The sequence below is a fragment of the Thermostichus sp. MS-CIW-23 genome (genome assembly GCF_054059455.1).
Window position 1 is genome coordinate 1 of record NZ_JBSSCC010000001.1, and the last position, 56,059, is coordinate 56,059.

A 56,059-nucleotide genomic window follows, 5' to 3' on the forward strand; every position below is an offset into this window, starting at 1 on the left:
CCGGGCTTGTTTTGTTCTCTGGTAGAGCAGAACAGGCTCAGGGCTACTGAAAGCCCGCTCCGTACCGCTTAGCGGTCGGAGCCGGGTAGTTTACCTCCCACCATCCCTAGGGGGCTGGCGGCAACGAGCAAGAAATGGTGGCGATCCCTGGCCTCATCTCCCGAACAGGCTTGATAGCCTAGAGGAAGCGAGATGTGGATACCCATGTCAGATACTCCTGCGGTCTTGGTAGAGCAACTTCAAAAGCGCTACGGATCCACAGTGGCCGTGGCGGACGTCTCGTTTCGGGTGGAACCCGGCCAGATCTACGGCATTCTCGGCCCCAATGGGGCCGGCAAGACCACCACTTTGCATTGCCTTTGCACCTTGCTTCGTCCCGATGCGGGCCGGATAGAGGTGTACGGGATCCCGGCCAGCGAAAACCCCAAAGCGGTACGAGAAAAACTGGGGTTTGTCGCCCAAGAGGTGGCCTTGGATAAGGTGCTGACCGGGCGAGAATTGTTGCAGTTGCAGGCCGACCTCTACCACCTGCCGCGCCCCTTGGCTCAAGAGCGAATCGCTGCCGTCCTGGAGCTGCTGGGGCTGACCGACCGTGCCGACCAGCGCATCGGTACCTACTCCGGCGGGCTGCGCAAACGCTTGGATCTGGCGGCAGGACTGCTCCATCAACCCCAGGTGCTGGTCTTGGACGAGCCCACGGTGGGCCTGGACATTCCCAGTCGGTTGGCCATCTGGGATTTTCTGCGCCAACTCAAGAACACAGGGATCACGGTGGTGCTCAGCAGCCATTACCTGGAGGAGATCGACCTGCTGGCGGATCGGGTAGCCATCATCGACCGGGGCAAGGTGATCGCCGAGGGAACCCCCGAGGAGCTGAAAACCCGCGTCGGCGGCGAGCGCATCACCGTCAAGCTGCAGGAATTTGCCCCGGCGGAACTGGCCCAACGGGGTGCCCAACTGCTGGGATCCCTGCCCTTTGTCCAGAAGGTGGTGATCAACAGCGCCCAGGGCAACGCCCTGAATCTGGTGGTGCAGCGGAATGGAGAGGATCCCCTCAGCCAGATTCGCGCCCACTTGCAGGCTCATGGGCTAGAGGTGTTCAGCAGCACCCAGTCTCGTCCCAGCTTGGATGATGTGTATTTGGCGGCAACCGGGCAAACCCTGATGGACGCGGAGCTGGCCGCTGCCGAGGCCAATCTGGGCAAAAAGAAAAAGTAACTTCATCCCCTCATGATCGAGCCCCATTGATCCCTGTACAAAGGCATATCGAGATATTTATTGGCTGTATTGGTTGATGGATTAGATACTGCATTCATTCATCACACACTCATTGATCACAACTCTACAGGAGCTTGGGTATGAACTCTGCCTCTTCCCCGGTTCAATCTAACCCGATCCCCCTTCTGACGGCTGACTTTTGGCAGGAGACCTTTGCCCTCACCCGCCGCTTGTTTATCCAACTGCAGCGTCGCCCCACAACCTTGCTGGTTGGCATTATCCAGCCGTTGCTCTGGCTAATTTTGTTTGGTGCTTTGTTTCAGAATGCTCCTGCCGGCATTTTCGGGGCCGGACAAAACTACACCCAGTTTTTGGGGGCGGGAGTCATTGTGTTTACGGCTTTTGGTGGAGCCTTGAATGCTGGGGTGCCGGTGATTTTCGACCGAGAATTTGGCTTTTTGAACCGGTTGTTGGTGGCTCCCCTCACCTCTCGTTTTTCCATTGTTCTTGCTTCTAGCCTGTTCATCGTCAGCTTGGCGTTGCTGCAGACGGCAGTCATTGTGGGGGCAGACTACGCCCTTGGGGCCGGGATCCCCGACGGGCCAGGCTTGGCGGTGGTGGCCCTGATCGTGGGCCTGTTGGTCTTGGGCTTTACGGCGCTGGGCTTGGGCTTGGCCTTTGCCATGCCGGGGCACCAGCAATTGCTGGCTTTCATCTTTTTGGTGAACTTGCCCCTGATCTTTTCCAGCACGGCCTTGGCTCCCCTGAGCTTTATGCCCACCTGGCTGCGTTGGGTGGCCAGCCTCAACCCCCTCACCTTTGCCATCGAGCCCATCCGCCATGTTTACCGCAGCAGCCATTGGAGCTGGGCCGATGTGGTGCTGCAGGCTCCCTGGGGCGATCTCACCCTGGCGGGATCCCTGGGCCTTTTGACGGGGTTTGTGGGGGTGTCGGTTCTGCTGGTGCAGGGGGTGTTGCGCAAAAGCTTGGCCTGAGCCTCTCTGCCCAGGCTGTGCCGCTCAAAGCCACTGGCGGGAAACGGACTTCTCCATAGCTGCCTGTGCCCGCTGCACCAGAGCCAGGGGGCTGTCCTGGGCTGGGGAAACGCTGAGAGAAGGAGTAAGGCTGCGAGCCTGCAGAGCCATGTGGAGCTGCAGTTCGGTTACGTACTCCCGCAGGCCAAAGTTAGACCCAGAAGAAGAAGGAGCCGCTGAAGAGGGGTGAGACACAGACATCACGGCAAAGAGTCCTTCGCGAAATGGCCACTGTTGCTCTGCTAAGGTATCACGCCCACCCCTTTTCCGAAGCTTCCAAAATGTTAGCTTTGATTAAGATTTGCAACCGTTTGGCCATGGTGGTGCTCAAGGATTGGCAGCGCTCCAAGTTGGATCCCAGCGACGATGCCCTCTTTTACAGCTATCCTCGCTTCGTGACTCATGTGGATTCTGGCTTCATCGGCCAGCTCACCGATCTATACCGCGAGCATTTGCGGCCCCAGACCCGCATTCTCGATCTGATGAGCAGTTGGGTCTCCCATTTGCCACCTGAGATGGAGTTTGCCCATGTGGAGGGGCATGGGATGAACCCTGAGGAACTGGCGGCCAACCCCCGGCTGGATCACTTCTTCATCCAAAACTTGAACCAAAACCCAAGTCTGCCCTTCCCTGATCAATCCTTCGACGCGGTGCTAAACACGGTCTCGGTGCAGTATCTGCAGCAGCCAGAGCAGGTGTTTGCCGAGGTGTATCGCATCCTAAAGCCCCAGGGCCTGTTCATCGTCAGCTTCTCCAATCGCATGTTTTTCCAGAAGGCGATCCAGGCTTGGCGGGACAACTCTGAGGCGGGGCGAGTGGAGTTGGTCAGGCGCTATTTTGAGTCGGTGCCAGGGTTTGCGGTGGTGAAGGTGATCCAGCGGCCTGCCCCTATGGGTTGGCTGGGCTTTTGGGCAGGCGGAGGCGGGGATCCCTTCTATGCCCTGATTGGACAGCGGACGGCGGGGTAGAATTCTCCAGCTTGCCTGTGGCGTGCAGGCAGGATCCTTGGAAATATCCAACAAGACTCCAGCATCCACCAGATCTTGCAGCTGTGTTATCCTCGCTACCCTCAGAGGTCTGTCTTGTTCTCCGGTCTTTCTGACAGTTCTTCCCCACAAAACGGCGATCCTTCCCCCCTACCCATCTCAGCAATTGGGGAGGCGGGTCTGCTGCAGATCGTGCAGCGCTACTGTCCGGCCCAGGTGGTGGGGGATGATGCGGCGGTGTTAGCTGCTCCGGAGGGGCAGTTGGTGGTGACAACCGATGTGTTGGTGGAGGGAGTTCACTTCAGCGATCTGACGACCCCGGCCCATGCGGTGGGCTGGCGCGCGGTGGCCGCCAATCTATCGGATCTGGCCGCGATGGGATCCCGTCCGCAGGCGTTGGTGGTGGGTTTGGGCTTGCCGGGATCCACGCCGGTCGCTTGGGTGGAGGAGCTTTATCAAGGGATGCGGGACTGTTGCGCCCGCTGGGAATGCCAACTGGTGGGAGGGGATCTGTGTCGGTCGCCGCATCGATTTGTGGCAATCACGGCCCTGGGATCGGTGCAGCCGGGGCGGGCTATTCAGCGCAGACGGGCTCAACCCGGCGATTGGCTGGTGGTAACAGGGCCGCACGGAGATGCGCGGGCAGGCTTGGAGCTGCTTCTCCATCCTGAACAGGGATCCTCAGCCACGGCAGCCGAGCGCGAGCAGTTGATCAGGGCTCACCAATACCCACGCCCGCGACTGGATCTGTTGCCCCTCTTAGAAGGGATCCCGGATCCCTTGCGCATTGCCGGCATGGATACCAGCGACGGTTTGGCAGATGCCCTGGTGCAGGTGTGTCAGGCCAGTGGGGTGGAGGCAAGGATTGCCGTGGAGCGGATCCCGATTTCAGAAGCTTTGCGGCAGGCTTTTCCGGCCCAAGCCTTGGAATGGGCGCTCTATGGAGGCGAAGATTTTGAGCTGCTCCTCAGTGCCGAGGTGTCGGTGGCCAAGCATCTGTTGGAAAGATTGCCGGGGGCCGTTTGGATTGGAGAAGTGACAGGCTGGGATCCGCAGGGAACCGTCTGGCTGAAGGACGGGCAAGCCCTCAGCCGTCAACAAGCCTTCCAGCATTTCTAAGAGGCGTTGTGCTGCAGGATGGCCACCCAAACTGCCAACAGTTGAAAACAAATCGACTTGTGGGAGAAAACAAGCCCTAGGAAGGATTCGATAACCTAGAAGTGGAGAGAAGCTGAGACAAGGAAGCAAATTGACTTGGAATAGCTTCAGGCAACTGCTCAGAACTCGGCAGAACTTGGCGAAGCATTGGAGACTCTACTCATGAAAGCTATCTTAACAGCAGCCATTCTTGGCCTGGCCGGGATCCCTTCGTTGGCCCCCTTGCCCAGTTCGGCTCAGCCGCTTTTTGAATTGGGTGCCTACCGCCTTGAGCAGGGGACGATTATCCCGGTCGGCAGCCTGAGTAGCGAAGGGCCGCAATACTTTTATCCCGACACCGTCTATCCCCTGGAAGTGGCCGTTACTCAGAACATTTTTGACAGTCAGGGGCGCTTGGTGATCCCGGCGGGTAGCCGCATTTTTGGACAGATGGAACCTGCACCGGGCGGATCCCGCTTTGTCGGCACTTCCATTGTTCTCGGCGGTCGTACCTACAGCCTGCGGGCTTCCTCCAACATCCTCCACGACGAAAAGGATCCCCGTCAGTATTCGGCTGAGGCCATCGCTCAGGATGCAGCCATTGGGGCAGCCGCGGGAGCCATTTTGGGGGCCATCACGGGCAGAGTATCAGTGGGCAATGTCCTGGGAGGCGCCGTGACCGGAGTGGTGGTGGGCAATGTTACCGCTCCCCAGGTGGTGGTGCTGCGCCCCGGCCAATCTTTCAATCTAACTTTGGAAGCTCCGCTGACGCTGTGAGGTGCCGTTTGGAGATTCCTCTGGGAGTGTTGAGGGTCGGCGACTTGTGATTCACTGGGGATCAGACTGCGGATCCCTGTTCTCATGGCTACTGAATCTAAGCCCACTTCCCCCCTCTCCTCCACCGAGCACAGGTTTACGGCTGGAGAGGAGAGCTTTACCTACAGAGCGCTGGCCGGTTGGCAGACCCTTTTCCAGCGGGAAAAGCCGGTGGCCGAGATCTTTCACGTCGCCTATCTGAAGCAAGACTCTGCTGCCCAGCACCGCCCTCTCACTTTTGTGTTCAACGGTGGGCCTGGGGCAGCTTCTGCCTACCTGCACATGGGAGCGCTGGGGCCCAAACGGATTTGCTTCGGGCCCAACGGCAGTTTGCCCCCCTCCCCGGTGCGGCTGGTGGACAATGCCGAAAGTTGGTTGCCCTTTTCCGACCTGGTCTTTGTCGATCCGGTGGGGACGGGGTTCAGCCGCGCCCTGCCCAAGGATTCTCAAGACCCCAAAGATTCCCGGGAGAAATCCGATCCGGCATCCAAGCCCCCTCAGCCGGATGCTAAGGCGGAGGAGCCTCCTAAGGAATCGCCCTTCTGGGATGTGGAGCGGGATTTGCAATCCTTGGGAGAATTCATTCAGGGCTTTCTTTCCCGATACAAACGCTGGCTCTCCCCCATTTTCATTGCCGGCGAAAGCTACGGTGGGTTTCGGGTGGCGCGGCTGGCCAAGGAGCTGCAATCCAAGTTTGGCGTAGGCTTGTCGGGGGCCATTCTCATTTCGCCTGCACTTGAGTTTGGGTTGCTGGAGACCAACGATTACAACCTCAGCACCTGGGCAACGCTTTTCCCTTCCTACGTAGCTACAGCAGCTCATCATGGACGGTGTGGCTGGGGGGAGGATTTGCAGATCCTGCTGCCCAAAGCAGAACGCTTTGCCCGACAACGTCTGCTGCCCCTCTTGGCCATGGGGGAGGCAATGCCAGAGGCAGAACGGCAAGCGGTGTATCAGGAAATGGCAGCAGGGATCGGCCTATCTCCAGAATATGTAGCCCACAAAGGCGGGCGGATCGATATCGCCAGTTTTGCCCGCGAGCTGTTGCGGTCGCAGCGACTGGTGCTGGGGCTTTACGATGCTTCTGTAACCACGGTGGATCCCTTTCCGGATCGGCCTACCTTTGAGGGATCCGATCCCACCTTGGATGGGATCGATCGCCTGTTCACGGCGGCCATCAACAGCCACTTGCGGGAGACCTTGCAAGTAGAAACGGAGTTGACCTATCACCTGCTGAACCTAGAGGTGTTCAAGTCCTGGCGGTTCACCCCAAAAGGAGAGTTGAAGCAAGGATTCATCGGCGCAATGGATGAGCTGCGCAGCAGCATGGCCCTCAACCCCCACATGCGGGTGAGCATTCATCATGGTTTTTACGACCTGGTCACTCCCTACTTTGCCTCGAATCACCTGGTGGATTTGATGAAGTTGGATCCGCGGTTGAAGGCCAACCTCACCCTACGTCATTATCGCGGCGGACACATGTTCTACACCTGGGATCCCTCGCGATTGGAGTGGTTTACAGAAATGCGTGAGTTTTACTCGAAAACAGCTTCCAGCTCAGAGTCATAACATACTCGCCGGGCGAGGATTCTGGTTCCTGGTTTTGCAGCAGCACTTATAGTCAATTCAAATGGCAATGAGACACTAGCCGGTGCAATAGCTCCGCTAGAAAGTTCCTCTATAGCGTGCATCCTTGCCCTCTTGAAATTTAGGCCAGGACACTGGCCCACACCCAAAACGTTGCATGCACAGGGCCATAGGGCTTTTCTCAGTAGCTCAAACGACCCTACTCCCTACAACCAGTCGCGTAGCTCTGAGCTGGGGATCTCACGGCGCTCCCCGGTAACCGTGAGAAAAATCGTGAGAAAAATAATGAGCGGTTTTGATTCCTGTCTTTCCCTCTTCTTGAGAGAGAGAACTCAGATGGGATCCCTGTGGGCTAAGGGGCTTGTTGTTGACTTTGTTGTTGACTTTGAACAGGAGGGATCCGGCGCAAATTCAAAAGCACCATTGCGCTGAGGGGGCGCGTGTTGGCCAGTAGCCCCACGATCAGCAGCAGCCAACTGTTCAAGGCAGTATTGGCCAGCAGCCAGCCCATCAACAGAGCCGATCCTGCCCCTTCGGCAACTGCCGCCAAGAGCCAAGCCCGGCCACCTTTCCAGCCCTGAGACCACAAGGCCCATTGCAGCCCACCGACGCCAACCCCCACCAGCAAACCGCGCAGCGCATCTCCCATTGCCTGCAAGACATTTTGGAGCCAGGGATCCGTCGGGTTAAAAGCAGAGGTTGCTACCCCCACCTGGGGAGCGAGGAAATCCGCCGCCGCCCAGCCCAAAGCCGTGGCCAGCAAAGTTGCAGCCACCCATCCCACCGAAACCTGCCGCCGCAACACCAGCCACTGCAGCAGCCCCATCAGCAAGCCAAGGCCGGCTCCAGCCACCGCTTCTTGTAGTGATCCCAAAGCCGCCAGCAGAGGCGCTGATGCCCCCAGCCCCAGGTAGCCGATCCCAGCCGCCCCCAAATTGGCCAAGAGCCAACTCAACGCCGACCCTTTGCCCAGGCGGGGTGCATTCAGGGGTGCATCCAACAGATGAGAGCCGGACTTGCTGTTGACATGTTCCTGCCCAACCTTCTGTTCCACCTCGCGCAGTCCCTGTTCCGCTGAAGGGTTACCCGGTTCCAGCCGCAGCACTCCTTGATAGTCCATCTGGGCAAGGCCCCAATGCCCCTGTCGTTGGTGGGCCAGGCCGCGGTAGAGATAGTAGCGGGCTTCGTTGGGGGCGCTCTGGATCAGCTCATTGAGCAGATGGACGGCCATCTTGTACTCGCCTGCCTCGATCAGGCTTACCGCCCGTTGTAGCTTTTCTTCCTCGTCTGGGGCGGCTCGACCCATCGGCTGTTGGGAAGTCGGCTGGCCAAATCCGGTCGGGATCCGCTGGGGACGAACACCTGGAGATGCAGGAGATGAACTTGAGGGGACGAACGGGGCAGGAGGGGCAACCTTGTTTCCATAGACAGCCTGTAGCTGCTGGCTGAGCCCTTCCATGTTGGCTGGGCGGAGGGCAGGGTCTTTCTCTAGGCACTGGAGGATGACCCTCTCCAGAGCAGCAGGGATGGGGTGGGCTAGCTTGTGGTCTTGGAAGGGGCGGGGCTTTTGAAAGTTGTGGACGTGGTACCAGCCTTGCAAGGTGTCGGTATCCGGCTCGAAGGGCAACGCACCAGTTAACAGCTCGTACAGCACCACCCCCAGGGAATAGATGTCGGAGCGGCCATCCAGCTTTTCTCCGCGCATTTGCTCGGGCGAGGCATAGACCATCGTGCCCAAAAAATAGCCCGTCTGCGTCAGGCCACGAGAGGTCTCCCCCATGAGCTTGGAAATGCCGAAGTCCAGGATCTTGACCCGCTCTTTCCCATCGGGCCCTTTCTGCACAAAGATGTTGCTGGGTTTAATGTCGCGGTGGATGACGCCGCGAATGGAGTGCTTGCCCAGATCCATCTGAAAGTTGTGGGCGTGGTGCAGGGCAGAGCAAATTTGCAGAGCCAAGTTCACCACTCGCTCTGGGTGCAAGGGGCCTTCCCGAGCCAGCACATAGTCCAACCCCTGGCCGCTGTAGGGTTTGGCATTCAGGTACTCCATCACCAGATAGGGCTGGTTTTGGTACAGGCCGTAAGAGCGCACCTGCACGATGTTGGGGTGCTCGCCCAACAGAGCGCTGACCCTGGCCTCATCCATGAAGCGTTGCTGCAGTTGCTGGTAGTACTCTGGGCCCATGTCCGGGGGCGGCGGGCGCAACAACTTGACGGCCACCAGCTCGTCATTGAGCTGGGTATCCACCGCCTCGAACACATTGCCGTAGCCACCCTCGCTGATGTGGCGGGTCAGCCGGTAGCGGTTGCCAATCAGTTGTCCAATCAGGCGCTGGTTCATGGAGGAGGGCGGCCAGCCGGGGAGTCTACCTATGATTCTAGTCAGCTTAGGGGCTTAAAACCTGCTGGTGAGGGATCCGCTGCCATTGCGACCCCTTTTCCACCCCAAAAGCCAGGGATCCCGCTAGGATTGGGGCATGAGTGCTCCTTCTGCAACTGCTGCTCTATCCCCTTTCTGGCTGGAGGTTACCGAGTTTGCCTTGCAGGCTACGGCCAGCGTGGGATCCCAGCTCTTGGCAGACTTTGGCCAGGCCCACCCTACGGTTCGCGCCAGCGGGACGGAGTCCTTAAAAGCCGACGGCAGCTTGGTAACCTCTTCCGACGAGTGGGCGGATCGCGCTTTTCAAGGGGCCATTGCCGCTGCCTACCCCGATCACGGTTATCTGAGCGAGGAATCCAACCACATTTTTCCCGAGAAGGAGTGGTGTTGGGTAGTGGATCCTTTGGATGGCACCACCAATTTTGCCCGTGGGATCCCCATTTGGGGCAGCTCCTTGGCTTTGCTGCATTGGGGCGTGCCGGTGTTTGGCTGTGTCCATCTGCCGCCCATCCGCCAGACTTTTTACGGTTATTGGCCTCGGTTTCCTGGGGATGCAGCAGCAGGAGCTTTTCTCACCCGCCACGACCGGGATCCCGCCTGTCCCCAGCCAATCCGTCCTAGCACCGCCTCACCCGGCCCCAACCAATTGTTCAATTTCTGTTCCCGCAGCAGCCATTGGATTAGCCCGCAATTCCCTTGCAAAGCGCGGATGTTGGGGGGCGCTGCCTACAACCTGCTGGCGGTGGCCGGTGGCAGCCTTTTGGGGGCGGTAGAACGCTCGCCCAAGATCTGGGATGTGGCGGCAGTGTGGGCCATTGTCAAGGGGGCCGGCGCCGTTTGGGAACCCCTGAGCTGTGCCGATCCGGATCCCGGCCAGCCTCTCATTCCCGGCAAGGATTATGGCCGACTCACTTACCCCGCCCTGGTGGCAGCTCAAGCCGAGTGGATCCCCTTATTTCGCGCCTTCATCGCTCTGTAGCTTTCGTAAACGGCCTGCACGTTGTACCAGTTGAGGAAAAAAATCCGGCACAGCTCCAAGGCCAACTGCGAGCGGCCATGCCGGATCAACCAGCGCAGCAGCGGTTCCACCCGCTTCTCGTTCAGCCAGCCCCCCAGGGATAAAAGGCCCCACAGGAATTGGTGCAGGGGCGTCAGTTGGATCATCAGGCGCACGGCCCAGGTGGGGTGTTTTTGGTAAAAGAGAATACCCATGCGGCCCCGCTGCCGTTCCCGCTCAATCAATCCTGGGATCTGCTGCAGCTCAAAGGGCGGATGCCAGTGGTAGCCGGTGGCCTGGGGGCACTTGACCAGGCGCAGGCCCAAACGTTTTAGCCGCACCCCCAGCTCCAGGTCTTCCCAGCCGTAGAGGTGAAACCGCTCGTCAAAGGGGCCGGCGGGGGTTTCGCAGGCCAGCTCCAACCAATGGCGGGCAATGGCCACGTTGCCGGTGGCGAAAAAGGCTGCCGAAAAATCGGTGGGCTTGAAGGGTTCGGAGCGGGGATCCTGAAAATTGCTCGTGTTGATCACCCGCCCGTAGGTGAAGACCTTGGCCTCGTGGGGGGAGCGGGGATCCCCTGTAACGCCGTGCCGCCGCAGCATCTGGGCGTGGCTGGCCAAGAAGTGATCCACCACCACCAGGTCGCTGTCGATAAAGACGATGAGGGATCCCTGGGCGTGGCGAAACCCCAGGTTGCGGGCAGCGGCGGGGCCACGGTGCTCCTGCTGCAACAGTTTCCACTGGGGCAAGCCAACGGGGTTGTTCTGCAGCCATTCCACTGTGCCATCGGTGGAGCCATCGTCCACCACCACCACCTCGTAGCCCTCGTAGGGGCCGGGCTGCTGCTGCGCCAGGGCCCGCAGACACTGCTCCAAAATGGGACGGCGGTTGTAGGTGGGAATGATGACGCTGATGTACACCGGGGATCCCTGGAGATGGCCGTGCAACCTTAGAGCAAAAGTTGAGCAAAACGCTTCAGGGAGGAGGGGTTCGCGCTGCCTGTTAGGCTAGAGGGCTTTTAGGAGCATGACTCTAGTCAATAATAAGCTCAACTATACTGAAAATAATGTATAATATGTTCAGTACGGATTACTACCAGTTGATCTTTCTGTTTACTTTCGAGTCTGCCAACATGGTAGCCAAAGCAAAGCAGAAAATTGGTAGTAAGACGACACGGAAACTGCGCTTTGGGTATTCTACTCAAAGCTTTGCGGGATACCGCCATTCTGTTTGGACTCCGTCCCGCTAACGCGAATGGAAACAAACAGAATGCTATCGCTGCATAGTTGAACAGTGATGTTCAGCAGTGTTCAGCGTAAATGTATCAGCTCTGCCGACTGGCGCACCGTCTCGAAAAAGTGATGGACATTGGCCTCTGGAGTGCTTGGGTGGATGCCATGGCCCAAGTTCATGATGTGTCCACGGGATCCGGCTTTTTGAATCACTTCTAGGGTGCGCTGCCGGATGAACTCTGGGGATCCCAGCAATACCATCGGATCCAGATTGCCCTGCACCGCCAGGGATCCCAGGCGAGCCCTGGCCTCTGCCATGTCGCTCATCCAATCGAGGCTGAACACGTCGATGCCGGCTTTGCCCACCCGCTCCAGCAAAGCGGCGCTGCCGTTGATGTAGAGGATCAGCGGCACCTGCGGATACCGAGCTTTCACCTGATCCACAATTTGCTTTTGGTAGGGCAAGGCCCAACACTCGTAATCGACTGGGCTGAGCTGGCCGGCCCAAGTATCGAACAACTGCACCACCTGGGCGCCGCCCTCGATCTGGTAGATCACGTAGCGGGCAATGCTGTCGGCCAGCTTGCTCAGCAACTGATGCAGCAATGGCGGCTGTGTAAAGGCCAAGCTTTTGATGTGGGCATAATCTTTGGAGCTGCGCCCTTCCACGGCATAGCAGGCCAGAGTCCAGGGGGAGCCGACAAACCCCAGCAGCGTTGCTTTCCCTTCCACCTCGCGGCGCAGGGTGCTGAGAATGGTCTTGATAAAGGGCAGACTTTCTTCCGGTTCCAGTAGGCGAATGCGCTCAATTTGGGCTTGCGAACGAATCGGCGGGTCGATGATCGGCCCCTGATGCTCCACCAGCTCAAAGGGGATCCCCATGCCCTCAAGGGGGGTGAGGATATCGCTGAACAGGATCACTCCATCAGGGGCAAAGGCCCGAAACGGTTGCAACGAGATCTCGACGGCCAGCTCCGGGATCTCGCAACGCTGCTTAAAGGTGTACTTGCTTTGCAGCTCGCGGTAGGCCGCCATGTAGCGACCCGCCTGGCGCATCATCCAAACTGGAGGGCGATCCAGCACTTCCCCTCGGGCCGCCCGCAGCAAACGGTCACCCAAGTGCTCCGCACCGCTGGCGGTGGAGGGGGGGGCGCTGAGCTGAACAGGCGAGTGGGACATAGGAGGGCAATCCGGCTAAAGATCCTTATGAATCCTGACATTGTGGCGACAGCAACCGCAAGTTGGCGGCTCAGGATCCCTGCAGTTTCTTCATCGGCTGCAACTTGCTGTTACTTCTTACCCTTTTGGCCTCTGGGCTGGGATCCCCAATTAAAGTGGACATGAGATAATGACACCTGACAAGTCTGTTGAAGAACGGCTCGACAAGGATCCCCCCATTGCCGAGTTGAGAGGAAACCCCGCTTGGTTGCCCAAACCTTTAACCTGAAAGCCTACCTGAGCCAGCGTCAGCAACAGGTGGAAGAAGCTCTCTCTGCAGCTTTGGTTCCCGCCTATCCGGAGCGCATTTACGAGGCGATGCGCTACAGCCTATTGGCAGGGGGGAAGCGCCTCAGGCCGATCCTTTGTCTGGCTGCTTGCGAGTTGGCCGGCGGCACTGTGGAGCAGGCTCTGCCTACCGCCTGTGCCCTGGAAATGATCCACACCATGTCGCTGATCCATGACGATCTGCCGGCCATGGACAATGACGACTTTCGCCGCGGCAAACCCACCAACCACAAGGTGTTCGGCGAAGACATTGCCATCTTGGCAGGAGATGCCCTGCTGGCCTTTGCCTTTGAGCACATTGCCAGCCAAACTCAGGGGGTACCGCCGCAGTTGGTGTTGCAGGTGATTGCCCGCATTGGCCATGCTGTGGCGGCAACCGGTTTGGTGGGGGGACAGGTGGTGGATCTGGAGTCGGAGGGCAAAGCCATTTCCCTGGAAACTTTGGAGTACATTCACAGCCACAAGACCGGCGCTCTGCTGGAGGTCTCGGTGGTTTCGGGAGGGATCCTGGCGGGGGGAGATGAGGAGCTGCTGGACCGCCTGAGCCGCTACGCCCGCGATATTGGCTTGGCCTTTCAGATTGTGGACGACATTTTGGACATCACCGCCACCAGCGAGCAACTGGGCAAAACGGCAGGCAAGGATCAAGCTGCCGCCAAAGCCACCTATCCCAGCTTGTTGGGCCTAGAGGCTTCCCGGCAAAAAGCCGAGGAGCTGATTCAATCGGCCAAGGAAGCGTTGCGCCCCTATGGATCGCGGGCAGAACCGCTGCTGGCTCTGGCGGACTTCATCACTCGCCGTCAGCATTAGGACAGGACAAGGGGACAAGATCAGATGGGATCCCTGGAGACCCTGCTCGCATTCCTGTGCTGGAGAGCCGTATGCTGCAACAGTTGATGGCCAATCATGTCCTCTGGGTTGCTTTGCTGGCCAGTGTGTTGGCCCAAGCCATCAAGCTGATCCTTTCCTATGTGCGGTCAGGCAAGGTTAACCTGCGAGTCTTGGTGGAAACCGGGGGAATGCCCAGCTCCCACGCAGCGTTGGTGACGGCTTTGTCCATTGGGGTGGGGATGCAGGAAGGCTGGGACAGCCTGCTGTTTGCCGCGACGGTGGTTTTTGCTTTGGTGGTGATGTACGATGCTGCCGGGATCCGCCAAGCCGCTGGAAAACAGGCGCGGGTGCTGAATCGCCTCCTGGAAGAATGGTTTGAAGAAAAGGGCGCCGACCGTTTTCCAGAACCCTACCTGAAAGAATTGCTGGGCCACACTCCCGTTCAGGTCATGGCCGGCGCGGCTTTGGGGGCAGCCTGTATCACACTGTCATTTGCCCTGGGAGTAAACTGAGAGCCATTGGGGCATGCTAAGGCAGAAGTACCGCGGGGTGGTCATGGCTTCCAGTTCTCAACCTCGTCCGATCCAACGTTGCCCTTCCTGTGGCAAGCCGATCCCAGCCTACCGGTTCAAATCTCCCTACTGCGACCACTGCGGTTGGCGGGCGGCTCCGGCAGCGCAAACCCCTCAAAAAGGTGGATCCCTGGGCCAGAAAATCGCAGCTCAGGTAAACGGGATCGGATCCCAAGGTCAACGCTTCAAGGTGCCCCCTCTGCTACAGCCGCTGCTGAACTTCAACTTTTACCTCTATCTGCTCTGGGGGATCAGCCCTCTGTTTCCGCTGGTGGTGGATCGACCCCTGCTGGCCGAATCCAACTATCTGCTCCTAATCCCGCTTTTGTTGAGCTGGGGGCTGCTTTATTTGGCGGTGCGAGATCTGCCGCTGCCGGACGATTTGCGGCTGCCGCGCCTGTTGTTGGATGTATCGTTCATCCTGCTGCCCTTCTTCCAGAAAATTAATGTGTCCAAAGCCCCCAACCGACCCTATTGGAATGCTCTGCTGATTTGGGTGATCGGGATCCTGCTGCTTGCCGCTTTGCGGCTTTGGAGCTTTAGCCTGCTCCTGACGGCGGTGACCTTGCTGTTGACCAGCTTTTGCACGCTGCTGTTCTAACCGAGATCCTTGCAAAGAACCTCAACTTGCAAAGAACCTCAATATTTAATATTTAACATTTCATGAGCATTCCTGCTGCCCGTCAACGCTTTGCCCTTGAAATCCAATCGGAGCCCATCGATCTGGGTCGGGCGGCCCTCTGGATTGCCCAAGAAGCCTATCCCGATCTGGAGGTGGAAGAGTATGTGGCCGCTCTGGATGAGATGGCCGCAGAGGTGCAAGAGCGCCTTCCCCCGGAGCGTTATCCCCTGCGGGTCATCAAGATCTTGAATCACTATCTCTTTGAGGATCTGGGCTTTCGTGGCAATCGCGAAGATTATTACGACCCACGCAACAGCTTTTTGAACGAAGTGATCGATCGGCGCACCGGGATCCCGATTACGCTGTCGCTGATCTATCTAGAGCTGGCGCGGCGGATCGATTTTCCCATGGCAGGAGTGGGCATGCCCGGCCACTTTTTAATCCGGCCCCTGTTTGCAGGCGCCGAGATTTTTGTGGATCCCTTTCAGCAGGGGGAGATTTTATTTCCAGAAGATTGTCAAGAGCTTTTGTCGCAAATCTACGGGCCTGGGATCCCTTTCCAAGAACACCACCTACGCCCCACCCCTCCCCGCCTGATCTTGGTACGCTTGCTCAACAACCTCAAGCAAATTTATCTGAGCCGCGCCGAACTGGAACCCGCTTTGGCAGCAGCGGAACGGATCTTGTTGTTGATCCCTGAATCCTTGCCCCACCTAAGGGATCGCGGGCTGTTGTATTATCAGTTGGGCCGTTGGCAGCAAGCCTGCCAGGATCTCAAGCGCTACTTAAAACAGGCGCCTTTCCACCCCGAGATCAATCGCTCTGATGAGCATTTAATCCGGGAAATTGTCGAGAGATTGGAATCTCATCCCGACTCATGCTAGGAGCATGCACAATTGCTCTCAGTTGTGCGTTGTGTAAGTGTGTAAGTTTTGAGCAAGATCTGCCGTCGTTTGCAAGCAAGGCTAGGTTTCTAGCAGGGATCGGAAGCAGCCCTTACCTCTTGGCGCAAAATGGCTTCCACCAGCTTATCTAAAGCCTCTAGATCAGATAGATCATAGTTTTTTTCCCAGAGGATTTGGTTAATGCTGGACTCCTGCTGCAGAGTTAAAACCGAAGATTGTAAAACCTCATCGATGATCTGGCGAATGCTCATCTTAACCTCGCAATCGTGAGAAGAATTGATGGCTTTAGCTCATAAGCCTAGAATGCTGGAAACGCTCTGCGATAGCCATCGTGAGGATCACGTATCTTGACATCAGAATCTGGGGCGACTCATCCAAACCCTTTCGGGGAAATCGCCAATAGTACTTTTACGGACTTGAGCTATGGATGGCGCTGAAGTCTGCGAACTTCTCAGGATCTTCTGAGACAGACCTGCTCCCCATTGAGGGCAGCTTGGGCCTCATCATCTGTTGCGAAGGCGGTGCGAATGATGCGCTCACCGGGATGGCGATCCCCTGCCGAAAGGCCGAGATCCCGCACCACAAATGAGCGCTGGATCCAGCGGTCGAAGCCATCGTAGCGGGGAGAGAAGGCAGTCCGTCCGTGAACGGTGCGGCGATTGTCAATACAGAGTAGATCCCCTGTTTCCAGCTTGATGCCTCGGTAGACAGCGTGGATTCCCTTCCTCAGGGCTTCTAGAGCCAGACTGGCTTCGGGGGTGAGCCCCACCATCAGGTCTTCGTCGTAGTTCCAGAAGGGATCCTCTCGACGGCCATACAACACCGGCAAAATGGGGCCATTGATCAGGGCTTGCCGGTTGCCGAAGGAGTAGTCGATGCCAGTGCGATACAGGGGTTCAAACAGCAGCTCTCGATCGCGCTCTCCCAGCAAAGGCAGGACATGACGGATGCTGGCGTAGGTGGTTTCCGCCACACGATCATGGTCGGGGCGCAGGCAAAACAGCAGCAAAAACTCTGGTGAGTAGGGATGAAAAACCGTCTCGCGGTGAAACTGTAGCCGAGTGCGGGATCCCTCGGAAGATTGCACCTCTTCGCTGTCGGGAGTAGGCACCAAGTTTTGAAACAAATCCCCGTTTTTTTCTTGGATGTAGGAGACCAAATGCCCCAAGCGGCTGCCGATCATCGCCAAGCAGCGTTCGCTGACAAAAGTGGTTTTCTCCTCAGAGCGCTGCGCCAGAGCCGGTGTGCGGGTATGGTCTAGTCCGGGATCCACGGGCAAACCCCGCAGCAGCAGGATCCCTTCCGAATTGGAATACAACTGAAACTCCAGCAAGGCCCGCCGCAGATAACGGGGCAGCTCATCTGCCCGCATCTCGCAGTCCAGGAGAAATTCTTCTGTTTCCCGGTAGGGATCGGGCCCAGGTGCCAAAAACAGGTTTATCGTCTTTTCATCAAAGCCCTGACAATCGATCAGCAGGCATCCTTTTGCAAGCTGTGAAGTCTTCATCACGATCCCTCACCACCCACTGCCCTAGTCATAGCAGCCGCAGCAACTTTTGGGCAGGGATCCTACACTCAAAACCCAATCTCGGCGAGTGTAGCGCACTACCCTTCGGTGCTAGAACCTCAGTCTGAGGCGGGGCAGAGCAAGGCTCTAGTCAATGATACGCTGGACTATACTGGAAATAATGTATAGCATGTTCAGCATGACTGCTTGGTATGGCTAGGTATGTGAAACCGAGAGAGGCGGCGGATTATTTCGGGGTGTGTCTCCACACTTTGAGGCGATGGGAGCAGAAAGGTTGGATCAAAGCAATACGTACGCCATCTGGTAGGGCAAGAAGGTATGACCTCGACAGTTACATCAGAACGCCAAAGAAAGCCAAACGAGTCGTTTTGTATGCCCGAGTTAGCAGCCGAGGGCAGAAGTCAGATTTGGAGCGACAGATTGCAAGGCTGGTTAACCTCTATCCTGGAGCCGAAGTGGTCGGAGAGATTGGCGGCGGTCTCGACTTCAAAAGACCAAAGTTCCTTGCCTTATTGGAACGAGTTCGTGCGGGAGATGTCGGAACAATTGTGGTCGCTCACCGGGATCGACTCTGCCGGTTTGGATTTGAGTTCGTTGAGTGGTACTGCCGTCAATACGGATGCGAAATCTTGGTTCTCGATGACGATCACCTTTCTCCCCAACAGGAACTGGTTGAGGATATCCTCACCATCCTGCACTGCTTCAGTAGTCGGCTCTACGGACTCAGGAAATATCGGGCTGCAATCGAGAAAGATACGGATTTATCCGGAGCCAGCGCTGGCTAAAGTTTGGAAGCGGTGGCAAGCGGCGTGCCGGTACTGCTACAACCAAGCGATTGCCTATCAGCGTCAGCATGGTGCCCCAAAAACGGCCAGAAAGCTGCGGGACATCATCCTGCGCTCCGACCTGCCTGAGTGGGTGAAGGACGCCCCCTGCCACATCAAGCAGAACGCGGTCGTCGAGGCGTGGTTGGCGTTCCGCCGAAGCAAAGACGCGAGGTTTCGCAGTGTGCGGGACAGGTCGCATACGCTGCAATTCAACGCCGGCAACTTTCGCAATGGAACGTGGTATCCGAAACTCACCCGAGGTTTGGCGTTCCGTGCATCCGAGGAGATGCCCAGAGAATGGGCACGTGGAACTGAACTAATGCGGGTGAAAGACAGATGGTATGCCATCTTTCCTGAGCCCGTGAACGAGCAGTGTTCGTTAGCAAAGGGGGTGATCGCACTTGATCCTGGAGTAAGAAGCTTCCTTACAGGGTTTGATGGGGCGGGCTTTGTAGATATCGCCAAGGGAGACTTTGGTAGAATCGCTCGGCTGTGCTACCACCTAGACGATCTGCAGTCTAGGCTGAGTAAAGCACCGAGACCCAAGCGTAGGCGAATGCGGCAAGCGGCGTTTCGTCTGCGGGAGAGAATCAGGAACTTGGTGGACGAGTGCCATCGCAAGGTAGCGGCGTTCCTAACGGACAACTACCGATTGATATTTCTCCCCACTTTCGGGTCAGCCAAGATGGTTGCCAAGGCAGGGAGGAAGTTTGGTAGCAAGACGGCAAGGGCGATGCTCACCTGGGCACACTATCGGTTCAAACAGTTCCTGAAGTTTCAAGCCCAAAAGAAAAACGTGGTCGTCGTGGAAGTATCGGAAGCGTACACCAGCAAAATCTGTACCAAGTGCGGGCACATCCACACTAAGTTGGGTGGCGCAAAGGTGTTTAGATGCCCAAAGTGCAACCACAGGCTACCACGAGATTGGCAAGGCGCTCTGGGTGTTATGCTCAGAGCTTTGCGGGATACCGCCTTTCTGTTCAGTAATGGACAAAATGCTATCGCTGCACCGTTGAGCAGTAATGGTCAGCAGTGTTCAGCGTAAATGTATCAGTTTTGCCTGCTGCATCAGAAGTTAACTGGGGATCCCCATGTCTGGGCAAGATGTCCATTAGGATGAGTTCCAGGGGCTGGCCAGCGCGGGGAACCGGCGTAAAGTGGGCAAAGTGGGATCTGCCGAGCGCTGGGTTATGGGGAAAGCTTCAACAAACTCGCAGGCGAGGTTGCAACACCATGGCACCAACTTGGCAAACCGATGGGCATACTTGGTTCCTTCTGCCCCCTCAACCCCGCGCCGTCGTTCACTTTCTGGGTGGAGCTTTTGTGGGAGCTGCCCCGCAAGTGTTCTACAGCCGCCTGCTGGAAGAACTGGCCCGTATGGGCATGGCCGTTGTTGCCACCCCCTACACCACCGATATCGATCACGCCCAACTGGCACTCAACGCAGCCCAATCTTTGCACAGAAGCCTGCAAAGCAAGGGTTTGCTGGAGTTGCCCCTGTTTGGTTTGGGTCATAGCCTGGGCTGTAAGTTGCAGATCCTCTCTTGTCTAGCCGTTCCTTCTCTGGGATCCCAGCGGCGAGGCAATATTTTCCTGGCCTACAGCAATGCCGGGCTAGATCGGGCTTTGCCATTGCTGCGGCTGTTGGCCCAATCTTGGCCTCAACAACAGCTTGCCGATCTGTGGCGGATGTGGATGGGATCCTCCTCGCCACCTGTGAATCTGTGGTTAGAGTTCGAGCCTTCCCCAGCAGAAACCAACCGCTTAATTGAGGAGCAGTATCCGGTTAGACACAACCTGCTTGTGGAATTTCGACAGGATGATATTGACGACATTCCTCTGCTCTACCAACAGCTTTGCCGCAAGTATCAAGGCTATACCGAGTGGCAGCATCTCGAGGGGGATCACCTCACTCCACTGGGTTTTAGCTATCCTTTCCAAGTCGGGCAAGAGTTCAGCCCCATCGATGCTTTTGGACAGTTGATCTACCAGAACCTACTGGCCCCCAACCACCAAATGATCCGAAGCATCCGAGTCTGGCTGGCAACCCAATTGGCCCATTGACATTCTTCCCACGGCTCAAGTCAACGGATTTTTTCACAGCTTGCAGGATTTCTCCCGCTCACTGTTGGCAAGCGGGCGGCAGGTCTTGCTACTCCATCCTTGCGGATGTAGGAGGATGCCATAACCCCAGATACTTTGGCCTTCCATTTCAAACTAGATTGAAACACTCCCTAAGCGTTCTCCGCTGCCGCCCTACCCCCAGCAAGAGAGGGGAGCTAGATGGAAATGTTTCATTCCGGCTTAAAACGACTATAAAAGCTGCGTCACAACCTCGCTAGCGGAGCTACTGCATTGGTGTAGCTCATGACCGCCCATTTACTGATCAAGCCAGCTCAAATCGGAGAGCAGATCTTGAGAGTAGGAAGAGGGGGACTGCGCTTGCAGATGAAACAACATCTGAAGGGTATCGCTCATCAGAAAGTAACAGGTCAAGACGCCGCCGGCAGCCACAGCCACCAGTGTCCCTGCCAACATGCGCGAGAACTCCTGACTCTGAAAAGCCTGCTCCATCAAGCGCAGCGCCCAGAATCCCAGGAGGACAACAATGGCAAGGATGATCAACATATCGTAATTTATTGTAACAAGCCTGCTGCTCAACGGCCATTGACAGAATTGAATAAGAACATAAGGACTCCCCTTGTCCCTCATGCTCCATGACTCTGAGTCAGTGTACAGAAGGGCTTGGCGTGCCTGGATTTGCAGCCCTTTTCGGTTGCCCTTGCTGCAGGCCATGAGCACAAAAGGGATCCCGCCGGCAAAGATTGCAGGCTGGGCGGGCGTTCAAGCGGGCTACACCCGGCGTCCTTTATCGGAAATGCGGGCGGATCAGGAGCTGATGTGGCTGATTCAGGTGGGGCTGTTGCGGCGGGAAGTGGATGGGCAGGGGATCACGGATCGGTATCGTCTGGCACCTCTGGGTCGGCAGTTGCTGCAAGATCTGGAGAGGGATGAAGCTTTTGCCGGGATCTCGGCAAGCTGGGCAGACCACCTGCAGAATAGGCTGACCCGCTGGCGGCTGCTTCCCTGAGGATCCCCTACACTGGATCCAACGTTCAACGCTGCTCTTGAGGTGGGACATGGTACGGCCAAGGTTTATGCGTGTGCCCGGATCCCTGGCACTCCAACGTCCACTCCAAACCTCTCTGCAGCGGCGCAGCCAAGCGATTAACCGGCGCAGCAAATCTATCTACCGCAAAACCCGCTCCCTCTACCGACGCAACTTGCCCCTTTATCTGCGCAATTTGCTGTTGCAATACCGCACCAGCCTTATCTACAACCTCAAAGTCAGGCCCATATGCAGAACTCGTCGAGGATAGCAAGCCCTCCTCTCGATCCCAGCACAGCGGTCTTCACCCCGTCGGAGTTGGTGATGGAGATTGTCCACCCCCAAGCCTGTGTAACCCCGTAGGAGGGGTACTTCTTGCAGGAGACTACCGGATCGTGAAGCGGCCAATTCCTACCTTCTCGCCGTTGACATGAATCTCGACGCGGTAGCGCCCGGTGTAGGGTTGGCTGAAGCTCAGAAAGCCTCGCACGGTATCGGCCAAGGGATCCCAGGGAACATCTAGCCTGCGGATCAGTTGCTCGCCCCCAGCTTCTCCGCCCTCGTAGTACCAGAGCATCTCCACCTTGGCGTTGGCAGGAAGGTTGCCCACCGGCAAGATGGCCCAGATCAAGGTGTCAGTGGTCTTGAACTCGGTTGTGGCCTCGCCAGGGCTGCCGTCCCCCCGACCTCGGTACAGGCCGATTGTCCTTAGCCCCGCCTCTTTGGGGGTTCCTTGGCTGTAGGCACGGGCATCCGCCTGCGCTTCCTGACCTAGGCGATCCAGCTCGGCCAGCAAATCTTCCTGCTGCTTCAGGGCATCGGTTGCTTCCTGCAGCCACCGGGCGATCTGCCGCTCTGCGGTTGGGGCTTCCGAAACCGGGGAAGAAGGCTGTGCAATCGCCCCGCTGAGGTTGCGAATGGGAAAACCCTGAGCTGTCCCCACCTCGCTGCCCAGTAAGTTCAGCCAGCGGCTTCGCACTTCGGACGTCATCTCTGGCTTTGCGGCATAGGCAATGCGCACACTGCCGCTTGGGCCTCGGGTGATCCGGCCAATCTCATGTTCCTCAACTCCACTCACCGTTCCACGACAGCCAGCACTGCGAAACTCGTAGAGCACATCTTCTTCGCTCTCCCGATGGAACTCCCAAGTCGTTTGGGGACAGTTGGCCAGGAGGTTGTCCCGCATGTGGTTGGCAAGAAAGCGCGGCGATCCCTCGACATGAACGTCCATGACGGAGAGCATCTCTCTCCAAGAGGCCAAGCTCTCTCCGGGCCGTGTGAGAAGGGTTAGAGTAACCCCTTCTAGGACTTGATGATCGGCGAAAACCCACTCCCCTGGATCCCCCTCGATGACGACGTTTCCCGATGGGCTGAGGAAAGCGGATGCAAACAGCAGGCTGGCAAAAAGATTCAACACAATGCCCTTCCTTATCCTGGGATTTGTACTTGAAAATGAGATAGGACGACTTTCAAGCCGCTCACTGGGCAAGCAAAGAAGGGCTGGACAAAGAGGCTAGAGTCTTCGTCGTTGCCGTTTGCAAGGCTCACCTCAGGAAAATCTCGATAGATCCCTACAGCTTGATTTTGCTGACCTTACCAAAACGTCAATTGACCCCCCAAAAACATTGACCAGCATAGCACAATTGAGCTCAATTCTGAACCCCACTTTGCAGAAATGCCGTGTTTTTCTGATGAGTATATCCATTTACATTGAACAGATATCAGCCTGTTCGTTCAGAAACCTGAAGCTCCCTGTATGGCAATCGAAAGCTGGTCACTTTAGTAGGTTACTGTGGCCAACTGAAGAGGAGATCTTTCCGATGATCAACCAGTTATCCCCCAAGGTCTCCAGCCGGGGCTCCACCAGTTGCCAGCTCTGGTTTACATCAGGGATCCCCTCCCCTGCTACCGGGGTTGGCGCAGCGGCTCCGCCTAGGATCTTGGGAGCGATGAAGGCGGCTACTTTCTGGATCGCCCCATCTTTGAGGGCTGCCCAGGCCAGCGTGCCCCCGCATTCCCAGAGGGCACTCAGACACCCCCGCTGAAAGAGCACCTGTGCCGCCCGCGAGGGGGTTACTTGGGGCAGATGCAGCAGCTCCACCCCCTGCTTGGCCAGGGATCCCCACAAAGGATGGGTTGCCACAGCTTCTGTGATCACCAACGTCGGCGCTTCTTCCACCTGCCACAGATGGGCGACGGGAGGTAGGTTCAGGGAACGGCTGAGGACCACCCGCAACGGCTGGGATCCCTGCAACTCCGCCAGGCGACAGGTGAGGCGCGGGTTATCCTGCCAAACGGTTCGGGATCCAACAATGACGGCATCATGCCAGGCCCGCTGTTGGTGTACCCACTGCCGCGCCGGAGAGTTGCTGATCCAGCGGCTGTGGCCGGTGGCGGCGGCGCTCTTGCCATCCAGGGTCATGGCGTATTTCAGCAGGCCGAAACACTGTTGCCGCACAATGGCGAAGGCAAACCCCTCGTTCAGCTCCTGGCACTCCCGCTCCAGCACTCCCACCGTCACGTCGATCCCCGCCTCCTGCAGGCGTCGGATCCCTTTGCCAGCCACCAAGGGATTGGGATCCTGCATCCCCACCACCACCCGCCGGATCCCGGCAGCTAGGATGGCCTCGGTACAGGGAGGGGTACGGCCATAGTGGTTGCAGGGCTCCAGGTTGACGTAGAGCGTTGCCCCTCTGGCCAGGGATCCCGCCTGTTGCAGAGCCAACACCTCCGCATGGGGCTGCCCTGCCCCCGGATGAACGCCTTCCCCCACCACCCGATCCCCCTGCACGATCACGCAGCCCACCCGTGGATTGGGAGAGGGACGCTGAGGTGTAGAACGGGCCAGGGATAGACACCGTTCCATCCACTGCTGATCCGAGATCACAAAATGGGCATCCAATCCAGAGTGGCTCAAAGCAGTGACAAGGCTGCCAGCTTGCGGTTGAAAGCTGCAATTGCCTTGGATTCTAGCTGATACATTTACGCTGAACACTGCTGAGCATTACTGCTCAACGGTGCAGCGATAGCATTCTGTCCGTTTCCAAACAGAACGGCGGTATCCCGCAAAGCTCTGAGCATAACACCCAGAGCGCCTTGCCAATCTCGTGGTAGCCTATGGTTGCACTTGGGGCATCTAAACACCTTTGCGCCACCCAACTTAGTGTGGATGTGCCCGCACTTGGCACAGGTTTTGCTGGTGTACGCTTCCGATACTTCCACGACAACCACGTTTTTCTTTTGGGCTTGAAACTTCAGGAACTGCTTGAACCGATAGTGCGCCCAGGTGAGCATCGCCCTCGCCGTCTTGCTACCAAACTTCCTCCCCGCCTTGGCAACCATCTTGGCTGACTCGAAAGTGGGGAGGAATATCAATCGGTAGTTATCCGTTAGGAACGCCGCTACCTTGCGATGGCACTCGTCCACCAAGTTCCTGATTCTCTCCCGCAGACGAAACGCCGCTTGCCGCATTCGCCTACGCTTGGGCCTCGGTGCTCTGCTCAGCCTAGATTGCAGATCGTCTAGGTGGTAGCACAGCCGAACGATCCTGCCAAAGTCCCCCTTGGCGATATCTACAAAGCCCGCCCCATCAAACCCTGTTTAGAAGGAAGCTTCTTACTCCAGGATCAAGCGCAACAACCCCCTTTGCTAACGAACACTGCTCGTTCACGGGCTCAGGAAAGATGGCATACCATCTGTCTTTCACCCGCATTAGCTCAGTTCCACGTGCCCATTCTCTGGGCATCTCCTCGGATGCACGGAACGCCAAGCCTCGGGTGAGTTTCGGATACCACGTCCCATTGCGAAAGTTGCCGGCGTTGAATTGCAGCGTATGCGACCTGTCCCGCACACTGCGAAACCTCGCGTCTTTGCTTCGGCGAAACGCCAGCCACGCCTCGACGACCGCGTTCTGCTTGATGTGGCAGGGGGCTTCCTTCACCCACTGGGGCAGGTCGGAGCGCAGGATGATGTCCCGCAGCTTTCTGGCCGTTCTTGGAGCACCATGCTGGCGCTGATAGGCAATCGCTTGGTTGTAGCAGTACCGGCACGCCGCTTGCCACCGCTTCCAGACTTTAGCCAGCGCTGGCTCCGGATAAATCCGTATCTTTCTCGATTGCAGCCCGGTATTTTCTGAGTCCGTAGAGCCGACTGCTGAAGCAGTGCAGGATGGTGAGGATATCCTCAACCAGTTCCTGTTGGGGAGAAAGGTGATCGTCATCGAGAACCAAGATTTCGCACCCGTATTGACGGCAGTACCACTCAACGAACTCAAATCCAAACCGGCAGAGTCGATCCCGGTGAGCGACCACAATTGTTCCGATATCTCCTGCACGGACTCGTTCCAATAAGGCAAGGAACTTCGGTCTTTTGAAGTCGAGACCGCCGCCAACCTCTCCGACCACTTCGGCTCCAGGATAGAGGCTAGCCAGCCTTGCAATCTGTCGCTCCAAGTCTGACTTTTGCCCTCGACTGCTGACTCGGGCGTACAAAACGACTCGTTTGATTTTTTTTGGCGTTTTGATGTAGCTGTCGAGGTCATACCTTCTCGCCCTACCGGATGGTGTACGTATTGCATTGATCCAGCCTTTCTGTTCCCATCGCCTCAAAGTGTGGAGACACACCCCAAAATAATCCGCCGCTTCTCTCGGTTTTACATACCTAGCCATACCAAGCAGCCATGCTGAACATACTGTACATTATTTTCAGTATAGTCCAGCGTATCATTGACTAGAGTCATGCTCTACCACCTGCAATGCGTAGTCGCGGGCGCGGGCCTTTTGTTCGTTGCTGACAATCTCTCCCGAACGCAGGCGATCCAACAAATCGAAGGGATCCAACACCTCATCCATCGGGAAGCGGCCCAGATGAATCATGATCGGCAGGCATATTCTTCGCCAAGAATCAGAGCGGAAGTGAGCGTGGGTGATTCCCTCTCTCCCAGCTTGAGGGTGGGACGAGCCTTGCGGCCAACCACCACCTGGCGATGGGTCTCGATCACTGCTCTGGCCCGATCCAGATCTTGATTTTTCCAATCCACAGCCAGCCTGAGGCGATGGGCGATGAAATCCGCAGTGGCGATGTAGAGCAGAGAAGGATCAAAGCATAAACCCGCGTCTGGGCAGTTGACGCCACCGTTGCACAAAACGCCGGGAAGGTGATCCCCGCCTCCACCACCGTGGTCACCCCTGAGCGGATCCCCGCCTCATCCGCCGGCAGACAAAAATCCCCCACTGATGTAAAAACATGGGTGTGAATATCGATCCAGCCAGGGGTGAGGAGCTGCCCTCGCAAATCCACAACTTCTGCCCCACAGACAGGCAGGTGGCGTCCAATTGCAGCGATCTTGCCCTCCTCCACCCGCAGTTGCCCGATTTTGTCCAATCCCTGGTCGGGATCCAGCAGATGTGCGTTGATAAACAGGGTGGCAGCCACCAGAACTCCTGCCAACAAGGCGTTAGACCGGTATTGCGGCAAGGTAAAACACTTTTTTCTTGCAATTTGTAGGCTCAACTACAAAATCCGACGCGGAGAAGACCGCAATCTGAGCGTGATACCTGCTACATCTGCCGTTTCGACAAACAGGCTCTAATATTGGGATGGTTATTCTAGGAGCTGCCTTCATGACCTCTTCCCCCCACCTGACCGCTGCAGAGGGGGCAGCGGGTTCTGCCAACGGGCTGAAGGAGGCATCCCTGTTTGGGGAACGGGATCCCTTGGCCCATTCCCTTCAAGTCAACGAAGCCTTCAACCGCAGGAACAACCTGTTGAACCGTCGCCTGCAATTGGTGGAAGAACTCTGGGAATCGGTGATCCTGCAGGAGTGCGGTCAGTCTCTGGTGGATCTGTTGCAGCGACTGCGTTCCATGTGTTCCCCAGAAGGACAAGCCCTGGAGTACCCGATCCCAGAGGTACTACAAATTATCGAGTACCTCAGCCTCGACGCCACCATCCAAACGGCACGGGCCTTTGCCCTCTTCTTCCAGTTGATCAACATTGTTGAACAGCACTACGAACGGGCAGAAGACTCGGACATGCGCATGGTGGATAGCCAACAACGTACCGTGCGAGAAAACGAAAAATTTGAACGGCTGTTCCCTTACCTGCGGGCTCAAGGGGTGCCGCCGGGCCTACTGCGCAGATTGCTGGAGCAGTTGCACATTCGCATGGTCTTTACCGCCCACCCCACCGAGATCGTCCGCCACACCATCCGCGAGAAGCAACGAGCTTTCTCTCGCCTGCTCGGCCAACTGGATTGGGCAGAACAAACCCAGCCTTTGCAGGCCCAGATGATAAAAGAACAGATGGCGGAAGAAGTTTTGCTTTGGTGGCGCACCGACGAGTTGCATCAGTCCAGGCCGACTGTTTTGAACGAAGTCGATTACACTTTGCACTATTTTGAAGAGGTGTTGTTTCAGGCCATCCCCCTGCTGCACGAGTACCTCAGCCGCAGCCTGAAAAAAGCTTTTCCCAGCGTCGAGCCACCGCCGGCAGGATTTTGCAACTTCGGCTCGTGGGTAGGCGGGGATCGGGATGGCAACCCTTCCGTCACCGCCGATGTTACCTGGCAAACGGCCCGCTATCAGCGCAACCTCATCCTGGGCAAGTACATCGAATCGGTGAAGGCTCTCACCAAAACCCTGAGCATTTCCCTGCACTGGGGGGATGTGGACAGCCAACTGCTGGATGCCCTTGAGCAGGATCACCGCCTCATGCCTGAGGTTTACGAATCGTTTTCGCTGCAATACCGCCAAGAGCCCTACCGCCTCAAGCTCAGCTACATTCAGCGGCGGCTGGAGTTGACGCGGGAGCGCAACCGCAACTTGGCCGACTCCGCTTGTTTGCCCACCCCTCCCCCCGTGGACAACGCCTATGCCAACGCAGAAGAATTTCTGGCCGACTTGCAGCTTATCCAGAAAAGCTTGAAAAACAGCGGCCTTTCCTGCCGTCAGTTGGATCATCTCATTCAACAGGTACAGGTGTTTGGCTTTCACCTGGCCCATCTGGATATCCGCCAAGACAGCAGCTACCACGAAGCCGCTCTCACGGAGATTTTCGAGTACCTGCGCATTTTGCCGCGCCCCTACAGCGAGATGACGGAAGAGGAAAAAACCGCCTTTCTCCTGCAGGAGCTACAAACCCGTCGGCCTCTGATACCGCTGGAGATCGCCTTTTCCGAGAAAACGGCAGAGCTGATCGCCACCTTTCGCACCCTGCGCCGCATGCAGCAGGAATTCGGCTTGGCTATTTGCCAAACCTATGTAATCAGCATGAGCCGCCAGTTAAGCGACCTGTTGGAGGTGCTGCTGATGGCCAAGGAGGTGGGGCTCTACGATCCCATTAGCGGTCGCGGATCCCTGGCGGTGGTGCCGCTGTTTGAGACCGTCGAAGACCTGAAGCGGGCCCCGGAAGTTTTGCGGCAGTTGCTGGAGATCCCTTTCTATCGCCAGTACTTGGCTCAGCAGGGGAATCTACAGGAGGTGATGCTGGGCTACTCCGATAGCAACAAAGATTCCGGCTTTTTGAGCAGCAACTGGGAGATTTACAAGGCTCAACAACGCCTGCAGACGGTGGCCGAATCCTACGGGGTGAAGCTGCAGATCTTCCATGGCCGGGGCGGTTCGGTGGGCCGTGGAGGGGGCCCGGCTTACGAGGCCATCTTGGCTCAGCCAGGGCGCAGTGTGGGGGGCCGCATCAAAATTACCGAACAGGGAGAGGTGTTGGCCTCCAAGTATTCCCTCCAGGATCTGGCCATTTTTAACCTGGAAACCGTCACCAGCGCCGTGATCCAGGCCAGCCTACTGCGCACCTACCCCAACGATCTGCACGAGTGGTCGCGCCTGATGGAATCCTTGGCGGAGCGCTCCCGGCAGGTGTACCGTAACCTGGTCTACGAGCAGGAGGGCTTTGTGGAGTTTTTCCACGAGGTCACCCCCATTGAAGAGATCAGCCAACTGCAGATCAGCTCCCGTCCCGCCCGCCGCAGCGGTAGCCAAAAAGACATCGGATCCCTGCGGGCCATTCCCTGGGTATTCAGTTGGACGCAAAGCCGCTTTCTCTTGCCGGCCTGGTATGGGGTTGGCACCGCCCTACAAGAATACGTGGCCAGGGGCGAGCACAACCTCAACCACCTGCAGCACCTCTATCGCGAATGGCCTTTCTTCCGCATGGTGATCTCCAAAGTGGAGATGACTCTGGCCAAAGTGGATCTGCAAATAGCGCGTCACTACGTGCGGGAGATGAGCTCTCCAGAACGTCTAGAGCGGGCGATGGAGCTGTTTGAGTGTATTGCCCAAGAAATGCACCGCACCCGCACAATAGTGCTGCAGATTACGGGTCACAGCGAACTGTTGGAGAACGACCCTTATTTGAAGCGCTCGGTGCAGTTGCGCAACCGCTCTATTGTGCCCCTCGGCTTTATCCAAGTCTCCCTCCTCAAGCGCCTGCGAGAGCATCAGGGATCCCGCACCGGACGAACACGCTACGACCGAGCTGAACTTCTGCGTGGAGCTTTACTTACCATTAACGGCATTGCCGCCGGGATGCGCAACACAGGCTGAGGGATCCGACTAATTGACCCTGGCGCTGCTTCTATCAAGTTCAGATCGGCATTGAGAGCCTATCAGAACAGATCGTCATCATACTCTTCTGGCTCCACCTCTACTGGCTCTACTTCGACAACGCGGCGGGAAGGACGGCGGGGGGGTTCATCTGCGTAGCTTTCCCCTTGGTCTTGGGGCAACCGTGGGGGACGGCGACGAGTAGCTGTACCTGTGCTGCGCTCTTCCTGCACATCCACATCCTCTGGATACTCTTCGGTGGCAGGACGACGGGGGCGGCGGGCCTCTGGCGGCGGTGCTGGTTCATCGTAGTCCGTATCCTGACGCGGGCGGACCCCTGGCTCCTCGTAATACTCATCCCCTTCGGGTCGGCGGCGGGGACGCACACGGGTATCGCTGGCCAGTTGGGGCCGCGGGCGACGGCTCGGCTCTGCGCTGCCTTCGGGAATGGAGCGGGTGGAGGAGGTGTCGCGAATACGGGATCCCTCGGCTCGAGTGGAAACCGTGCGTCCTTGGGCATAGCCATCCGGGGGATAGGTGCGGCTGAAGCCTTGCCGCCGAACAGTCGGACGAGCCCCGCCCACCTGCCGTGCTTTTTCGCTTAAGAGAATCCGCAAACGGAAGGTTTCGATGGCAAACCAGCCGGCCATCACCGCCAGCAACACCTGCGCAAAGAACAGCAACGGGATGAGCCGCTGACCTTCCAAGAGCAAGCAGACGGAATAGATCAGGCCCATCGTGGCAAAAATCACGTCATACTCAGCGGAGGCCTCTCGCTTGATGAACCGAACCGCGAAGATGGCTCCACTGGCAATCGCCACCAGCGCTGCCATCAAGAAGTAGGGGCTTTGGGTGAGAAACATGCCAGGGATCCCTAAACGATGAAGACGGGAGAGCGTTGAGCCTTATCCATTCCACAGCCGATCCTAGCATTGATCCTCCTGGTGGCACGGACAACAAAACCCAGGTTTGGGTGTAGGGACGGGATCCCTCTTCAATAAAAGGGATCGGTGCTAAAATTGGCAGCATCTTCCTGCATGTTCCATGCTGTATCTGGCACGGGTACACAAAAAAAGTCTCTTCGGCCAGGGGGAGCTGCAGCTCTTGGCCCGGCAGGCCGAGGACGGGGTTTGGATGCCGCTGCGCAAGCCAGAAGGGGTCACCTGCAAAGAGGTTGGCCCTTACAACATTGGGGTGTTGCTGCTGGTTGAGCTTTCGGAAGAGCGGCAGGTACGGCGGGTGGAAGAGGCAGCCATGAAGCTGGTGGAGATGCTGCACAACCTATCTCAAAGCCGCAGTCTGGTGGATCTGTCGGAGATTGAAAGCTGGCGGCAATCCTTGACTCGGCAAAGCCAAGAGCTGAGCCGTCGCGAAGCAGAGGTGGCCGCTCGCCAAGAGCAACTGCAACAGTGGGAAAACCGTCTGCGAGAAAAACTATCCTCCTGAGTTCTCAAACTATAGTCGTTTCGGGTTAGGGTGAGACGCCTGGGCTATCTCGCCCCTTACAGTCAACATTGGGTCATGGGTTTAGTGTCCTGGTTTGAATCGAAATGACCATACTCTTGGGCTAAGTGCATCTGTGAGTGAATCCAGATCAAGGCGGCTGGGATCGCCAAATCCGTAGTTATAAGACCTGAATCAACTTGGGCTGAGACATTCTCTTCCCCCAAAATAAGCAGGGAAAAACCAGAATCGATTGCGCTCCCTATTGCCCAAGGCGATAGGTTGTCCCATTGCTGTTCGATTGCTGTGGCTACGCTGCCGTATTGGTGCTGTACGACCTCAATCAAACTGCGCTGAGATCCGGCCTTAACTCGCGGGCACCTCGCAGATAAACATGCTGCATGTCCGCTTGAGCAAGTGGAGTATTCAACTGGATCAAAACACGAATACAACGGGGTAAGTCGCTGCTCACCTCCATCTGTTGCACATCCAACAGAGGCACCGACTCCCAACCGGGGCGACGACGAGCAAACTGGGCGGGAAAAGCTGCATTTAAATCAGGGGTAACGGAAAAAATAACGCTGACTAGTTCAGCCGGATCGAGGGCGTTGCGGTGCTCTAGCGTATCCAGCAGCTCAGCCACCGCCGCGCCAATGGCCTCGGCACTGTTTGTAGGTACGGTGATGGCTCCCCGAATTGCTCTGACTCGCCACCCCAATGGCCACACCCTCGCGCGCTTGAGCTCGCCTTGCTTCCAGAAAATTATACAGACTCATCCCTGTTGGGATCCCATCCCTCTGGGGAAAACCAGCCCCCATCGCCTAGCTGGGCTGCAGGAGCTTTTCCAGGATCTGCTCATGGTTGAGGCCGGAGTCCACCCAGGCTTCTCCCTCTTTGAGGCGGGCAGCAGCGGTTACGACAAACAAATTGCTCTTCGCTCCCAAAGCCTCGCTGGCAGTTTGCACGCAGAGCAAATCCTGGCCGGTTAGCTGGCTAAACCAGGTGGCCAACAGCCCTGCCTCCAGAAAGCCCATCGGCCGCTTGAAATGGGGAGGCGTGACGGCAGCGAAGGGGGAATTGCGAATCGACACCACCAGCACTCCTTGATCTTTGTAAGTCCAGTCGATCTCGATCAATCCCCAGCCATGAGTTTTCCAAGCTTGTCTCAGACTTTGCAGGAAAAGGCCCATCTCCAGCTCGGCCAAAGGCTTCTGGTAGTAGTCGGAGAGTTCTTGGGCAAAACGGCGGAAAAACTCCTTGCCCCACATCCGACCACAGTTGCGCAATACCAAACGAGCAGCCTGGCCAGTCTCGTATTCCAGGCCCGTGTAGATGCCCCGCAGCAATGCTTCTGGAAGGGCCAAGAGACGCTCACCGTGGCGACTTTCCAGCAAGCCGGATTCCAAATCGCTTCGCAGATAGGCGCTGGGTGCATAGTAGTTGGCCAAAACAGGCGTATAGGGATCAAAGGTGACTGAGCCATTGGAGATAGAGCTGGTGCCGGTCATAAGGGATCCCCTGGTTATCCAATCCAAGTCGTTATTGAGCTTTAAGCATCCAAATAGGAGCAGGGTGCAGTTGACAGTTCGTTGGTTGTTGAGCTGGGAGAACGGTTGTTTACACTCCAAATCTTATGGCGATCCCTCCAGCAATTGAATACCCCTTGGGCAGATTTACTACAACGCTAACATTAACTCCAACAACACTGAAGTCTCCGGCTAGTTGAGATAGAGCGCTCTAGCACCGAAAAATGCAAAAAGCAAAAAAGTATCTAGCTCTAAAACAGCAAGGCCACCTGTACCTGGGTGATTAAGGGGCGGATAAACTCCAACTCTCCAGGAGCCAAATGGTCTCTCAGCTCCTGCTGGAAAATCCGATAGGCAACCTCATAAACCCTCTGCAGCCCGTACAGGCGCACCTCTTCTTCCATCCACTCGAGCAGCCGCTCCTTCAGGAGGTTTTCGTCCTGCAGCAACATGGCCATAGCGCTGTGACGCAGCAGCAACAGCAGGTGTCGCCGGCACAGATCCAACACTTGGGGAGAAAGGTCGGGCATCTCCTTTTGCAGGGCATCTAGGGTTTTGCTCACCACCTGGCTCTCCCGTTCCCGCAACACTCGGTACACATGTTGTCGTTTTGGCCAGCCGAGAACATAGGCCTTCAGATGCTCCAGCTCCTCTGGCTTGAGGTAGCGGGCTTCCGACTCGATCAGCATCTGCTCCAAGGGGCTTACCATCTCGCTTCTTCCGGATGTCAGTGGGTGCTAGGAGACTCAAAACAAGCTGAACAGATCTGCCAAGGTGATCTGTTCTTCTGCCGGCTCGGGTTCTGGTGCTGCCGACAGGGATCCCAGAGAATGCGCGGCCAAACTCAGGGGATCCCCCGCCCAGGGGATGGAACCAAAATGCTCCCGCACTTGCAGAAAAGGCATTGGCAGAGAGCGCATCTGTAGGGGGCGGTTATCCCAATTTAGACGGGCAAAAAAGCTCTGCACCGAATCCTCTAAAGCAATCTTCCAAGTCATGCCTTGGCTACTCCCTGGCCTGAACGCAATTTTTGGGCAATTTCGCTGGCACTGGCCCCTTCGTTTAGCCAGAAGGCAGCCGCATCGATGCGATCTTTGCTGCCGAGCAAAAACTTGCAGTAGCTTTCTCCCATGGAGTAGCACTGGATCTCGATGCAGTTGAGCTGCCGTTCCACCATGGTGCTAAAAAAGCCGGCAAACAATCCGGCGTAAAGATGACAGACAGGTTTGCCCACATCCCCCAGGGTGCGGGCCACGGCGGAGTCAAAGAGGTTGATGAAAATAAACCCTTGCCGCCGACTCTCGGTCTCCACCTCCCAGCGCCCCCATCCTTGCGAGGTCAGAGGCCACCACCAGGTTTCCAAGAGAAACATGAGATTACTCTGCTTGGGCTGGCGCCGATATTCCTCCTCAAACCAGCGGGAAAAATGGAGGGCATCGTTGCGTCCCCACTCTCGGCCAATGGTGTACATCAGAGAAGCCGAGGCATCTCCCACTTCTTCCTCCAGGCCCTGCTGTAAACCCAGGATAAAGTCTTCGCTCACCAAGACATTGCGGGCGCCCGTCCAGTCCACAAGGGATCCCTGGGAGAGGTCAAAGCGAAAAAAGTCTTCGCGGCTGTAGTGGTTATGCCGTTGGGCGGCGGGCTGAAGCGGTATCTCAATGGGGGAGGTCGTCATGGTTGGGTGAGGAGAGAGCACGTTTTTTAACACTCCTTATCATACCCTTCTTAACTGGCATGTTTACCTAGAGACCTAGAGACGACCACCCTCAAAGCGAGGCAGAAAAGTCTTGAGTTGTTATAAAGAAAAGAGTTGTAAAGATTTGTTCAAGAATGGGGAAGAAGAGCCGTAGAGGGATCTGGAGCACTACTGAGATCGGGGCCTGACCTTGACAAAAGCAATGGCAGACCGCCACAGCAGCGACTCCCGCCCCTCGGCATCGGCTAAACAGAGGCAATCGGGATCCTGCCAGCGCAACTGGCCGACGAAGACATCTCCGGTATTGAGTTTGACCTCGAGGGTTTCCCGATCCTTGATGACCTTCTGCAGGCGACGCACGCTCGGGATCCCGGTGTTGAAATCGGTCACGACAGCCCTATCAGCCAGCGAGAAACGGTATGTCAGCAAGCCCACTGCCCCCAGTATAGGGGATCCCTGCCGCTTCCCACTGCCCCTCCACCACACTTCCACAACTTGGGCTCAAAACTCGCCCTCATCTTTGCCCATTTTTTCTGCTGGCGAGTACTATGTAGGGGGGATGGCGCTTAGAAAAGCGGTAAACCTTTCGAGTTCGCCGTCTTTTTTAAGCGAATCTACGGGTGTTCTCCCCGAAAAAAGCCAGCACAATAGGGCTAGGGTGATAGAGGGTGCGGCTGTCGCCCTAGGGAAGGTGAATCCTCAGCTGGGATCCCTTCTACATGCCATTTTGCCGCCGAGTTGTCTGTCCTTTTCAACCCTCATCAGTATCAGCAGTACCAGTGCAGGAGAGATCGTTATGGCAGTAGAGAAAGTGAACTCCTCGTCCAGCTTGGCCGAAGTGATCGATCGCATCTTGGATAAAGGTATCGTGGTCGATGCCTGGGTGCGGGTTTCTTTGGTTGGGATCGAGCTGTTGGCCATTGAAGCCCGCGTCGTTGTGGCTTCTGTGGAAACCTACCTGAAGTACGCTGAGGCTGTGGGTCTGACGGCTACTGCTGCTGCTCCTGCCGTCTAAATCTGGCCCAATCACTCAATCCCCTTGCCTTCAATACCGTGATGGTTTGACGGGTCATGGGTCTTGGGCGGGGGTCTGGAGCTGGCCGCTGTGAAGGCTCTCGAAAAGCGAGGCAGGGATCCACCTCTGGTCTCTGCCTTGCTCTCATGGGTTTCGTTCAGGGATCGAGTCTTGCAGACGTGTTGGGCTGCAGACTGGCATGATAGCTGGATATCGAGTTTGAAGGGGCAGAGAAGCTGTATCCACCCAAGCATTGAACACGACGTAAGGGATTGAACACCATGAGTTTGCAGGAACAATGGGCCATGGCCCGCAGCCAGCGGGTGGCTCAGAATCGAAGTTTGTTAAGCCGATCCCGGCAGCAGCGCCTAGAGCAGCACCAAGCCCTGATGGTTGAGCTGGGGCAGCGCCGCCAGCAACGACAGGAAGCAATACGGCACCAGACGGAGCAAACCCGCAGCCAATTGCAGAAACTGAGGCAGGAGCGGGCTGTGAGGCGATCCCTGGACGAATGCTCCCGTTCGGAAGCGGCGGCTCAGCGGGCCAAGTCGGTGGCAGAGAGTCTGGCTCGCCTGGAGCAGGAACGAGCTGCTCAATTGGAAGCCAGCCGGCAGCAATTGCAGGCTTTCCGGGCTAACTTGACTGCGGCTGTGGAGCATTTGCTGAGCACCTATACGCAGGCTCGGCAGGCGATGGCCGACAAAACTCAGCAAGCGCGGCAGTCTTTTTGCGCCGATTTGCGGCAGTGGGTACAGGCTCTCCGGCAAATGGCTCGACAGGAGCTGGCTCAGATGGCTCAGGAACAGCAAGCCCAGGCCCAGGCCCTGCGGGGATCCCTGGCCACTTTCCGGGCGGAGTTGCATAAGCAGGTGTGGGGCAATGGGATCCCTGACCTCATCCCAGAACCTGAGGTCTCCATTTCCGGTGAAGGTTCTGGCAGTTCCGTTGAGATTGCCGGTGAGGCGCCAATATCTGCCTCTGACTCAACGCCCATAGCCGAAGACCAAGCCCCGGTGGAGCCGCCTGCTCCCGTCTCTGTTCCCCAGCCCCAGCCCTCGGAGGGTTTAATAACGCCTGAACCCCCTGAAGTTCCGCCTACTGTTGAGAAACAGGTGGATCCCATCCTTGACTATGTCAACAAGTATGTGAGTGATCTACAAGCGCAGGATCCCAACTTGACCCTGCTGCAGGTAATTGGGGATCGGGAACGGGTGCGGGATTTGTTGGCCCGCGGCGCGGTGGATCTGGGGGTGGATCCCTCGGAAATCTTGGCTACGCTGCGGCGCATGGTGTCGGGGGCGGTCGCAGTTTAGTTGTGCCGAGCGCAGGAAGAACATCCGGGCTATAGTCAAGGCAAAGGAGTCTAGGGCAGCAAAGAGGTTGAGTATCTCCATGGCCACGGTTCTGCAGGCGCGTCCCCGCCAGTTCGTGAACACCCCCTACATTGAGCGGATTACCCGCCGCGCTTTGCGCTATTTGCAATCGGGCTTTGCGGTGCATTTGCGGGGGCCTTCGGGTACGGGCAAAACCACTTTGGCGATGCATCTGGCCAGCCTGCTGGGCCGCCCCATCATGCTGATCTATGGGGATGACCGCTTCGATTCTTCCGACCTCATCGGGGGGCGCACCGGTTTTACCCATCGGCGGGTGGTGGACAACTTCATTCACTCGGTGGTGAAGACGGAGGAGGATGTGCAGCAGCGCTGGGTGGATGCCCGCCTCACCTTGGCTTGCCGAGAGGGGTTTACCCTCATCTACGACGAGTTCAATCGCTCCCGCCCTGAGGCCAACAATGCTCTCCTGAGTGCCTTGGAGGAGAGGCTGCTGGTGTTGCCGCCGGACAGCAACCGCTCGGAATATCTGCGGGTGCATCCCCAGTTCCGGGCCATTTTTACCTCTAACCCGGAGGAATATACCGGGGTTCACAGGGCCCAAGATGCGCTGCTGGATCGGATGATCACCATCGATATGGGGGAGCCGGACATCGAGACCGAAAAGGAGATTCTCACCTCGCGAATAGGCTTATCCGGCCCCGACGCCCTCAAGATCGTCCACATTGTGCGGGCTTTTCGCCGCAAGTTGGATCTGACGCGCCACCCCAGCCTGCGCAGTTGTTTGATGATCGGGCGCATTGTCAAGGAACATGAGCTGGCAGTTAGCAAAGAGAATGCCGATTTTCGCGCTTTGTGTGCGGATGTGCTGTTGCCGCGAGCCGGCAAGCGCTATGAAGAGGGATCCCAGTTGCTGAATTATCTGCTAGACCAACTGCCTGGCTGAGTCTTTTGCCTGTTGGTACACTTTGGAGGTCGATTAACCCTGTGCCGATTAGCTCTCAACCCTTGACCACGGCTACTCACGGCTCCTCGCTGGCCGATGTGTTGGAGCGGGTACTGGATAAGGGCATTGTGATCGCCGGAGACATCACCGTTTCGGTGGGCAATGTGGAGTTGCTGAATGTGCGCATTCGCCTGCTGATTTCTTCGGTGGATAAGGCCAAGGAGATCGGCATCAATTGGTGGGAATCGGATCCCTACCTCAACAGCCAGGCGCGGGAGCTGCTGGAAGCCAACCGACAGCTCATGCAGCGGGTTGCCGAATTGGAAAGACAGCTTGCCCAAGCTCTGCCCCAGGGGGGAAAGGGAACGGACCCATAGGCTGCCCCCCGCCATTGTGACCTGGATTGACGGGCTAGACTGGCTGCTGTGGTGGTTTGACGGGGTGATGGGGCATGGCTTTGGAGATGGCGTTTGACCGGAAGGGTTGGCAGCGGCTAGGGACGCTGGGCTGGGCTGTGGGTGTGGTGCTGGCCCTTGGGATCCCGGCTTGGGGTCAGAATCCCCGTGCCATCAGCATCAGCGCCGATGTGCAGGAGGCCAACGCCAACACAGGGGTTTTTACGGCCATTGGCAATGTCACCCTCAGTTTTCCTGCCGAGCGGCTTACGGCCCGCGCCCAAAGAGCTGTGTATTACAGCCAGGAGCAACGCATTGAGCTGGAGGGCCAGGTCATCATCAACCAAGGGGAGAATCAGTTGCAAGCGGAGAAAGTCATTTACCACATCGACAAGGGCACCATCCAGGCAGTGCCATCGGCAGGGCGGCAAGTGGAGTCCATCTACGTTTTGCCGGAGCCCAGCTCAAGTCCTTAGCTGATCCCCACACTTTTTTCCAGCAGCACGGACTCAGCCAACACGGCTATACCGTGATTTCGTCACCGATCATCCCAGCCTGCAGGGTTTCCCTCACCCCCAACCCCTCTCTCAAAAGGAGAGGGGAGCCAGGGACAGACATAACAAATCGTTTCATTGCTGTTTGAAATGATGAAATGACTACACATGGGGCAGCGCTGGAAACGAGCTCGGGGAATGTCGGCTTAGATCCGTTTAGGATGTAGTAATTCATTTAGGATGTAGTAGTTCGGGCGGCAGACTTTTTCCCTGACTCTGAATCAAAGGATGGCTGATTGATGTTCGGGATCCGAGTTCCTCACCCCTGGCAACGAGAGGCACAGGTCACTCCAGAAGAGATGTTTTTCAGCCGGCGGCAATTTCTAGCGCAACTGGGATCCGTTGGGGTGGGAGCCAGTTTTTCTATTTTTGGGTTTGGCAGCAGGGGAGTTGCTCCCTCGGTAGAACGAGAGCTGAGGGGGATCCCACTCAACCCCCACTTTTCGGATGTGGGCAGGCCCGTCACCGAGGAGATTGTAGCTGCTCGTTACAACAACTTTTACGAGTTTGGCTCCGGAAAGCGCGTCTGGCGGGCTGCACAGGCTTTGCCCGCGGATCCCTGGACTGTCGAGATTACCGGGCTGGTGCGGCATCCTCAGCGGTTGGGCCTGGAAGATCTGTTTAACTTCCCCCTCGAAGAGCGCATCTACCGCTTTCGCTGTGTGGAAGCCTGGGCGATGGTGGTGCCGTGGTTGGGCTTTCCGATGCGGCTGTTGCTGGAACGGGTGGATCCTTTGCCGACGGCTCGATTTGTCCGCTTCACTTCCTTTTACGATCCGGAAATTATGCCTGGCCCAATCTGGCCCCCCAACTTGCCTTGGCCCTACACGGAAGGGTTGCGGATCGAGGAAATGGCTAACGAGTTGGCCTTTTTTGCCCTCGGCATCTATGGCAAGCCGTTGCCCAAACAGCACGGAGCACCAATTCGCATGGTGGTTCCCTGGAAGTATGGCTTTAAAGGGGGAAAATCCATCGTCAAAATCGAGTTTTTGGCCCGTCAACCCTCCACGTTTTGGAATACCCTCGCCCCTGGGGAATATGGATTTGAGGCCAATGTGGATCCTAGGGTGCCCCACCCCCGCTGGTCACAGGAGCAGGAAGTCTTGATCGGTTTCGGATCCCGTTCCCAGTGGCAAATCGTTCCCACCTTGCCCTACAACGGGTACGGAGAGTATGTTGCCCACTTATATGGCTGAACTTATATGCCTGAAGACGCCCACGAAAGGATTCGAACCTCCGACACCTGGGACCGGAACCCAGTGCTCTAGTCCACTGAGCTACGTGGGCAATGCAACTGCATTAACCATCATATCTGCTGACTTTCAGTTCTGCCAAGGGGGCAAAGCTGCGGCGGTGCTGCGGGGTGGGCCCCAAGTTCTGCAACGCCAGTCGGTGCTCCCGCGTGCCATAGCCAGCGTTGGTGCGCCAGCCGTAGCCGGGGTACTGCCGATCCCAGCTCTGCATCAAGGCATCTCGCCAGACTTTAGCCACAACTGAAGCAGCGGCAATGGAGAGGCTGATGTGATCCCCCTTGACCAGGGCCGTTTGCCGGGATCCCAGCTCGGCCAGCGGCAATCCATCCAGCAAAATGTGGTCGATGGGATCCAACTTGGCCAAAGCCCGCTGCATGGCCAGCACCGTGGCCTGGCGAATGTTGAGCCGGTCGATCTCAGCAGCAGAGGCACTGCCAACGCCCACAGCCAAAGCCACCTGCCGAATCCGTTCCGCCCATTGAGCGCGTTGCTGCGGACGCAGTTGTTTGGAATCCCTCACTCCCTCCAGTTCTTTGGGATCCATCTGGGCCGGCAAAATTACCGCCGCTGCCACTACCGGCCCGGCCAGGGCTCCCCGCCCCACCTCATCCACCCCCGCCACCCGCAGGATCCCCTGCTGCCAAAGGGATCCCTCCCAGATCAAACTCGGCCTTGCCCGCTCCACCATACTCCCATGCCTGCCCCTGAGCTTGGGAGCAGCGCCTAACTGCTGCGGGAGCGCCGTCGCCTGGAGGCTGCCGGAGATTGCTGGGCAGGGCTGATCCCCAGTTCCGCCGCTGGCTCGGCCAAGCTGCTCTGCACGGCTGACGGGAACGATTCAGCAGAGGAGATTTCGGGTTCCGAGGGTTCGGGTGGAGAAACGGTATCCAGCGGCTCCTTCTCCTGCAAGGCATCCGGTTCGGGCGCCAATTCCTCCGCCTGAGAAGTTGCCTCAGTCTCCACCTCTGGGCTACTTTCCACCTCGACAGTTCCCGGCAGAACCACCCTAACCGCCGTGTCTCGGCCCCAAGGCGGCGGCTGGTCAAGCAGCAACAGCGGCGACAGCCCCAGCTCCGAGTAGACCCGTTGTTGTAACGGGGTCATCTCCACGGTGACGGTTTGCCGTACCGGAGCCGGACGGCCTTCTGAGGACTCCGTCCCACTGGCGCGAACGGTGCGGGCTGGGGAAGTGTGATCTTTGCGTGAGGCGGATTCTGCCTCTTCCCCAGGGCCAGAACGGCGGGGTTCTTGACGCTTTAGGTCTGCTCCGCCCCCTGGCAGTTGCATCGGCTCTGGGGCTTCCTCTTCTACAGGAGTATCCAGGCTCCGGGCAACGAGGCGCTGGCCAGTGCGGGGATCCCCCCAGTCTTCACGGGGACGCTTGCGTCCCGTTTCAACCCGTGGCTCTTCCTCCAGATCATCTGAAGTCGTAAAGGGATCCGGGCTGGGGCGTCGTTGTCCGGGGGCAGAGCGCGACCGCCGCAGCAGCGCACGGCTATCGCCTCGAGACAGTCCATCGCTCCCCACTCGCAGGCGTGCCCGTTGGGGGTTGCCATCGCGGGGCAGGATCGGGCCGGCCTCTTCCTCATCCCCTCCTTCCGCCTCGGTGGGTAGCGTTACCGTCAGGCCGCTTTCTATTGTTAACAGATGCCCTGGCTCGGCCCCCGGCAAGCGGGCTAGGATCCCCAGCCCCTCACAGGTAGGGCAAGAATGGCCGAAGATCTCATAAAGGCTTTGCCCCTGCCGTTTGCGGGTGAGCTCCACCAGCCCCAATTCCGACAGTTGGACCACCTGTGGGCGAGCTTTGTCGCTGGAGAGGGCCTTGTTAAAATGCTCCAAAACCAGCAACTGGTCGCGGCGGGAATCCATGTCGATGAAGTCCACCACAATCACACCGGCAATGTTGCGCAGCCTCAATTGGCGGGCAATCTCGGTAGCCGCCTCACAGTTTGTCCACAGCACTGTCTCCCGAGAAGTGGCCGATTGGGTGAAGGAGCCCGAGTTAACATCAATTACCGTCAGGGCCTCGGTGGGCTCGATGATGATGTAGCCACCAGAGGGCAGATCCACCCGTGGCCGCAGCGCCTGCCGAATAACCGCGTTGACCCGAAAATACTCCAGAATGGGGGTGGGCTCGCGGTGGGCATCGACAACGACACCAGGGGGCATTTGGCCCTTGTTCCAGCCCTGCAGATAGCTACGGACTCGCTTCGCTCCTGCCGCAGAGTCGGTCACAATACGGTTCACATCGTCGGAGTAAACATCCCGCAGCACCCGCTGAATAAAGTCGTCATCCCGGTTGAGTAGCCCCGGCCCCCGTGCTGCCTGATACTGCTGTTGAATATCTTCCCAGAGTTTCTTCAATTGCTCCAGGTCGTCGATCATCGCTTCTTCGGACACACCTTCCGCTTCGGTGCGCACCAACAGGCCCATCTGCGGGGGTTTAATCAAAATGGCCAGCGACTTCAAACGGTTGCGTTCTTCTCGATCCTCGATGCGGCGGGACAGATGAACGCCTTTTCCGTAGGGTCGCAACACCAAATACCGCCCTGGAAAGGCCAAATCTCCGGTAAGCCTTGGCCCTTTGTTGCCGGTAGGCTCTTTCATCACCTGTACCAGCACCTTTTGCTGCGGCAAGACCAGCTCAGAAATCGAGGCATGACTTCGCTTGAGGCGCAGCGGGCCCAGGTCGCTGACGTGGATAAACCCATTGCGCTCTGCAGGGCCGATGTTGACGAAAGCGGCATCGATGCTGGGCAGAACGTTCTCGATGATTCCGACGTAAACGTCTCCCACTTGGTGAGCGCCGCTGGCGACGATCAGCTCCTGCACTTGATCTTCGGCGAAGACGGCTGCCACTCGATGTTGCTCGGCAATGACAATCTGCCTGGGCATTAACTTCCCTCCCCGCCCCAAGGGCACGCGGTTACGGGTTGAACCCTCATTCTGGCGAGGTGTTGTCCTTTTGCTGGGATCTGCTCAAGTTTCTTTAACCAGGATCGAGTCATCATGGGGCTGTCCATTACCCTCAGCTCTGCTTTGACGCTTGGCTTTGTTTCCTCTCCAATGGGTGAGGTGAGTTTAAGTGCATGTGAACTACCCAATGCTGGCTCTGGTGGGTACAGCGGGGGGCTTCTGCTGATTGGAAGGAAAACTCATCGGATGGGATGAATGGATTCGGTGAGGTTTGCATGGAGATTCATGGATGGGCTCAATCGATAGGCTCAGGGAGCAAGACGGCTCCGCCTCGGGAGATCGAACGCTGGCCCATTGCAGAACCCCAGTTGTGCGGCCCAGCCTGTTCGCGAAAGCGTCGCGTAGCGATAGTCCACAACAAGACAGGGTTTGCGCGCGGAAAGAAGCACCTTCTCAGGGTAAAATTTTCTGGTTAGATCTGGGCTAGGTCGAAGAGGCACACTTTTCTGTTGCACCTATCGACTCGACCCCATCACGCCTGTTACCTGCCCTGGGTACTGAGTTAAGAGTGTCTCCATTCCAGAATCCGGCCCAGCTTTTGCCTGCTGCTCACCCAGCCCTTGGTCAAGTTGATGCTTGGCGAGCCCCACAGCGGCAGGAGCCAGCAATAGCAGCATTATAGCGCTTGTGGGATCCCTCAGCCCAGACAGACCCTTAGCCCTTGGGTTGCTCCCAGAGGAAGTGCTCAATCTGGATCGGCTAGGGGGTTCTCCCACAACAGGCGCAGCCGCTTTGCCGTCTGTAGTGTCCAGTGGGGCAACCCCAATGACTCGGCCATTTGAACCAGATGGGTGGGCCGCAGGTAGGCACCGTCGTTGCGGCAACTGCCCCGGTAAAGGAGGCAAGCGCTGCCCTCGGGGGTCAGGCCCTGAAACTCTAGGTAGTACAGCAGGGCGCGGGCATTGAAGGGAGAGGACTTGCCAGACTTGGAGGTTTTTTCAATCCAGATTTCCTGCGCGTCTAGGATCTGGGTGACCCAGGCAGGCCAAGAGGACTCAGTCCCGCTGCCGTGAACGGCTTTGGGCAACTCGCAGCTCACCGTGAGCTGATATTCGGCGGCGTAAACGGCTGCGGTGGCCGAGGGATCCCGAAGGCTAATTTCTTGGACGGCTTGGATGGGGATCTCCGGGGGCAGCTGTTCGCTCAGAAGGGCGCGCAGTTTCTCAGGCGTCAGAGGACCCTCAGGCCGATCCAGCAGCTCCAGATCCAGGATTTCGCCATAGCCTTCCTGGCCGATGGGCAGAGCGTTGGCGTTGGCCAGGCGGGGCATGGGGTGGTAGCCGCCGCTGAAGGCCAGAGGTAACCCCGCTCGCCGACAGGCCCGTTCCCACAGGCGCATGAGATCCAGGTGGCCCAGCCAGCGCAGATCCCCGGTTTTGCCGTAGGTGATGCGGAAACGCTGGGCAGGTGGCTCCGGCTCCAGGGGATCCGGGGTGGGGGCGGGTTGGCTCTGCAGGGGTGGGACGGGTGGGGGCGGGATGACGATGTTGTGGCCGAAGCCGGGGCCGCAGATGCCGCAGGCGGAGCAGCCCTCGAAGGAGCAGTCTTCCACGGTGAGGGCTTCCAGGGCGCGGCGGTAGTCTTTTTGCAGCCATTTTTTGTCGATGCCGGTATCGATGTGATCCCAGGGCAAGGGATCCTCCAGGCCCAATTCCCGGATGGGGAGATGGGCGCAGAGGGCGACCGGGTCGGCGGCAGGATCCACCTCTTCGCCGCAGTAGGCCCTCACCCAGGCAGCATAGGCGGTGTCGATGCTTTCCCACCAGGCATCCATGCCGGCACCGGCCCGCCAAGCCCGCTCGATCATCTGTCCCAGGGAGCGATCCCCTTTGCCAATAAAGTCTTCCAGGATGCTGAAGCGGATATCGGTGAAGTGGGCCTTGACTCCCCGTAGCCGGCGCAGCTCCTTCTGCAGCAGGGTTTGCTTGCGCTGCACGTCGGCATAGTCTACCCGGTGCCACTGGAAGGGGGTGTGGGGCTTGGGGGTGAAGTTGGAGAGGGTGAGGGTAAACTCCACCCGCTTGCGGCCTACCGCAGCGCATTCTCGCTGCAACCTCTCGACGGTGCGGGCGATCCCCAGGACATCGGCGTCGGTCTCGCCGGGCAGGCCAATCATGAAATAGAGCTTGATTTTGTCCCAGCCCTCTTGGACGGCGGTGCGAATGCCGCGAATCAAGTCGGCATCAGTAAGGCCCTTGTTGATGATGTCCCGCAGCCTTTGGGTGCCAGCTTCGGGGGCAAAGGTGAGGCCGGAGCGGCGGGATCCCTTCATGATGGCGGCAATTTGCTCATCAAAGCGATCCACCCGCTGGCTGGGCAGGGAAAGGGCAATGTGTTCTCTGAGGAGACGGTTGTGCAGCTCCGCTCCCACCGCCGGCAGGGAAAGGTAGTCGGAGCAGCTAAGGGAGGAGAGGGAAAATTCGCTGTAGCCGGTCTTGCGCAAGCCCTGCACCACAGCCTCCACCACTGCTTCCGGATCCACATCCCGCGCTGGGCGGGTAAGCATTCCCGGCTGGCAAAATCGGCAGCCCCGTGTGCAGCCCCGCCGCACTTCCATCACCAGGCGGTCGTGGACGGTTTCCACCAAAGGCACCAGGCCGACGGAGTATTGGGGTTGAGGCAGGGCCACCCGACGGCGGATGCGCTCCGGCACCCCAGGCACGATGGGCCGCGGTGGGATCCCCTCGTAAAACTGGGGCACGTACACCCCCGGCACCTGGGCCAGCTCCAGCAAGACCTCTCGGCGGGGCTTGGACAGGGATCCGGCCAGCACTTGGCCAATTTCCGGCAGCACCTCTTCCCCATCTCCGAAGACGAAGAAATCGAAAAAGTCGGCAAAAGGCTCTGGGTTGGAGGTGGCGGTTGGCCCGCCGGCAAAGATCAGAGGGCACTCTTCCGGGGTAAAGGGCTGCCGCTCCCACCACTTGAGCGGGATCCCGGCCAGATCCAGCATCTCCAGAATGTTGGTGCCCCCCAGCTCGTAGGCCAGGCTGAAGCCAATGATATGGAAAGCGCGCAGAGGACGGCGGGATTCCACGGCAAAGAGGGGGATCCCCAACTGCCGCAGGCGGGCCGCCAGATCCGGGCCTGGCAAGTAGGTGCGGTCACACAGTTGATCCGGCTGAGCGTTGAGGATGTTGTAGAGGATGAGGTGGCCTAGGTTGGAAGCTCCCACCTCGTACAACTCTGGATAGCTCAGCACCCAACGCACCCGTGCCGAATCCCAAGGACGGTGGACGGCGCCAAACTCTTTGCCCAAGTAGCGGGCCGGCCGCTGAATCTCAGGGGTAAGCAGGCGATCCAGATCGATGGGACTCAGATGCGGTTCAGTTGCAGCCAGAGAGAGCATGGGGATCCGCCGAGACGTTAATACAGCCACTGATCTGACTCTAGCCGAACTTTTCCAGCAACCCAAACGAAGGGAGAAGCACTTTGCCCCTCTGAGCCCCTAGGTTACAGCCATATCCATTTTGAATGAGCCCGAGGAATGCTCCTCAACCCCTATTCTCGCAGCCAACGGGTGGTGCCATCTTTTTGATCGATGAGGGTGATGCCGAAGGCTTTCAACTGATCCCGAATGCGATCGGCTTCGGCAAAGTTTTTGGCCTTGCGGGCTGCCGAGCGCTGCGCGATCAGCTCCTCGATTTTTTTAAAGTTAAGTTCCCCATTTGTAGCTGCTTCTTTGGATCCCTCGAATTCAGAGAATGAGGGCCAACAGAATCCCAAAGTAGCCAAAATCTCCAGCAAGGCAGCGCTTTTTTGTTTGAGGGCCTGGGGCTCCAGATGGGTTTGGCCTTGATGGGTGAACAGGTTGTGTTCGCGGGTGAGTTCTTTGGCCAATTCAAAGGCGATAGCCAGCGCTTCAGGGGTGCCAAAATCATCGTCCATAGCAGCTTGAAAGGCTTGCATGGCCTCAGCATCAGGGGATCCCTTTTCTTCTTTGCAGAAGTGCTGGGCACAGTGGATCCCTTTCTGGAGGGTTTCCCAGCCACGGCTAGCCGCCTGCATGGCTGCCTCGGTGAGATCTATGGGGCTACGGTAGTGGGTCTGCAACAGAAACAGCCGCAAGGCCATGGGGTGATAGACGGCGAGGGCCTGTCGCAGGGTGGTGAAGTTGCCCAAAGATTTGGACATTTTCTCGCCGTTGATGTTGAGAAAGCCGTTGTGCATCCAGTATTTGGCCATCGGCTTGCCGGTGATCGGCTCCGATTGGGCCAGCTCATTTTCGTGGTGGGGGAAAATCAAATCTGCCCCGCCGGCGTGAATGTCGATGTGATCTCCCAGGGTCTCCCGCACCATGGCGGAACATTCGATGTGCCAGCCCGGTCGCCCCCAACCCCAAGGGGAGGCAAACCCCGGCTCAGAAGGGGGGGCCGCTTTCCAAAGGGCAAAGTCGAAGGGATCCTGTTTCTCAGCTCCCTCTTCTCCTACCCGGCCACTGGCTCCCGCCTCCATCTCCTCCAGTTTTCGACCGGATAGCTGGCCGTAATCCGGGAACTTGCGGACAGAGTAGTAAACAGAGTACTGAACAGAGGCGGGGGTCTCCGGCTTGTGCCCGGTTTGCCGGAGGGAAGACGGGTCGGTCTGGTGTCGAATGGGATCCCGTACCCGGTAGGCAAAGCCTTTGAGCTCCAAAGATTGGATCAACTGGAACATGGCTTGCAGCGATTGCGTTGCCCTCGGGTAGAGATCGGCCCGCTTGATGTTCAGGCGATCCATGTCCTGGAAATATTCGGCGATGAAGCGCTCCGCCACCGCTTGCATGGATTCGCCACGTTCCAACGCCCGCTTGAGGATCTTGTCGTCCACATCGGTAAAATTCTGCACATACTTCACTCGGTAGCCGCGCCACTCCAAGTAGCGACGCACCATGTCCCAAACCACGTAGGTACGCGCATGGCCGAGGTGGCAGAGGTCGTAAACCGTTACACCACAGACATACATCCGCACCAGGGGCTTCTCCTCCGCAACTGGAGCTGCAGATCCCTGGGAATTGCCGACGGAAACGGATTGAGATCCACCTGCTGCCAGCGGCTGAAACACTTCCTTGCGGCGAGTCAATGTGTTATAGACAACCAAATCCATGGGTATCCCTAGTTTGTAGTTTCAGCTACAGCAAAACAGGCTTTGTCTTCCAAAAAAAGACGATGGCGCACTTTGTCTTGAATCGGATGAGGCTCGACAAAATCTCAACGAGCCAAGGGCTGGAACCATTGTGGGGCAAGCATTGTGGCTGAAATTATCTGCCAAGACTTGTCTAGATTTGTTAACTACGGTACTCTAACCTGAGTGCGAGCCAGCCTGTTCATTAGCGAGCTCCACCCCGGCTTGAGTCACCCCTGGGGTGCTCGGTGCCAAGGGGCTTATGCCCCTCATTTTGACATCTTCTTCTCTTGCACTCTAGTGTCAGCCTGTTGGTGTGAGGATGCCTTTAAAACCCACTTTCCCCAATCCCCAAAACGGGGAGCTGGATTTCCGCGGTGCTGCCGTGAGCACCCTTTCCCCCCCACCCCCAAAGGACTCGGCAGGGATCCCTTCAGAACAGTCCTGGACTTCTGCGGATTCATCTGCCGAGGAAGCCTATCTTCTGGAGTGGGATCCAGCCCCTCTCTCTGGGCGGTCGAAGCCAAGATGGGTTGGTTTGGTCCTCTCTCTCAGCTTAACGGGCCTGGTATGGCTTCTGAAGCTGGAGGCGGATCCCTGCGCAGAAGCTGGGGAAGAGCAGCTGCCGGCCACCCCCAGGTGCCCAACCGAGCCTGAGACAGCCCATCCAGAGCCGGGGGATTCTGCTCCTGCGCGTCGGGGATATCCGGCTTGGGCCACTGGTCTTTTGCTGATGCTGGGCTTGGCCGGAGTCGCTACCCTACAGCAGCGACAGTTGAATCGCCCCCTGTCTCCGGCGGTAGAGCCGATCCCACCCTCTGTGCATACGCTATCTGGCGCTCTGCAGCAAAACTACGAGCGGAAAAAGGAGCAGCTGCGCCAAGCCTTCGCAGAAGGGCGAATCCCGACAGGAGAAGGGCCCAGAGGCATTCTGGAGCATGAAATTCAGCCGGGGGAAACCCTCTGGCAACTGACCCAGATGTATCAGCTCGACGCGGCTGCCATCACCGTCTCCAATGGTATTCAGGCCAGTACTGAGCTGAAGCCGGGGCAAGTTCTCCTCATCCCCAGCCAGCCGGGATTGATCTACACCGTCAAGCAGGGAGACACACTGGAGGACATTGCCAACCGCTACCGAGTTCCCCAGCAGCGGATTATCGAAGCGACTCCTCTGGATCGCCCGGAATATCTGCGCATTGGCCAACGCCTGCTCATCCCCGGCGATGTGGGCGAGTTGATCCAGCGTCAGAAGGAGATGATCGCTGCCCAGAAAGCTCGCGAAGAGGAAGAGCGCCGCCAGCAAGAGGAGGAAGCCCAACGCCAAGCCGAAGCCCAAGCTCGATTACAGGCGGAGCAGCAACGCCGGGCCCAGCAAATGGAACAAGAACGGCAGGCCCTCTTGGCCGGTGGATCCCTGACCCACACAGTTGGAGCCGGTGACACCATCGAACGGATCGCCGCCCGCTATGGGGTAACTCAGCGATCCATTATTCAAGCCAACAACTTGCGCAATCCCCACTGGCTGCGCATTGGCCAACGCCTTACGATTCCGGCGCCGGGTACGCAGCCCACCCCTGCTCCTGCCCGACAGGCTCCGCCAGCGCCCCCTCCAGCCCCTCCCCAGCTTCGCAGCAGTGGGTTTATCTGGCCGGTCTCCGGGCAAATCACCTCTGGCTTTGGCTACCGTCGCGGTCGCCTTCATGCAGGGGTAGATATTCCTGGCCCCGTGGGATCCCCCATTGTAGCCGTTCAGGAGGGAGTGGTGATCTTCGCGGGGAATGCTGGGGATGGCTACGGCAATCGAGTGGACATTCGCCATCCCAACGGAATTGTTACTCGCTATGCCCACGGCCATCAGATTTACGTTTCCACAGGCCAGTACGTGCAGCAGGGGCAGACAATCATGAGCCGCGGCAGCACTGGCTGGAGCACAGGGCCGCATCTGCACTTTGAAGTCCGCCCCGGCGGGGGCGCGCCTGTGGATCCCCGGCCCTATCTGCCCTGATCCTGTCCCAAAGCGAGACTACACAGAACAGCCAGCCTGGCCATAAATTGCTAGCCTAAAAACAGCAAACTCCAGACCGTAGGAACACGCCGATGCAGTGGGTGAACGCGCTCTCCCAGCTCCCTTCCCTAGAAGCGGCTCTGCGGCAGGTGGTGGAGGAAGCCAAGGCCAAGCTTCAGGCGGCCCAGCTGAAAAGTGCCTTGAGTCGGCAGGTGCAGACGGTGGGATCCGGCAGCTTGCCGGGGCTGCTGACAGGGTATGTTCCCTCTCAGCCTCTGCGGCCCAACCTGGGGGTTTTGTTTGTGTCGGCGGCCTTTGCCAGCGAATACATCCGGGTGTTGCCATTGCTGTCGGAGCTGCTGGAGGTGGACGTTTTGATCGGCTGCTCCGGGGGTGGCATTGTGGGTGGCGGGCATGAAATTGAGGATGGCCCGGCTCTCTCCTTGTCTTTGGCGGTCATGCCGGAGGTGGTGCTGCATCCTTTTCATCTGCGGGGGAACCAATTGCCAGACTTGGATGCGGCTCCTTCTGCCTGGGTCGATTGTGTTGGGGTTTCGCCGCAGAGCAAGCCTCATTTTCTGCTCTTGGCCGATGGATTTTCCTCTGGCATCTCAGAGTTGCTGCAGGGGTTGGATTTCGCCTATCCGGGATCAGTCAAAGTGGGGGGATTGGCCAGTGGGGGCCGCGGCCCTCGGGGCAACGCCCTATTTTTGCTGGATGCGCGTACCTCCACACCTCGGCGGGAGCTGTATCGAGAGGGCACAGTGGGGCTAGCGCTCTACGGCAATGTGGTGCTGGATGCAGTGGTGGCCCAGGGGTGTCGCCCCATTGGGGATCCCTTGCGGGTGACGGAAGCAGAGGGGAATGTGATTCTTGGCTTGGAGGGTCGCCCTCCTCTAGCGGTTTTGCAGGACTTGGCAGAGCGGCTCAGTCCCGTGGATCAGCGATTGGCCCGCCACTCTCTCTTCATCGGCCTGCTGATGGATGAGTTCAAGTCGGAGCCGACGCCGGGAGATTTCCTCATTCGCGTAATCTTGGGCGTTGATCCGCGCGTGGGGGCGCTGGCCATCGGGGATCAGGTGCGCCCTGGCCAGACGGTGCAATTTCATCTGCGGGATGCCCAGACTTCGGCAGAAGATCTGCGTTGGGCCCTCAGCCGCTATTGTGCCGAGCGCAACTTGAGGCAAAGCCCCTCTCAACCGAGGCCGGAGCCTTGTGGGGCGTTGATGTTCTCCTGTTTGGGGCGAGGCAAGGGCCTGTACGGCACTCCCGATTTTGACTCGCAACGGTTTCGGGAATTGCTTGGAGAGCTGCCCTTGGGGGGGTTCTTTTGCAATGGTGAGATCGGCCCCGTTGGGGGATCCACCTTTTTACACGGCTACACTTCCTGCTTCGGGATCTTCCGGCCCGCCCACTAGGGGTGGATCCCTCGCCCTAAGAGCCGGCGAAATTGGATAGACTGGGGATCCCATGTCAACAGCTTGGTCAAGGATTTCTCATGCAGCTTCATCTCAGCGAGCCGCCACTCACTCAAGGGGAATGTGCCCTGGTTTATTGCTTTGCCGCTTCCGGCGGGAATGGCCGCTTTCCTCTGCCCCCTGAGATCGCCTCTTGGGATGAAAAGGCGTGGTCAGGGCTGGTGGCGGAAACCGTTCAGGAGCAGGGGTTTCAGGGGAAGCCGAATAGCAGTGTTGCCCTGCGCCTGACAGGAGAGATCCGCAAACTGGTGTTGGTGGGGCTAGGGGATCCCGCGGCCCTAACGCTAGAAGCCCTACGACGGGCCACAGCCAACGGCCTGCGCCAGGCTCACAGCTTAAAAGCCAAGCAGGTGATGCTGTCTTTGCCGGAGACGGGGTTGGATCGGGTGCGTGGGGTTCAGGCGGTGGCCGAAGCCTGCCTACTGGTGGCGCACCGGGACAATCGGTTTAAATCTTCAGCCAAAGGGGAAGAGGAAAACAGCTTTTCTGTGCAGGAAGTAACTCTCTTGGTGCCGGGGTTGGCCCAGGCCCGTTCTGACTACGAGGCCGCGCTGCGGCGGGCCATTGAGATGGCGGCAGGAACCATCTTGGCTCGGGAATTGGTGGCTGCCCCCGCCAACATTGTGACTCCTCTTGCCCTGGCCGATACCGCCCGCCAACTGGCCCAGGAATATGGTCTAGAGGTGGAGATTTTGGGACAGGAAGAATGCGAGGCTCTGGGGATGGGGGCTTTTTTGGGTGTGGCCAAAGCCTCTGACCTGCCGCCCCAGTTCATTCACCTCACCTACAAGCCGCCACAAGGGGATCCTGTTACCAAATTGGCCCTGGTGGGCAAGGGGCTGACCTTTGATTCCGGTGGGCTGAACATCAAAACCGACTCCCGCAGCATCGCCATGATGAAAACCGACATGGGGGGAGCAGCGGCAGTTTTGGGAGCTGCACGGGCCCTAGCCGCCCTCAAGCCGCAAGTGGAGCTGCACTTCATCGTCGCTGCCACGGAAAACATGATCAGCGGCCATGCCATCCACCCAGGGGATATCCTCACCGCTTCTAACCAGAAGACCATTGAGGTCAACAACACCGATGCAGAAGGCCGCCTCACCTTGGCAGATGCCCTGGTGTTTGCGGAAAAGCTGGGCGTTGATGCCATCCTCGATCTGGCTACCCTGACCGGTGCCTGTGTGATTGCCCTGGGGGAAGAAATTGCCGGCTTGTTCACCCCGGATGAGACGCTGGCCCAGGAGCTACAGCAGGCTGCCAATCTTTCCGGCGAAAAAATCTGGCGCCTGCCGCTGGAGGAAGGCTACTTCGAGGGTCTCAGCTCCATTGTGGCCGACATGAAAAACACCGGCCCCCGCTCAGGGGGATCCATCACCGCTGCCCTGTTCCTGAAGCAGTTTGTGGAGAAAACCCCTTGGGCCCACCTGGATATAGCAGGCCCCGTTTGGACAGAGAAGGATGCAGGCTACAACAACAAAGGGGCCACCGGTTATGGGGTGCGCACCCTGGTGGAGTGGGTCTTGGCGCGGCAAGCCGCAGCAGCTTGCTCATAACCCCGCCTTTCTGGACGTTGGGCCTTGAAAAAGCATCTACTGAGGGAGGAGCCAAGGGCTGCTTGGCTGGAGCTGTCCGATCCCTAAAATAGGCTTAAAAAAGAGTCTAGGTATTGAGTAGCACTTTGCAAGGCTTCCCCTCTGAGAATAGGATCCCTGCATTAAAGTAGCCGGCACAAGGCCCCCTGCGCGGGATCCTCCCATGAAAGACCTTTACCGCGAGCTGGAATTACAGCCCAATGCAACTTTAGAAGAAATTAAATCTCTATCGGAATAAAACAAGAGGAAGCTAAAATTGATCATACCTTTGCCACCAAAAGTGACACTATACTGGGTGCCCTCTCGCTTTTAGTCCTGAGCTTGTTCATTGGTGCCTTAAGTAGCTCAATCGGGCTTGTGCTCTTTCTAATCTCAGTTATTAGTCTTTTTATGGCCATTTTTGATAAAGGATATAGCAAGTCGCAAGTTGAGAGCGCTAAGAAGCTACAGGAAGAGGCAAAATCAGTAATAGCCCAGATAGAGAAAGATAGGAACTCGAAGCTTTCCCAGCTTGAGCTTCACTGTAGAAGTAGGATCGATCATTTTAAAGCTGTCCCTATCGAATCTATATCCCCATTTTATAAGTGGGCTGAGTGGGGAGGATCAGCTATTTTTGCTAACTGCAATGAAGGAAAAGGCAGATGCTAAAAGCCTAGAAGAAAACTTGAAGATAGCGGCTGGAGTTGCTGTGGGTATTGGCATACTAGCCGCCTTATTTGGGCTGGGAGGTGGATTTCACCCATTCTGAATCTCAAGAAGAGGCAAAACATTGCTTCATTTCCTGCAGCACCTGGGCATCTTGAGAGGCCGTTCTCGCGCCCGCTTGAGCAGCCCAGCACTTAAGACTCTCGATTTGGTCGCGGGCAATCGAGGCCAAAGGCACGGTTTCGCGGATGGCCTGCAGGATATCTTCTTGGGTAAAGTCCCGCCGAGTGCTGCTGCCACTGCCCCCAAAGGCGTTGTACATGGCATCTACGATGGCTTGCTCGATCTCGGCCCCGCTGAAGTCCTGAGCTGTGGCTGCCAAGGCTTCCAGGTCGAACTCCCGCAGGCGGCTGGGGCGCAACCGCTGCAAATGCACCCGGAAGATCTCTTTGCGCTCAGCCTGGGTGGGCAGGTTCAAGAAGAAAATCTCGTCAAAGCGGCCCTTGCGCAACAGCTCTGGCGGCAGCAGAGGCACGTTGTTGGCAGTGGCCACAATGAAAACGGGGCTGGTCTTCTCCTGCATCCAGGTAATCAGGCTGCCAAACACCCGGCGGCTGGTACCAGAATCTCCATCGGCACTGCTGGTGATGTTGCCAAAGGCTTTGTCGATCTCGTCGATCCAAAGCACGCAGGGGGCCATCGCCTCCGCCAGTTGGATCATCTGCCGCACCCGGCTTTCCGACTCGCCGACGATGCCGGCAAACAGCCGCCCGGCATCCAACCTCAGCAGGGGCAGCCGCCACTCATTGGCGATGGTCTTGGCGGAGAGGGATTTGCCGGTGCCCTGGATCCCGACCAGCAGCACGCCCTTGGGGTTGGGCAGGCCATAGCGACGCGCCTCTTCGGTAAAGGCTTCCTGGCGCACCCGCACCCAGGCCTTGAGATTATCTAGGCCCCCCACGCTTTTGAGGGTCTCGCGGGCGGTGAAAAACTCCAGGATGCCGGTTTGGCGGATGGCCTGCTTTTTTTCCTCTAGCACCAGGTCGATATCGGCTTCGTTGACCTCCTGCTTGGCGGCCAAAGCGCGGGCCAAAACGCGGCGAATACGTTCTCGGCTCAGCCCTTGACAAGCTTTGACCAGTTGCTCGCGGGCCAGAGGGGTGAGCTTGAGTTTATCTGGGGCCACGTAGAGCTGGATGAGGCGGCTGATCTCTTCGCTATTGGGCAAGGGAATATCGACGACGGTGACCTCCTCTGCCAGGTCGCTGGGCACTTCCAGGGTGTGGCTGAGCAGGATCAGCATCTTGCGGGTGCGTTTTAGCTCGCGGCTGAGGTTTTTCAGCTCCCGGATGATGGGAGCGTTTTTGTCGCTGGTGGCGTTGCGCAACACAAAGTGCAGATCCCGCAGCACAAACAGGGTGTCCTCGTTGGGGGCAGAGCGCCACACCCGCCCCAGAGCTGCCATGATGGAGCCCCGATCCTCGCCTGTATCTTGCCAGCCCCGCACCAAGTCCCAGAACAACAATTGCCGCGGTGGGTCTGTCCGTCTGGCTACTTGGGTTAGCACGGCATCGGCAGGCTCTTCTTCTGGAGAGACCAAGTAAACCAGGGGGTAGCGGGCCCGGATCATCAAATCCAGCTCTGTCACCAGCCCTGCTTGCAGCTCCGCCGGGATCTCGACCAGGGCAGGATCCCTGCTGTCTGGATTTGTTTTTCTTGCGGCTTCTGTCATCGCCTCTGGAGTTTAGAACATCCTTACTTCATCTTCCTCTCACTTGTTCAGAAACCATTTGGATTGGAACAGCCAATAAGCAGCAAAATGCTCACGGTTGAGCTTCACGGTTGATCTTTAGGATAGGGCAGGGATCCCTTGCAGTTCGGCCAGCATGGTGCGGGCTGTCTGGGTGGGATCGGCAGCTTCCATCAAAGCCCGCACCACAGCTACACGGGTGGCCCCAGCTCGACGCACCTCGGGCAGGTTGTGGGGATCGATGCCGCCGATGGCAAACCAGGGCAGGTGGGCTTTCTCGGCAGCCAGGCGCACGTACTCCAAGCCGGCAGGGGGTTTCTCCGCTTTGGTGGGGGTGGGGTAAACGGGGCCGACGCCAATGTAGTCCACGTCGCTGTTCAGGGCTTGGGCCAGCTCTTCGGCGTTGGTGGTGGACAGGCCAATGAGCCGCTGGGATCCCAGGAGGTGCCGAGCTTGGGCGACCGGCAGATCCGTCTGGCCCAGGTGAACCCCATCAGCCTGGC

At 57.8% G+C, this 56,059-nt stretch carries 52 protein-coding genes, 1 tRNA gene and 1 pseudogene (1 of these 54 cut by a window edge); 27 read left to right on the forward strand and 27 right to left on the reverse strand.

Annotated features, from left to right (window positions below; translation table 11 throughout):
• The first annotated feature begins 204 nt into the window (after window positions 1-204).
• Together ACVW0B_RS00005 and ACVW0B_RS00010 are read left to right on the forward strand one after the other, a co-directional pair.
• Window positions 205-1,218 carry an ATP-binding cassette domain-containing protein gene (locus ACVW0B_RS00005; protein ID WP_457490642.1) on the forward strand — a complete coding sequence of 338 codons (1,014 nt, stop codon included), beginning with the start codon at window positions 205-207 and terminating at the stop codon, window positions 1,216-1,218.
• A 140-nt stretch (window positions 1,219-1,358) separates the two neighbouring features.
• Window positions 1,359-2,213, forward strand: coding sequence for an ABC transporter permease (locus ACVW0B_RS00010; protein ID WP_457490643.1), 855 nt, complete (start codon window positions 1,359-1,361; stop codon window positions 2,211-2,213).
• A 24-nt stretch (window positions 2,214-2,237) separates the two neighbouring features.
• On the opposite strand, the gene ACVW0B_RS00015 is transcribed toward ACVW0B_RS00010, so the two are convergent.
• Window positions 2,238-2,453, reverse strand: a complete 216-nt coding sequence (locus ACVW0B_RS00015) for a hypothetical protein (RefSeq protein ID WP_011433464.1) — start codon at window positions 2,451-2,453, stop codon at window positions 2,238-2,240.
• A 116-nt stretch (window positions 2,454-2,569) separates the two neighbouring features.
• On the opposite strand from ACVW0B_RS00015, the gene ACVW0B_RS00020 reads away from it, so the two are divergent.
• The 4 genes from ACVW0B_RS00020 to ACVW0B_RS00035 all read left to right on the forward strand — a co-directional run bounded on the left by ACVW0B_RS00020 (window position 2,570) and on the right by ACVW0B_RS00035 (window position 6,760).
• Window positions 2,570-3,220, forward strand: a complete 651-nt coding sequence (locus ACVW0B_RS00020) for a class I SAM-dependent methyltransferase (RefSeq protein WP_011433463.1) — start codon at window positions 2,570-2,572, stop codon at window positions 3,218-3,220.
• Between the two features lie 114 nt (window positions 3,221-3,334).
• Window positions 3,335-4,357 carry a thiamine-phosphate kinase gene (thiL, locus tag ACVW0B_RS00025; RefSeq protein ID WP_457490644.1) on the forward strand — a complete coding sequence of 341 codons (1,023 nt, stop codon included), beginning with the start codon at window positions 3,335-3,337 and terminating at the stop codon, window positions 4,355-4,357.
• Between the two features lie 201 nt (window positions 4,358-4,558).
• Window positions 4,559-5,152: a hypothetical protein gene (locus tag ACVW0B_RS00030; RefSeq protein ID WP_414407239.1), complete on the forward strand. Its 594-nt coding sequence runs from the start codon at window positions 4,559-4,561 to the stop codon at window positions 5,150-5,152.
• 84 nt (window positions 5,153-5,236) lie between these two features.
• Complete coding sequence (locus ACVW0B_RS00035) at window positions 5,237-6,760, forward strand: S10 family peptidase (protein ID WP_457490645.1); 1,524 nt, start codon at window positions 5,237-5,239, stop codon at window positions 6,758-6,760.
• A gap of 370 nt (window positions 6,761-7,130) precedes the next feature.
• Here ACVW0B_RS00035 and ACVW0B_RS00040 read toward each other — a convergent pair whose 3' ends face one another.
• Entirely contained in the window at window positions 7,131-9,119 is a 1,989-nt protein-coding gene (locus ACVW0B_RS00040) for a protein kinase domain-containing protein (protein ID WP_457490646.1), read from the reverse strand.
• A gap of 136 nt (window positions 9,120-9,255) precedes the next feature.
• Between ACVW0B_RS00040 and ACVW0B_RS00045 the strand changes: the two genes are divergently transcribed.
• Window positions 9,256-10,137 carry an inositol monophosphatase family protein gene (locus tag ACVW0B_RS00045; protein WP_414351233.1) on the forward strand — a complete coding sequence of 294 codons (882 nt, stop codon included), beginning with the start codon at window positions 9,256-9,258 and terminating at the stop codon, window positions 10,135-10,137.
• Here the strand turns inward: ACVW0B_RS00045 and ACVW0B_RS00050 are convergent.
• The gene (locus ACVW0B_RS00050; RefSeq protein WP_011433457.1) at window positions 10,092-11,075 is read right to left on the reverse strand and encodes a glycosyltransferase family 2 protein; all 984 of its coding nucleotides are present in this window, start codon (window positions 11,073-11,075) and stop codon (window positions 10,092-10,094) included. The genes ACVW0B_RS00045 and ACVW0B_RS00050 overlap by 46 nt on opposite strands.
• Window positions 11,076-11,465: 390 nt before the next feature.
• Entirely contained in the window at window positions 11,466-12,566 is a 1,101-nt protein-coding gene (hemE, locus tag ACVW0B_RS00055; protein WP_457490647.1) for a uroporphyrinogen decarboxylase, read from the reverse strand.
• A gap of 243 nt (window positions 12,567-12,809) precedes the next feature.
• On the opposite strand from hemE, the gene crtE reads away from it, so the two are divergent.
• The 4 genes from crtE to ACVW0B_RS00075 all read left to right on the forward strand — a co-directional run bounded on the left by crtE (window position 12,810) and on the right by ACVW0B_RS00075 (window position 15,802).
• A complete protein-coding gene (crtE, locus tag ACVW0B_RS00060; RefSeq protein ID WP_414328882.1) occupies window positions 12,810-13,703 on the forward strand; it encodes a geranylgeranyl diphosphate synthase CrtE in 894 nt (297 codons plus the stop codon).
• 71 nt (window positions 13,704-13,774) lie between these two features.
• Complete coding sequence (locus ACVW0B_RS00065; protein ID WP_414407301.1) at window positions 13,775-14,236, forward strand: divergent PAP2 family protein; 462 nt, start codon at window positions 13,775-13,777, stop codon at window positions 14,234-14,236.
• A gap of 43 nt (window positions 14,237-14,279) precedes the next feature.
• Window positions 14,280-14,897: a hypothetical protein gene (locus ACVW0B_RS00070; RefSeq protein ID WP_414419016.1), complete on the forward strand. Its 618-nt coding sequence runs from the start codon at window positions 14,280-14,282 to the stop codon at window positions 14,895-14,897.
• A gap of 62 nt (window positions 14,898-14,959) precedes the next feature.
• Window positions 14,960-15,802: a SirB1 family protein gene (locus tag ACVW0B_RS00075; RefSeq protein WP_414350903.1), complete on the forward strand. Its 843-nt coding sequence runs from the start codon at window positions 14,960-14,962 to the stop codon at window positions 15,800-15,802.
• Window positions 15,803-15,891: 89 nt separating this feature from the next.
• Here the strand turns inward: ACVW0B_RS00075 and ACVW0B_RS00080 are convergent, their stop codons facing one another.
• On the reverse strand, window positions 15,892-16,074 hold the full coding sequence (locus ACVW0B_RS00080) for a hypothetical protein (RefSeq protein WP_414342619.1): 183 nt from the start codon (window positions 16,072-16,074) through the stop codon (window positions 15,892-15,894).
• A gap of 200 nt (window positions 16,075-16,274) precedes the next feature.
• Complete coding sequence (locus tag ACVW0B_RS00085; RefSeq protein WP_457490648.1) at window positions 16,275-17,330, reverse strand: TauD/TfdA family dioxygenase; 1,056 nt, start codon at window positions 17,328-17,330, stop codon at window positions 16,275-16,277.
• A 212-nt stretch (window positions 17,331-17,542) separates the two neighbouring features.
• Between ACVW0B_RS00085 and ACVW0B_RS00090 the strand changes: the two genes are divergently transcribed.
• The 3 genes from ACVW0B_RS00090 (at window position 17,543) to ACVW0B_RS00100 (ending at window position 20,242) form a co-directional block, all read left to right on the forward strand.
• On the forward strand, window positions 17,543-18,136 hold the full coding sequence (locus ACVW0B_RS00090; protein WP_457490649.1) for an IS607 family transposase: 594 nt from the start codon (window positions 17,543-17,545) through the stop codon (window positions 18,134-18,136).
• Window positions 18,024-19,223, forward strand: coding sequence for an RNA-guided endonuclease InsQ/TnpB family protein (locus ACVW0B_RS00095; protein WP_457490737.1), 1,200 nt, complete (start codon window positions 18,024-18,026; stop codon window positions 19,221-19,223). The genes ACVW0B_RS00090 and ACVW0B_RS00095 overlap by 113 nt, the downstream gene beginning before the upstream one ends.
• 188 nt (window positions 19,224-19,411) lie before the next feature.
• Window positions 19,412-20,242: a DUF1350 family protein gene (locus ACVW0B_RS00100; RefSeq protein WP_457490650.1), complete on the forward strand. Its 831-nt coding sequence runs from the start codon at window positions 19,412-19,414 to the stop codon at window positions 20,240-20,242.
• Between the two features lie 315 nt (window positions 20,243-20,557).
• Here the strand turns inward: ACVW0B_RS00100 and ACVW0B_RS00105 are convergent, their stop codons facing one another.
• The gene (locus ACVW0B_RS00105) at window positions 20,558-20,806 is read right to left on the reverse strand and encodes a hypothetical protein (protein ID WP_011433446.1); all 249 of its coding nucleotides are present in this window, start codon (window positions 20,804-20,806) and stop codon (window positions 20,558-20,560) included.
• An 82-nt stretch (window positions 20,807-20,888) separates the two neighbouring features.
• Here ACVW0B_RS00105 and ACVW0B_RS00110 point away from each other — a divergent pair, with 82 nt between their 5' ends.
• Window positions 20,889-21,269 (forward strand): Npun_F0494 family protein, encoded by a 381-nt coding sequence (locus ACVW0B_RS00110; RefSeq protein ID WP_457490651.1) that lies wholly within the window; start codon window positions 20,889-20,891, stop codon window positions 21,267-21,269.
• A 49-nt stretch (window positions 21,270-21,318) separates the two neighbouring features.
• The gene (locus ACVW0B_RS00115; protein WP_457490652.1) at window positions 21,319-21,558 is read left to right on the forward strand and encodes a hypothetical protein; all 240 of its coding nucleotides are present in this window, start codon (window positions 21,319-21,321) and stop codon (window positions 21,556-21,558) included.
• A gap of 114 nt (window positions 21,559-21,672) precedes the next feature.
• On the opposite strand, the gene ACVW0B_RS00120 is transcribed toward ACVW0B_RS00115, so the two are convergent.
• From ACVW0B_RS00120 to ACVW0B_RS00145, 6 genes and pseudogenes are all read right to left on the reverse strand, one after another.
• Window positions 21,673-22,704 carry a hypothetical protein gene (locus ACVW0B_RS00120; RefSeq protein WP_457490653.1) on the reverse strand — a complete coding sequence of 344 codons (1,032 nt, stop codon included), beginning with the start codon at window positions 22,702-22,704 and terminating at the stop codon, window positions 21,673-21,675.
• 357 nt (window positions 22,705-23,061) lie between these two features.
• Entirely contained in the window at window positions 23,062-24,174 is a 1,113-nt protein-coding gene (ribD, locus tag ACVW0B_RS00125; RefSeq protein ID WP_457393980.1) for a bifunctional diaminohydroxyphosphoribosylaminopyrimidine deaminase/5-amino-6-(5-phosphoribosylamino)uracil reductase RibD, read from the reverse strand.
• Window positions 24,175-24,269: 95 nt separating this feature from the next.
• Window positions 24,270-25,473, reverse strand: a pseudogene (locus tag ACVW0B_RS00130) (RNA-guided endonuclease InsQ/TnpB family protein).
• Window positions 25,361-25,954, reverse strand: a complete 594-nt coding sequence (locus ACVW0B_RS00135; RefSeq protein ID WP_457490654.1) for an IS607 family transposase — start codon at window positions 25,952-25,954, stop codon at window positions 25,361-25,363. The pseudogene ACVW0B_RS00130 and the gene ACVW0B_RS00135 overlap by 113 nt, the downstream one beginning before the upstream one ends.
• A gap of 54 nt (window positions 25,955-26,008) precedes the next feature.
• Window positions 26,009-26,161, reverse strand: coding sequence for a hypothetical protein (locus ACVW0B_RS00140; protein WP_457490655.1), 153 nt, complete (start codon window positions 26,159-26,161; stop codon window positions 26,009-26,011).
• Window positions 26,162-26,282: 121 nt separating this feature from the next.
• Complete coding sequence (locus tag ACVW0B_RS00145) at window positions 26,283-26,720, reverse strand: hypothetical protein (RefSeq protein WP_457490656.1); 438 nt, start codon at window positions 26,718-26,720, stop codon at window positions 26,283-26,285.
• A gap of 188 nt (window positions 26,721-26,908) precedes the next feature.
• Between ACVW0B_RS00145 and ppc the strand changes: the two genes are divergently transcribed.
• The gene (gene ppc, locus ACVW0B_RS00150) at window positions 26,909-29,845 is read left to right on the forward strand and encodes a phosphoenolpyruvate carboxylase (protein ID WP_457490657.1); all 2,937 of its coding nucleotides are present in this window, start codon (window positions 26,909-26,911) and stop codon (window positions 29,843-29,845) included.
• A 62-nt stretch (window positions 29,846-29,907) separates the two neighbouring features.
• Here ppc and ACVW0B_RS00155 read toward each other — a convergent pair whose 3' ends face one another.
• A complete protein-coding gene (locus ACVW0B_RS00155; protein WP_457490658.1) occupies window positions 29,908-30,708 on the reverse strand; it encodes a Ycf66 family protein in 801 nt (266 codons plus the stop codon).
• 181 nt (window positions 30,709-30,889) lie between these two features.
• Here ACVW0B_RS00155 and ACVW0B_RS00160 point away from each other — a divergent pair, with 181 nt between their 5' ends.
• Window positions 30,890-31,291 carry a hypothetical protein gene (locus ACVW0B_RS00160; RefSeq protein WP_457490659.1) on the forward strand — a complete coding sequence of 134 codons (402 nt, stop codon included), beginning with the start codon at window positions 30,890-30,892 and terminating at the stop codon, window positions 31,289-31,291.
• 340 nt (window positions 31,292-31,631) lie between these two features.
• Here ACVW0B_RS00160 and aroH read toward each other — a convergent pair whose 3' ends face one another.
• The 6 genes from aroH to ACVW0B_RS00190 all read right to left on the reverse strand — a co-directional run bounded on the left by aroH (window position 31,632) and on the right by ACVW0B_RS00190 (window position 34,903).
• A complete protein-coding gene (aroH, locus tag ACVW0B_RS00165) occupies window positions 31,632-32,006 on the reverse strand; it encodes a chorismate mutase (RefSeq protein ID WP_457490660.1) in 375 nt (124 codons plus the stop codon).
• Between the two features lie 103 nt (window positions 32,007-32,109).
• Entirely contained in the window at window positions 32,110-32,796 is a 687-nt protein-coding gene (locus ACVW0B_RS00170; protein WP_457490661.1) for a V4R domain-containing protein, read from the reverse strand.
• A 269-nt stretch (window positions 32,797-33,065) separates the two neighbouring features.
• Window positions 33,066-33,524, reverse strand: a complete 459-nt coding sequence (locus tag ACVW0B_RS00175) for a globin family protein (RefSeq protein ID WP_041436599.1) — start codon at window positions 33,522-33,524, stop codon at window positions 33,066-33,068.
• A 36-nt stretch (window positions 33,525-33,560) separates the two neighbouring features.
• A complete protein-coding gene (locus ACVW0B_RS00180; protein ID WP_414399553.1) occupies window positions 33,561-33,812 on the reverse strand; it encodes a hypothetical protein in 252 nt (83 codons plus the stop codon).
• Complete coding sequence (locus tag ACVW0B_RS00185) at window positions 33,809-34,492, reverse strand: V4R domain-containing protein (protein WP_414350926.1); 684 nt, start codon at window positions 34,490-34,492, stop codon at window positions 33,809-33,811. Before ACVW0B_RS00185 ends, ACVW0B_RS00180 begins: the two co-directional genes overlap by 4 nt.
• Before the next feature lie 189 nt (window positions 34,493-34,681).
• Window positions 34,682-34,903 carry an Hfq-related RNA-binding protein gene (locus ACVW0B_RS00190; protein ID WP_414421555.1) on the reverse strand — a complete coding sequence of 74 codons (222 nt, stop codon included), beginning with the start codon at window positions 34,901-34,903 and terminating at the stop codon, window positions 34,682-34,684.
• 406 nt (window positions 34,904-35,309) lie between these two features.
• Here ACVW0B_RS00190 and gvpA point away from each other — a divergent pair, with 406 nt between their 5' ends.
• From gvpA to msrP, 6 genes are all read left to right on the forward strand, one after another.
• Window positions 35,310-35,528 (forward strand): gas vesicle structural protein GvpA, encoded by a 219-nt coding sequence (gvpA, locus tag ACVW0B_RS00195; RefSeq protein ID WP_011429717.1) that lies wholly within the window; start codon window positions 35,310-35,312, stop codon window positions 35,526-35,528.
• A gap of 281 nt (window positions 35,529-35,809) precedes the next feature.
• Window positions 35,810-36,841 carry a gas vesicle protein GvpC gene (gene gvpC / locus ACVW0B_RS00200; RefSeq protein ID WP_457490662.1) on the forward strand — a complete coding sequence of 344 codons (1,032 nt, stop codon included), beginning with the start codon at window positions 35,810-35,812 and terminating at the stop codon, window positions 36,839-36,841.
• A gap of 79 nt (window positions 36,842-36,920) precedes the next feature.
• On the forward strand, window positions 36,921-37,805 hold the full coding sequence (gene gvpN, locus ACVW0B_RS00205; protein WP_011433426.1) for a gas vesicle protein GvpN: 885 nt from the start codon (window positions 36,921-36,923) through the stop codon (window positions 37,803-37,805).
• 41 nt (window positions 37,806-37,846) lie between these two features.
• Window positions 37,847-38,182 (forward strand): gas vesicle protein, encoded by a 336-nt coding sequence (locus ACVW0B_RS00210; RefSeq protein WP_011433425.1) that lies wholly within the window; start codon window positions 37,847-37,849, stop codon window positions 38,180-38,182.
• 74 nt (window positions 38,183-38,256) lie between these two features.
• Window positions 38,257-38,676, forward strand: coding sequence for an LptA/OstA family protein (locus ACVW0B_RS00215; RefSeq protein ID WP_011433424.1), 420 nt, complete (start codon window positions 38,257-38,259; stop codon window positions 38,674-38,676).
• 317 nt (window positions 38,677-38,993) lie between these two features.
• Entirely contained in the window at window positions 38,994-39,950 is a 957-nt protein-coding gene (gene msrP / locus ACVW0B_RS00220; protein WP_457490663.1) for a protein-methionine-sulfoxide reductase catalytic subunit MsrP, read from the forward strand.
• A 17-nt stretch (window positions 39,951-39,967) separates the two neighbouring features.
• Here msrP and ACVW0B_RS00225 read toward each other — a convergent pair.
• From ACVW0B_RS00225 to cysS, 5 genes are all read right to left on the reverse strand, one after another.
• Window positions 39,968-40,041 (reverse strand) — tRNA-Arg (locus tag ACVW0B_RS00225).
• Window positions 40,042-40,053: 12 nt separating this feature from the next.
• Window positions 40,054-40,695, reverse strand: coding sequence for a ribonuclease HII (locus ACVW0B_RS00230; RefSeq protein ID WP_457490664.1), 642 nt, complete (start codon window positions 40,693-40,695; stop codon window positions 40,054-40,056).
• A gap of 35 nt (window positions 40,696-40,730) precedes the next feature.
• Entirely contained in the window at window positions 40,731-42,902 is a 2,172-nt protein-coding gene (locus ACVW0B_RS00235; protein WP_457490665.1) for an Rne/Rng family ribonuclease, read from the reverse strand.
• Between the two features lie 766 nt (window positions 42,903-43,668).
• Window positions 43,669-46,332: a TIGR03960 family B12-binding radical SAM protein gene (locus tag ACVW0B_RS00240; RefSeq protein ID WP_457490666.1), complete on the reverse strand. Its 2,664-nt coding sequence runs from the start codon at window positions 46,330-46,332 to the stop codon at window positions 43,669-43,671.
• A gap of 152 nt (window positions 46,333-46,484) precedes the next feature.
• Window positions 46,485-48,068 carry a cysteine--tRNA ligase gene (gene cysS / locus ACVW0B_RS00245; RefSeq protein WP_457490667.1) on the reverse strand — a complete coding sequence of 528 codons (1,584 nt, stop codon included), beginning with the start codon at window positions 48,066-48,068 and terminating at the stop codon, window positions 46,485-46,487.
• Window positions 48,069-48,408: 340 nt separating this feature from the next.
• Between cysS and ACVW0B_RS00250 the strand changes: the two genes are divergently transcribed.
• The 3 genes from ACVW0B_RS00250 (at window position 48,409) to ACVW0B_RS00260 (ending at window position 53,122) form a co-directional block, all read left to right on the forward strand.
• Entirely contained in the window at window positions 48,409-50,091 is a 1,683-nt protein-coding gene (locus ACVW0B_RS00250) for a LysM peptidoglycan-binding domain-containing protein (protein ID WP_457490668.1), read from the forward strand.
• Window positions 50,092-50,183: 92 nt separating this feature from the next.
• Window positions 50,184-51,509, forward strand: a complete 1,326-nt coding sequence (locus ACVW0B_RS00255) for an FIST signal transduction protein (RefSeq protein WP_457490669.1) — start codon at window positions 50,184-50,186, stop codon at window positions 51,507-51,509.
• A gap of 80 nt (window positions 51,510-51,589) precedes the next feature.
• Window positions 51,590-53,122 (forward strand): leucyl aminopeptidase, encoded by a 1,533-nt coding sequence (locus tag ACVW0B_RS00260; protein WP_414330782.1) that lies wholly within the window; start codon window positions 51,590-51,592, stop codon window positions 53,120-53,122.
• Between the two features lie 790 nt (window positions 53,123-53,912).
• Here the strand turns inward: ACVW0B_RS00260 and ACVW0B_RS00265 are convergent.
• Window positions 53,913-55,436, reverse strand: a complete 1,524-nt coding sequence (locus ACVW0B_RS00265) for an AAA family ATPase (protein WP_414421703.1) — start codon at window positions 55,434-55,436, stop codon at window positions 53,913-53,915.
• Between the two features lie 219 nt (window positions 55,437-55,655).
• Window positions 55,656-56,059 carry the final stretch of a thiamine phosphate synthase gene (locus ACVW0B_RS00270; protein ID WP_414350712.1) on the reverse strand. 643 nt of this gene lie beyond the right edge of the window, so 404 of the gene's 1,047 nt are visible here — the last part of the coding sequence; its start codon lies off the right edge, out of view; its stop codon occupies window positions 55,656-55,658.

Bases quoted from the DNA above. Each gene is read 5' to 3' on its own strand.
- ACVW0B_RS00175 (WP_041436599.1), bottom strand. From the start codon at position 33,524: ATGGTAAGCCCCTTGGAGCAGATGCTGATCGAGTCGGAAGCCCGCTAC.
- ACVW0B_RS00260 (WP_414330782.1), top strand. From the start codon at position 51,590: ATGCAGCTTCATCTCAGCGAGCCGCCACTCACTCAAGGGGAATGTGCC.
- gvpN (WP_011433426.1), top strand. From the start codon at position 36,921: ATGGCCACGGTTCTGCAGGCGCGTCCCCGCCAGTTCGTGAACACCCCC.
- ACVW0B_RS00030 (WP_414407239.1), top strand. From the start codon at position 4,559: ATGAAAGCTATCTTAACAGCAGCCATTCTTGGCCTGGCCGGGATCCCT.
- ACVW0B_RS00160 (WP_457490659.1), top strand. From the start codon at position 30,890: ATGCTGTATCTGGCACGGGTACACAAAAAAAGTCTCTTCGGCCAGGGG.
- ACVW0B_RS00080 (WP_414342619.1), bottom strand. From the start codon at position 16,074: ATGAGCATTCGCCAGATCATCGATGAGGTTTTACAATCTTCGGTTTTA.
- gvpC (WP_457490662.1), top strand. From the start codon at position 35,810: ATGAGTTTGCAGGAACAATGGGCCATGGCCCGCAGCCAGCGGGTGGCT.
- ACVW0B_RS00115 (WP_457490652.1), top strand. From the start codon at position 21,319: ATGGTACGGCCAAGGTTTATGCGTGTGCCCGGATCCCTGGCACTCCAA.
- ACVW0B_RS00155 (WP_457490658.1), bottom strand. From the start codon at position 30,708: ATGTTTCTCACCCAAAGCCCCTACTTCTTGATGGCAGCGCTGGTGGCG.
- ACVW0B_RS00230 (WP_457490664.1), bottom strand. From the start codon at position 40,695: ATGGTGGAGCGGGCAAGGCCGAGTTTGATCTGGGAGGGATCCCTTTGG.
- ACVW0B_RS00075 (WP_414350903.1), top strand. From the start codon at position 14,960: ATGAGCATTCCTGCTGCCCGTCAACGCTTTGCCCTTGAAATCCAATCG.
- cysS (WP_457490667.1), bottom strand. From the start codon at position 48,068: ATGGATTTGGTTGTCTATAACACATTGACTCGCCGCAAGGAAGTGTTT.
- ACVW0B_RS00005 (WP_457490642.1), top strand. From the start codon at position 205: ATGTCAGATACTCCTGCGGTCTTGGTAGAGCAACTTCAAAAGCGCTAC.
- ACVW0B_RS00255 (WP_457490669.1), top strand. From the start codon at position 50,184: ATGCAGTGGGTGAACGCGCTCTCCCAGCTCCCTTCCCTAGAAGCGGCT.
- ACVW0B_RS00250 (WP_457490668.1), top strand. From the start codon at position 48,409: ATGCCTTTAAAACCCACTTTCCCCAATCCCCAAAACGGGGAGCTGGAT.
- msrP (WP_457490663.1), top strand. From the start codon at position 38,994: ATGTTCGGGATCCGAGTTCCTCACCCCTGGCAACGAGAGGCACAGGTC.
- ACVW0B_RS00180 (WP_414399553.1), bottom strand. From the start codon at position 33,812: ATGACTTGGAAGATTGCTTTAGAGGATTCGGTGCAGAGCTTTTTTGCC.
- hemE (WP_457490647.1), bottom strand. From the start codon at position 12,566: ATGTCCCACTCGCCTGTTCAGCTCAGCGCCCCCCCCTCCACCGCCAGC.
- ACVW0B_RS00065 (WP_414407301.1), top strand. From the start codon at position 13,775: ATGCTGCAACAGTTGATGGCCAATCATGTCCTCTGGGTTGCTTTGCTG.
- ACVW0B_RS00020 (WP_011433463.1), top strand. From the start codon at position 2,570: ATGGTGGTGCTCAAGGATTGGCAGCGCTCCAAGTTGGATCCCAGCGAC.
- ACVW0B_RS00015 (WP_011433464.1), bottom strand. From the start codon at position 2,453: ATGTCTGTGTCTCACCCCTCTTCAGCGGCTCCTTCTTCTTCTGGGTCT.
- ACVW0B_RS00040 (WP_457490646.1), bottom strand. From the start codon at position 9,119: ATGAACCAGCGCCTGATTGGACAACTGATTGGCAACCGCTACCGGCTG.
- ACVW0B_RS00170 (WP_457490661.1), bottom strand. From the start codon at position 32,796: ATGACCGGCACCAGCTCTATCTCCAATGGCTCAGTCACCTTTGATCCC.
- ACVW0B_RS00140 (WP_457490655.1), bottom strand. From the start codon at position 26,161: ATGATTCATCTGGGCCGCTTCCCGATGGATGAGGTGTTGGATCCCTTC.
- ACVW0B_RS00105 (WP_011433446.1), bottom strand. From the start codon at position 20,806: ATGTTGATCATCCTTGCCATTGTTGTCCTCCTGGGATTCTGGGCGCTG.
- ACVW0B_RS00215 (WP_011433424.1), top strand. From the start codon at position 38,257: ATGGCTTTGGAGATGGCGTTTGACCGGAAGGGTTGGCAGCGGCTAGGG.
- ACVW0B_RS00010 (WP_457490643.1), top strand. From the start codon at position 1,359: ATGAACTCTGCCTCTTCCCCGGTTCAATCTAACCCGATCCCCCTTCTG.
- ppc (WP_457490657.1), top strand. From the start codon at position 26,909: ATGACCTCTTCCCCCCACCTGACCGCTGCAGAGGGGGCAGCGGGTTCT.
- ACVW0B_RS00110 (WP_457490651.1), top strand. From the start codon at position 20,889: ATGCTCCATGACTCTGAGTCAGTGTACAGAAGGGCTTGGCGTGCCTGG.
- ACVW0B_RS00265 (WP_414421703.1), bottom strand. From the start codon at position 55,436: ATGATCCGGGCCCGCTACCCCCTGGTTTACTTGGTCTCTCCAGAAGAA.
- ACVW0B_RS00090 (WP_457490649.1), top strand. From the start codon at position 17,543: ATGGCTAGGTATGTGAAACCGAGAGAGGCGGCGGATTATTTCGGGGTG.
- ACVW0B_RS00135 (WP_457490654.1), bottom strand. From the start codon at position 25,954: ATGGCTAGGTATGTAAAACCGAGAGAAGCGGCGGATTATTTTGGGGTG.
- ACVW0B_RS00035 (WP_457490645.1), top strand. From the start codon at position 5,237: ATGGCTACTGAATCTAAGCCCACTTCCCCCCTCTCCTCCACCGAGCAC.
- ACVW0B_RS00240 (WP_457490666.1), bottom strand. From the start codon at position 46,332: ATGCTCTCTCTGGCTGCAACTGAACCGCATCTGAGTCCCATCGATCTG.
- ACVW0B_RS00235 (WP_457490665.1), bottom strand. From the start codon at position 42,902: ATGCCCAGGCAGATTGTCATTGCCGAGCAACATCGAGTGGCAGCCGTC.
- gvpA (WP_011429717.1), top strand. From the start codon at position 35,310: ATGGCAGTAGAGAAAGTGAACTCCTCGTCCAGCTTGGCCGAAGTGATC.
- ACVW0B_RS00085 (WP_457490648.1), bottom strand. From the start codon at position 17,330: ATGAAGACTTCACAGCTTGCAAAAGGATGCCTGCTGATCGATTGTCAG.
- ACVW0B_RS00185 (WP_414350926.1), bottom strand. From the start codon at position 34,492: ATGACGACCTCCCCCATTGAGATACCGCTTCAGCCCGCCGCCCAACGG.
- ACVW0B_RS00045 (WP_414351233.1), top strand. From the start codon at position 9,256: ATGAGTGCTCCTTCTGCAACTGCTGCTCTATCCCCTTTCTGGCTGGAG.
- ACVW0B_RS00070 (WP_414419016.1), top strand. From the start codon at position 14,280: ATGGCTTCCAGTTCTCAACCTCGTCCGATCCAACGTTGCCCTTCCTGT.
- ACVW0B_RS00100 (WP_457490650.1), top strand. From the start codon at position 19,412: ATGGCACCAACTTGGCAAACCGATGGGCATACTTGGTTCCTTCTGCCC.